This is a genomic window from Moorena sp. SIO3E8, assembly GCF_010692445.1.
GTDB classification, from domain to species: Bacteria; Cyanobacteriota; Cyanobacteriia; order Cyanobacteriales; family Coleofasciculaceae; genus Moorena; species Moorena bouillonii.
This window is the reverse complement of the sequence record NZ_JAAHHM010000009.1, coordinates 1-46,091: the sequence shown is the minus strand read 5'-3', so window position 1 is coordinate 46,091 and position 46,091 is coordinate 1. Positions and strand designations below refer to the sequence as shown.

Here is a 46,091-nt window from a genome sequence, read left to right as displayed (position 1 = left end):
TTGACGGAAACGGCACTGTAACCATTCTCAATGATGCCAGCAATGGTACTGCAGTAGTGGATGACAATGGCACTGCTGAAGACTCCACTGATGATTCTGTGATTTACACTCCTGATGATGGTTTCAGTGGAGCTGATAGTTTTACCTATGAGTTAAGCAATGGTCTGATTACTAAGACTGCTACTGTTGACATTGATGTTGCTGCTGCTGTTGACGAGAACAGTCTGATTGCAGTAAATGACACCGCTACTACTGAAGAAAATACAGCGGTAACCATTGATGTTTTAGAAAATGACACTGATATTGACGGAAACGGCACTGTAACCATTCTCAATGATGCCAGCAATGGTACTGCAGTAGTGGATGACAATGGCACTGCTGAAGACTCCACTGATGATTCTGTGATTTACACTCCTGATGATGGTTTCAGTGGAGCTGATAGTTTTACCTATGAGTTAAGCAATGGTCTGATTACTAAGACTGCTACTGTTGACATTGATGTTGCTGCTGCTGTTGACGAGAACAGTCTGATTGCAGTAAATGACACCGCTACTACTGAAGAAAATACAGCGGTAACCATTGATGTTTTAGAAAATGACACTGATATTGACGGAAACGGCACTGTAACCATTCTCAATGATGCCAGCAATGGTACTGCAGTAGTGGATGACAATGGCACTGCTGGAGACTTAACTGATGATTTTGTGATTTACACTCCTGATGATGGTTTCAGTGGAGCTGATAGTTTTACCTATGAGTTAAGCAATGGTCTGATTACTAAGACCGCTACTGTTGACATTGACGTTGCTGCTGCTGTTGACGAGAACAGTCTGATTGCAGTAGATGACACCGCTACTACTGAAGAAAATGCAGCGGTAACCATTGATGTTTTAGCAAATGACACTGATATTAACGGAAACAGCACTCTGACCATTGTCAATAGTCCCAGCAATGGTACTGCAGTAGTGGATGACAATGGCACTGCTGGAGACTTAACTGATGATTCTGTAATTTACACTCCTAACAATGGCTTTAATGGATCTGACAGTTTGACCTATGAGTTAAATAATGGTCTGACTACTAAGACGGCTACTGTTGACATTAACGTTACTCCTGTTGAGGATGTTGCCTCTTCTGCGGATATTTTTTGGCGTAATTCTCAGATTGGAAGCAATCTTGCCTGGATCATGAATGGCACTGAGTTGGATCAGTCAAATCCAATTCAAGCGGAATCAGCTGATAGTCCCTGGGAGATGCGTGGTGCTGGAGACTTCGACGGCGATGGGCAAAAGGATATTCTCTGGCGTAATACTAATACCGGAGATGTGAACTTCTGGCTAATGGAAGGCTCTCAGTTCAAAAGCACAGCATCTAGCAGCCAGGTATCAGACCTCAACTGGGAAATCCGTGGCACGGGAGATTTCGACAGTGATGGAGAAGAAGATATTCTCTGGCGTAATACCAATACCGGAGAAAATGGGGTTTGGTTGATGAATGGTACGCAGCTGGATCAGGGAATCTTTATTACCAGACAGAATAATGGTGAGAATTTGCTGGTAGCGGAAGACGGTCTATGGCAAATGCAAGGTGCTGGAGATTTAGATAACGATGGTGACGCGGATATTCTGTGGCGTAATACTCAAAACCAAGATGTCTACTACTGGCGGATGGAAGGTACTGAGTACGTAGAGTCAGTGTTGATTGCCTCACTACCAATCAGCGGTGAGTGGGAAATTCGTGGTACTATGGACTTTGACGGTAATGGTTTTGACGATGTCCTGTTGCGTAATGGCACTACCGGACAAAATGAGATCTGGCGGATGAATGAAACGGGGCTGCAGGAGGCAGTAGCCACCGAGTCCTTAACAGGGCAGACCTGGCAAAGCTATGTCTAATATGCCAGTCTGCTTAATCACTCATTAGTCAATAAGTCAGCATTCAGCATTCAGCAGTCAGCTGAATGCTGATGTGATCCAAAGCCTGATAGCTAAAGTGATTAACCGAACTTGATATTAATGTAATGGTTTCAACGACTACTTACCAGTAGGAAAAGCACCAGGTCGCACAGTCAATTTGGTATCTCGTTGATTGCGACGCAACTCTAGGATTAAATCACTGCCTACTTTGGTTTTAGCCACAGACTTCTGAACTTCTGTGGCATCTTTGACTGGCTGATCATTGATTTTGCGGATCACATCACCCGCACGCAATCCTGCTTTGGCAGCTGGGGAATTAGGTATTACTTTGGCAATCAATACCCCTTGTTCTTCATCAACCATCAACCCAGCATTGGGATTACTGTTGATCTGTTGTTTAACCTCTGGGGTTAAGGTTACCATCTGGATTCCCAAGTAAGGATGTTCTACTTTACCGTCAACAATCAGTTGCTCAGCAATTTCTTCCACCGTATTAATGGGAACGGCAAATCCTAATCCTTGAGCACCCCGAATAATGGCTGTGTTCATGCCAATCACTTCACCGGAGGCATTGAGCAGGGGTCCACCGGAGTTACCAGGGTTAATAGCAGCGTCGGTTTGGATAAATTCCACTCGCTTATCAGGAACACCGACTTGAGAGCTAGAACGACCGGTAGCACTAATGATGCCAGTGGTTACAGTACTATCTAAACCAAGGGGATTACCAATTGCGATCGCCCATTCTCCTGGGGTGAGTTGATCAGAATCACCGAGAGCAACAGTAGGTAAGTTTTCCGCCTCGATCTGGATCACAGCTACATCTGTCAAGGGATCGCTTCCCACTACCGTCCCTTTAAATTGGCGACCATCCTTGAGGATTACATTAACACTATCCGCACTATCGACTACATGGGCATTGGTGAGAATATAACCATCGGTATCGATAATGAAACCTGAACCAGTACCCTGTTCAACTCGCTGTTGGGGTACATCGGGAAATGGAAACCTAAAAAATTCCCGGAACATCGGGTTTCTAAAAGTATCTGGCACTCTACTGGCTACGGTTCTAGAAGCGTTAATCCGCACCACTGCTGGTCCAACTTGTTCTACCACATTGGTGATAAAGTTAGGATTTTCAGTCACCACAGGTTTAGTGCCTGGAAGCCTAGCTGTTTTGTTCTGAGGGACAATTGCTTGAGGGGATGTGGATTGGGGAACAGAGTTACGTAATGCTACATAACCGCCGGAAAAGCCTAACCCTGCTCCCAGTAACAACAGTGATACATAAGTTCCTGCTTTTTTTAAGGGATTACGGGTGGTGTGATTAGATTTGGGGGTTTGATGGTCTACTAGCATAAGATTCTGTTGACAAAAGGGTAGATCGACATCGGAGGCAGTGGGCTTGATAGTGGTTTTGAATCAGTTTCTGAATGACTAGGCTTTGATAATTCAGGATTTACGCACCAAGATTATTAAAACCGGTTTGTTGTTGTCTTGATCCCAAGCGCGAGTGGGGGGACCCCCGCGTGAAGGCTTAGGTGCACTTTCCGTTCTCCGTAGGAGACGCTATAAATCCAAGGCTGAAATAAGTGTAATCACCTGTATAAAATCGGTTGGCGGCGTAAGTCCTATAATTTAATCTAGACATCTTCTGTTAATTTTCTGTGAGAGCAGTGTTTAACTTAGATTAAAATTATTGAGGGTCTAAACCTGAATACAATTGGCCATACAATTAGCAAGGGAAACCACGCTTTGCTTCGGGGGCTATAGCTGACGGGGCAACGAGGCAGAAATATTCCCTATCCAATATGATCATTAGTCTAGCGCATTCGCCTAGTCATGGAGGTTGACAATACTACTAATCTGTGATGGGTTAACCGAACATGCATACACTTCTAAGATGAAATAGTGTCACAAATGCTACTTATAGTGACTTGGTAATGGATAATAGGTAATTGGTGATTTGCTAACTATTACTGATTACCTAGGACTTGTGTTCAAGGGTAACTTTGATTCAGATAATTTTGGTTTAAGGACACGAAAAATATTGGAGGTTTATCCAAAAAAAACCTATTTAATAGTAGGTTGAATAAGAAAGATAAAGTTGGTAAATTGCTCAAGAAATACCTAAGGATAAAAAATCATAAAGTAAGGTATAATATCCCTAGCATCTGTTGTTGTTAAAAAACTAAAAACTATAAATTATTGTAAGTGAAACAGATGGTGTAAAACTATGCAGATTTATCGACTTCCAGCCCTTTCTGACAACTATATCTTCTTATTACACGACCCCAAGCAGAATATTGCTGCTGTGGTTGATCCAGCGGAGGCTAAACCGGTGATACAGCGTCTGAAAGAACTGGATGCCGAATTAGTGGCTATTTTCAACACTCACCATCACATGGATCATGTGGGGGGAAATCGACAGTTGATCCAGCAGTTTCCAGATGTATGTGTATATGGGGGAGCTGAAGACCGGGGTCGGATTCCTGGTCAACAGGTGTTTTTAGAAGAATGCGATCGCGTCGAGTTTGGTGATCGCCTTGCTCAAGTCTTTTTCGTTCCCGGACACACCAGAGGACATATTGCCTACTACTTTCCCCCAGTAGTCCCTGGTGAAACCGGTGAACTTTTCTGTGGCGACACCCTATTTGCGGGGGGCTGTGGCAGACTATTTGAAGGAACACCAGGCCAAATGGTAGAATCCCTAGGCAAGCTAAGGGATTTACCAGATAATACACGAGTATGGTGTGCTCATGAGTATACCCTAAAAAATCTCCAATTTGCCCTGAGTGTCGATGGTGAAAACCCGGACTTACAAGAGAGATTTGCCCAAGTCCAAGAGGCGCGTAATCGTAAAGAGGCAACGGTACCCTCCGAGTTAGGGGTTGAAAAGCACACCAATCCATTTTTACGTTGGGATGAGCCTGCCCTACAGTCGGCTGCTCAAGCAAAAGAACCCGTTAAGACATTTGCACGGTTACGGGAAATGAAAGACCGATTCTAACATTATTGATAAAGCCTTGATCAAAAGCCTTGATCAAGGGACATATTTCCTTGAGAATATGCCCCTTGATTAGTTGGATTATAATCAAGTTTGACTTAATAAATTTAGTTAATCCAATTGAGCAATAGAAAAAAACCATGCTTAGCGAATTGCAGCAGAGAAAATTGACCAGGTTGTTTAACCTGTACGATCAGCAAACAAATGGTATTTTAACCCAAGCCGATTTTGAACGTATTACTGATAACCTTGCTGCGATCAGGGGTTGGACACCGGGCTCGCCATATTATGACAATCTTCTTGCTATTTACATGAGGATTTGGAATGGCGTGCAGAAATTTACCGACCAGAATCAAGACCAGCAAGTGACCTTGGATGAATGGTTGACTTATCACGAAAATGTACTGAGTGACACCGACGGGAATGAAGCAGTAGTCAATGCTAAAGCGGCAGGGATTATTTTCCTATTGGATTCTGATAAAGACGATAAAGTTACTCTGGAAGAATACCGACAATTTTTTCAGGCTTACGGTATTGACGACAGTCAAATTGAAGAAATTTTTGGACGCTTCGATCAGAACAATGATGGTTACATTGACAAACAAGAGATATTAGATCTAGTTACCGAATTCTATTACAGTCAGGATCCAGAGGCTCCAGGAAATTGGATTTTCGGTTCTTACTGATGATTTAGTTTTGGCTATTGGCGGATATGTTATCCCCGAAAGGGTTTAAAAAGTGTTTTAATTGACACCGAGCCCTCAGGAATCAGGAATAAGCAATCAGCCCTCAACCCTCAGCACTCAGCACTCAGCACTCAGCACTCAGCACTCAGCACTCAGCACTCAGTTGCGATCGCTTACATATTGTCGTAAGATTGAATGTTTGTCGAAGTATTATCCTTCACTATAAACTATACCCGAAATTAAACACTATGGTAAAACGTGTACAAGTCGTTTTAAGCAAAGACGTTCACAAACTCGGAAAAGACGGTGATCTGGTAGAGGTAGCTCCCGGCTATGCTCGCAATTATCTCATTCCCCAAGGAATTGCAGTTAGGGCTACCTCTGGTGTTCTCAAGCAAGTTGAGCGGCGCAGAGAGCAAGAACGGCAGCGTATCCTCGAAATCAAGCGACAAGCTGAGTCCATGAAGACTGCTCTACAAACCATTAGCCGCTTTACTATCGCGAAGCAGTTGGGCGAAGATAATGCTATCTTCGGTACTGTTACCAGCCAAGATTTGGCAGATGCCATCCAAGAGTCTACTGGCAAAGAAATAGACCGCCGAGGTATAACTATACCTGAGATTAGTCAACTTGGTTTCTATAATGCAGAAATTAAGCTTCATCCAGAAGTTACAGCCACTGTAGAAATTCATGTTGTTCCCAAATAAGTTAATTAATAGTTTGTTTAGTTTGTTGAGAGTTGACTGTTGATTGTATCATCCTGTCAACTCTCAATTAAACAACAGGTGCGACCCGTGATGGCGAGGTATTGCTCGCCATCACGGAAAGCGCACCTGAGGTGCTTAATTTGTTCAGATTGTATTAGTCAGGCTTTAGCTGTTCGCGTAGCTTGCGCGTAGCGCATTAGCTAATAGCACCTCAAGTAGCATGGGCTTTGGCTTCGACGCTGGGACATAGCGCATTAGCTGATAGCTGATAGCTGATAGCTGATAGCTGACCTTTACCCTGAACTCAATAGACGACTAGTTGACTATGACTCAAAAACCAGATTTTTCAGCGTTTGGTAACTCTATACCACCCCAAAATATTGATGCCGAAGAGTCTATTATCGGAGGCATTTTATTAGACCCGGAAGCCATGGGTCGAATTGGTGATTTCCTGAATCCAAAAGCCTTCTACGTCCGGATTCACCAAACCATTTACGAAGCTGCTTTATTACTTTATAGCCAGGGTAAACCGACGGATTTGATGAGTGTTACTACCTGGCTTTATGACAATGACTTATTAGAGAAAGTTGGGGGTCAAGCTAAGTTAGCTCAGCTAGTTGAACAGACGGTTTCAGCGGTCAATATTGACAGGTTCGCTAAGTTAGTGATGGACAAGTACCTGCGCCGTCAGCTAATCGAAGCCGGTAACGAGATTTTTAAGTTGGGTTATGAGACATCCTTGGAATTGGAAACGGTCCTTGACCAAGCGGAACAGAAAATTTTCAGTCTCACCCAATTGCGTCCTCAGCAAGGTCTAATCCCGATTTCTGAAACCCTAGTTCAAACGTTCCAAGATATAGAAAATCGTAATCAGGGTATTGATTTGCCTGGTATTCCATCAGACTTCTATGATTTGGATGCCCAAATTGGGGGATTAAGTCCGTCTGACTTAATTATCATTGCTGGTAGACCATCAATGGGAAAAACTAGCTTAGCGTTAGGAATTGCTCGTAACGTAGCTGAAAAAATGCCAGTGGCGATTTTTAGCTTGGAAATGTCAAGAGAACAACTAGTTCAGCGGTTGTTAGCTAGTGAAGCGAAAATTGACAGTAACTTTCTGAGAGCTGGGCGCATTGCTCAAAATCAGTGGGCACCACTGAGTGAGGCAATCGGTATGTTATCAGAGTTGCCGATTTATATTGATGATACCGCTAACCAGACTGTGATGCAAATGCGATCGCATGCTCGTCGTCTTCAAGCAGCCCAAGGGAGCCCATTGGGGTTAATTTTAATCGATTACTTACAGTTAATGGAAGGCAGTGGTAGTGAAAATCGAGTTCAGGAGTTGTCTCGGATTACTCGCTCTCTCAAAGGATTAGCTCGGGAACTGAAAGTCCCAGTGGTTGCTCTGTCTCAGTTAAGTCGAGCTGTGGAATCTCGCACCAACAAACGACCCATGATGTCGGATTTGAGAGAATCGGGTTCCATTGAGCAGGACTCGGATTTAATCATGATGCTTTATAGAGATTCTTATTATAATCCAGATTCACCAGATGGAGATACGGCAGAAGTCATCATTGTTAAAAATCGTAATGGTCCGACAGGAACGGTGAAACTTATCTTTAAACCTGGGTTAACCAAGTTCCTGAATATGGCAAATCAAAGAGTGTAACCTACCACAACTGAGGCGTAAGCATATGCGCTATGCGCACGCTGCGCGAACAGCTATCAGCCATCAGCCATCAGCTAATGCGCTAATTGAGGTGCTACTTGATGTGCTTATGGGCGATTAGGAAGCTACGGAACTTTTGAATCAAACAAGTAAGCAAAAGTTTAATCTGAGTTATGAAAAGCTGACTGCTGACCGCTGACGGCTGTTCGCGTAGCGTGCGCGTAGCGCATATGCTTACACTGAGGGTTATTTTGGAATTATTATAGGTCAAAAATTAACGTTATTTTATCTAACGTTATTTACAGGACATAGATTTAATCAAATACTATTTAATCGAATGATTGAGTTCTGCACTTTAGTTTTGTACCCAGGTTTTATTAATCTTTTGTAACAAAAATGCGATGCTATTTCTAGTGTTATTATGTTAACTAAAACTCCCAATCAGCAAGAAGTCACTAACTGGGAGCAATTATTCAGTTCATCGCTGAATAAGTTAATCAATTGAATTTAATTTACTAGTTAATCTTCAACAATTCCACATCAAAAATCAACGTAGCATTAGGCGGAATCACCCCACCGGCACCACGGGCACCATAACCCAAGTCTGGGGGAATGATCAGCTGACGACGACCACCAACCTTCATAGAACTAACCCCTTCATCCCAGCCTTTAATAACCTGTCCTACACCGATTGTGAAGGAAAAAGGACGATTGCGATCGCGAGAACTATCGAACTTGCTGCCATCCTCCAGGGTACCAGTGTAGTGAACCACTACCGTCTGTCCCTTCTCAGGGGTTGCTCCCTCACCCTCAACTAGGTCAATGTACTTCAAGCCCGACGGTGTTGTAACCGCCTGATCCATATTGGTTTCACTTTCTGAACTAGAATCCATAGCTAGATCTTGTTTATCATTAACATCTGGGTTAGCACTGTTAGCTGTTGTAACTACTTGCGGCTGAGTGTTGGTAATTTCTCCAGCAGTGGTAGATTTTTTCCCCATACCCACTTGAGCCACAACCAACAGCAACCCAAAGGCTACTATAACGCCTATGCTGATCAGAATTTGTTTCAAAATCTGTTCTCCTAATTGATTATCAACGCCAGAGCTTATTTTCTAAATCCCGCACCTGACGCTCCAGACGGTCAATACGACCTCGCAATTCATCCATTTCTGATTGGCGAGGAACCCCTAAATCCTGCAACATATTGCGCAACTGCCGTTCCATGTTGCTCTCAAAGTTATCCTGCTCTGACTTGATCTGATTCATCAGATCATCTACAAAAGCGGTGGCTTGGTCGGAGTTGATTTTACCATCTTTGACCCATTCATCACTTACCTCTCGCAGTTTTTCGGCAACCATTGACGTTGTACCAACCCCAACCAACAATAACTGCTTGAGCCAGTCGTTATTATCCATAATTGTTATCCTGTTATCCTGTCACTCGGCACTTTATGGGGCTGGGATCAGCTAGGCTTTCCTCTGATTGGAGAAGTTTCATTGATTCCCAGCCTACAGTTCTATTCTGTGACATCTTTCCTAGAACAGGAGAAGAGGGAGAACAGCGGGAGGAGAACGGAGGAGGTGCAAGAAGGTGCTATATATAAAGCAACCTAATATAAAGCAAGCTACTAAAACGCTCTGGTGAATCAGTGGTGATGGTGATGATGGTGCTCTGATGCCTGCACAGCTGCCAACTGGGGATTGACAGATAGAGCATTTTCTGATAGTAGTACCTCAATTTGAGGATTAGCCCACTCCGCTGCCATCTGTAAGAATTCTGGATGATCATTAACACAGGGCATCTCTACGTAGGTAACCTCTGAGTTACGACGCTTTAGAGCGTGGACAATGTGATGCACATCTAAGAGGGTTTCGTGATTCTCTGTGGCAAAGCCAATCGGCATAAACACAATCGCCTTAGCCCCTAAGTTAATCAGGTTCTGGGCTGCTAACTCCGTGTGAGGCTGAGTCCACTTAATTAAGGGAGTTTGGTGGTTAAGCCAGCCCACAGAGATTAGGGGATACTTATACATCAACTTTTCCCTTACTGCCTCATACAATGCCTGACTTTCGTCAATTCCAGACACAAATCCTTTAGCTTCGTGGGGACAGCCATGGTTCATCAGGACAATGCCAATTTGGGAGGGCAGATAGGCTGCTGCTAAATCGGTAGTAATTTTCTCTTCCACCAATTGAGCAGTTAGATTAATGTACTCTGGTTCGTTATAGAAAGACGGGATGTAACGCAATCCCTGAACCCAGTGTTGATCTTTATCCTCTAATTTCTCGAGGGCTTTATTGACTTGTTCCACCGCAATACCGCTAGTAAAGATGGAATCCACCACTAGCAGGGGATAGATCAGCAGTTTTTGGAAACCTTGCGCCTTAATTTCACTGAGGACTTGTTCTGGCAGAAAGGGAGCGCAGAAGTTAAAGGCTTTGAATACCTTCACCTGATCGCCCCATTTAGCTTGCAGTTGTTTTTCAATACCTGCCCGTTGCTGTTCAAAAATCTTGTTGTGGGGTGAAATAAAGTTGTCATGCTGGTGCCCCCACTCGTGGAAGTCAAACATTGCCAATATTTTGGCTAAGGGTGGATAGATCCAGTTGGGGACTGGGGCAAATTTGGCAGTGAGCAAGTTTAAGGCTTGTTCGTTGTAGTTGGCGAAGTCTTCATAGCTTTCGACTTCTCCATAACCCATGAGTAAAACCGCAACTCGCTCGTGACCATGGGTTGGGGAAGGTTTGACTGATTGAGATTTTTCTGGAGTGGCAACCACTTGGTATTCCTGCTGGCTAAAGGTCGATTGCTGGGGTATCCCTGCCTTGTCTTGGGTGCAGAATGTACCCCTGGCATTTATTAGGCTAACATCCCCCATAGGGGGATATAGGAGGTAGCACAATACCCTGGAAAGTTCGGTAAAGATACTAATAACAAAATCTCGATTAGGTTATAATAGGATTTCTGGTCTTAATTAAATCTTATTAAATGAGCTGATCAGTCCGAGATTAGCCCCCTAGCCTCTACCAAACGCGCAAGCTTTGCCCCTTGGTTGAAGGTTGAGGTGGTATTTTTTGACGGAAAGCTCAGGTCAGGTTTTGTCTAATAACTTATAATGGACATAAATTGGGTTAAATTTATGTCTATTTGATAACCAAAGCCGAAAATGCCCTTGGTTATTGACAGTAGACCCAAAACCTGATTGGAATAGAGCAATTAAAATCAGATCAGATTCAGATCAGAAACTTGGCGGTGAGGCATCCCGTCAAGAGTAAAGCTTGTCGAGTACCCGAATGCGGATCGGTTTCCGTAAGGAAATAGCGATAGCTGGGGTTGGCGAGAAGCCCACACCTACCCCCTTACCCCAACAGGTGTGGGAGATGTCACAAGTAGGACAACGCAATGTCGGTGTAAGCAGCACAATGCTGACGTGCTTGTACATCAACAGGAGGCATAGTCATTAAAACCAAATCAAACTAGGACAAACAACGCACATGCTCAGTCAGAAAACAAAAACTACAGATATAGGATTCACTCACGAAGATTTTGCTGCCCTTCTGGATAAGTATGATTATCATTTTAACCCAGGGGATATAGTTCCGGGTACGGTATTCAGTCTAGAGCCGAGGGGCGCTCTGATTGACATTGGTGCGAAAACCGCCGCCTATATTCCGATTCAGGAAATGTCAATAAATCGAGTTGATAATCCTGATGAGGTTTTACAATCCAACGAAACACGGGAATTTTTCATCCTGACCGATGAAAATGAAGATGGACAGTTGACTCTCTCTATCCGTCGCATTGAGTATATGCGAGCGTGGGAGCGAGTGCGCCAACTACAAGCAGAGGATGCTACGGTGCGTTCTCTGGTATTCGCCACTAACCGTGGTGGAGCGTTGGTACGTATTGAAGGGTTGCGCGGTTTTATTCCTGGTTCTCATATTAGCACTCGGGCAGCCAAGGAAGATTTGGTGGCCCAAGAACTGCCCCTAAAATTTCTGGAGGTAGATGAAGACCGTAATCGTTTGGTACTATCCCACCGTCGTGCTCTAGTCGAGCGCAAGATGAACCGCCTAGAAGTCGGAGAGGTGGTGATTGGCTCAGTACGAGGCATCAAACCTTACGGTGCATTCATTGATATTGGCGGGGTCAGCGGATTGCTGCACATTTCGGAAATTTCCCATGATCATATCGATACGCCTCATAGTGTGTTTAATGTCAATGATGAACTAAAAGTGATGATCATTGACTTGGATGCTGACCGAGGTCGGATTTCTCTGTCAACAAAGCAATTAGAGCCAGAACCGGGAGATATGATTAACAACCGGGAAGTGGTCTTCGAGAAGGCAGAAGAAATGGCTCAGAAGTACCGGGAGAAGATGCTAGCACAAAAGCAAGGTATAACTCCAGAAAGTATGACTCCACAAGAGTCCCCAGAGCCACAAGAGTCCCCAGAGGCTGTTCAGGCTCAAGAGCCCCAAGAGGCTGTTCAGGCTCAAGAGCCCCAAGAGGCTGTTCAGGCTCAAGAGTCCCAAGAGCCCCAAGAGCCCCAAGAGTCCCAAGAGTCCCCAGAGCCTGTTCAGGCTCAAGAGTCCCAAGAGCCTGTTCAGGCTCAAGAGTCCCAAGAGCCTGTTCAGGCTCAAGAGTCCCAAGAGCCTGTTCAGGCTCAAGAGTCCCAAGAGCCCCAAGAGTCCCAAGAGTCCCCAGAGCCTCAAGAAGACGCAGTGCCAGAGGGAGAGTTTGTAGCAGCTGCCATCGACGAGTAACAACCAGGTGCAGCCACAAGAATTAGCCGTTAGCTGAGGCTAATGGCTAATCTGTATTGATGGCCCTGTTCCGGAACAAGAGCAAAGAAATTGGCAGGTGCGAATCTTGATCAACTAGCTAGTAGAATGAAGTTGATTAAAATAAACAACGGCATAAACCCTTGGTAAGCATTCGTTGTGGGAAGGTGACTTTCCCCAATATTGAAGCAGTCATATTTGATAAAGACGGTACCTTAGAGGATTCACAAGTTTATTTAAGAGAACTAGCCTATAAGCGATCGCGTTTAATTGATGCCCAAATCCCTGGTATTGGAGAACCCCTCCTGATGGCCTTTGGTGTCCAAGATGACACCCTTGACCCTACCGGGTTAATGGCAGTAGGTAGCCGTCGGGAAAATGAAATTGCTGCTGCTGCTTATATTGCTGAGACTGGTCGGGGATGGTTAGAGTCATTGGCAATCGCTGGTAGTGCCTTTGTTGAAGCCGAGAAGTACTTGCAAGATGCGGCTGGAACTTCCCCAATGTTTGCCGGTAGCCTGGAAGTCCTTAAATTCCTCTCGGAAGCTGGTTTAAAGCTGGGTATTCTATCGGCAGACTCTACGGCTGGCGTACAAGCCTTTGTCCATCGACACCAGCTAGACCCCTATATCCAATTACAGCAGGGTGTGGATTCTGAAATCAGTAAGCCTGATCCCAGGTTGTTCCTACAAGCGTGCCAATCTTTAGGGGTAAAACCTGCTTCGGCCCTAATGGTAGGAGATTCAGCCGGTGATATTGAGATGGCAAAAGGTGCTGGTGCAGCGGGTTGCATTGGTATTTGCTGGGGAAAGCCAGAAGCTGCCCATTTAGAGGGAGCTGATATAGCGATCGCGAGCCTGGATGACATTAAAATTATTTAAAAACATATTGGTACTTATTAATTGAATTCCTTATGTTCGGTTGTTCGCCTTTGGCGAACAACCTGGTAACCTTCAACCTGGTAACCTTCAACCTGATCGAGTGATTATTTCAATCCTGGTAAGTCCAAATTTGCCACGACTTTTGTAATCGCATCCCGACTGGCTTCGGCACCAAACCCCCAAGCCAGGAGGACGCCATAGTCACCCCAGAGGTTAGCGCCAAAGGTGGATTTATAGGTGTATAGCTCAATGAAGCCACTACCAGCAAGCAGGACAATTGCGATCGCATAACTGATCGCAGAGAAAATCCAAAGGCGAATCTTTGCTAGTCTTGGCTCTTGGATAACTATGCGTGGTGTCTCGATCCCTGGTGCTCTCTGCAATAATTCAGGTTGGGTGATGAGAAAGCCTAACTTAGTGGAGTTAGGTGGTATTTGTTTGACTAGTAGAGTGATCGCTTTTTCGATTTGACCATTCAACTCCTGAGCAGCTTTTTTATCGGTAGGTTCGAGATTATTCAACTTACTGCGCAAATTCTTTTGCTGACGTTGCCAACTCTGTAACTCTTGTGTTGATATTGTGGTTTCCACCAGCAGGTTGTCCAAGTCCCTGAGTTTAGCATCCAGTTGCAGGTATTTATTAATCTGTTTTGCACAGTCATCTAACTGCTCATACAAGTCTTGAGGATTTTGGTCAGGTGCCTCTCGGATTGCCAGTTGCAAATTACGGCGTACTGACTGTAGATAAGGGGGGTCAAGATCAGGAGTGGTGGGTATTTTTTCTTCCAGGGTTTGAGAATAGTTCAGGAGTGCTAGCCAGTCTTCACGACCTTTGCGCCATTTCAGCCACACTGACTCTGCTTGGGTAATTGCCTGATTACCATCGTTCCAACGTTCCCCCTGCAAAGCCATCTCGACATCTAGCAGATGGGCTTCAATTCGGGTCTTGAAGGGATTTGGTATTGAGTTGAATTGATCGACTAGTGATGTTTCAGCTAACTGGGGGTCACTGCGCAGTTGGGTACGCAATTGACCAACCCGCACCAGAATTTTGTCCCGTAGTTTCCCTCGATTACGGTAGCTGGACACAGCTATGCTCAATATAACCCCAATGGATATGACTCCGAGAGGTATGGGGAAGGGGTCTTTGATTCGGACTGTTAATGGTACGCTTAGTTCATTCTCTGAGAACTTGATCAGGAATTCACCACTAAATTCTCCACTTTTGGGGGCATCATCTAATTGAAACTGGATCGGGAGAGATAGTAGACTATTGGCCTCAATCTCTTCGACTGGTAAAGTAGGCTGAATCAATTTAGCGGGGAAAATTTCTTGGCCATCCTGAGTATTCAAGTCTAGGGAGATGATTTGTAAATCCTTGACGGCGTTAGTCGTGCGCAAGAGTAAGCTGCGGCTTGTGCTAGAACCCCTGGTACCTGCTACAGTCATACTTTTAGGGGTGATGGTGAGATCAGCTTGGGCAAGGGCTGGTGGGGCCGATAGGAGTATTAAAATTGGGAGTATTAAAGCAATTAGAGGGCGTTTAGCCCAGTAATGGTGTTTAATCATACCTGTCTTAGTCAAGTGTGACCTCCGATTGTTGATTTGGTACTAAAGCTTAATATAGACCCAGAATTGAGAGTAAAATTGGTGATGGTACCTGACAAAAGGCAATAAGCAATAGGTAACAGGCATGCTAGCAATAGGCAACAGGCAACAGACAACAGGGGATAGGGGATTTAACGAATGATTAATCATTAATGATTAATCAATTATATAGCGTTAATTATAATAATCAGATAGATTCAATACCTTGTAAGCCTGCTGGAGACCCCCAATACCGCACTACCTAACGACTCCCGACTCCCTAACCCCTCCTGGGAGGGGTTAGGGGTGGGTTCCGACTCCCGACTCCCGACTCCCTAAAACTCAAGACGAAAGTCCCTTACCCGATTGATAACTGCTATAATTGTAAGGTTGTGTTCTGCGATATTGGAATTGATTGAGCGCTACACCCTACCCGAGATGGGCGAATTGTGGACGGATACCTACAAGCTCAAAACCTGGCTTCAGGTGGAAATAGCTGTTTGTGAAGCACAAGCGGAACTGGGTAAGATTCCTGGTGAAGCAGTAGAGGAAATTAAGGCAAAGGCAAATTTTGACCTCAAGCGGGTGCAAGAGATTGAGCGAGAAGTCCGCCATGACATGATTGCCTTTCTGACTAATGTGAATGAGTATGTAGGGGATGTGGGACGCTACATTCACTTAGGCTTGACTAGTTCGGATGTTTTAGACACTGCCTTGGCACTGCAACTGGTTGCTAGTCTAAATATTATCCTCGAACATATCGAGAAGCTTGCTCAAGCAATTCGCTACCAGGCACAACAACATCGCTACACGGTGATGATTGGTCGTTCTCACGGAATTCATGCTGAACCAATTACTTTTGGTTTTAAGCTGGCCGGTTGGTTAGCAGAAGTTTGCCGCCATCGCGATCGCTTAGTGGCTCTACGTGACAATATATCTGTGGGCAAGATTTCTGGTGCTGTGGGAACCTATGCGAATATTGACCCTCAAGTGGAAGCGATCGCATGTCGAAACCTGTCACTGCAACCTGATACTGCCTCAACCCAAATTATTTCCCGCGATCGCCATGGTGAGTTTGTCCAACAGTTAGCTCTGTTAGGGGCAACCATTGAACGGTTTGCTGTGGAAATTCGCAATCTCCAAAAAACTGATGTTCTAGAAGTAGAGGAATTCTTTTCTAAAGGACAGAAAGGTTCTTCTGCTATGCCACACAAACGTAATCCAATTCGTTCTGAACGGCTAACCGGGATGGCACGAATCCTGCGGGGTCATGGGGTGGCTGCTTTAGAAAATGTTGCCCTATGGCATGAGCGGGATATTTCTCATTCCTCTGTAGAACGAGTCATTCTGCCAGATGTGTGTATTTTAACTCACTTCATGTTAGTGGAAATCACAGATTTAGTGAAACACTTGTTGGTTTATCCAGAAAACATGAAGCGGAATATGAATGTTTATGGCGGTGTAGTCTTTAGCCAAAAGGTGTTGTTAGCTTTAGTAGAAAAGGGCATGAATCGGGAAGATGCCTACAGTATTGTTCAGTCTTGTGCTCATCAAGCCTGGAATCAACCTGAGGGAGACTTCCACAATTTGATTACTAAGGATCCTGGCGTTACGAGTAAGCTAACCCCTTCTGAAATAGAAGAATGTTTTAATCCCGAGCAGCATTTGCAACATTTGGACGAGGTTTATCAACGGTTGGGAATCTAGCTGTTATTTATAGCAATTCTCAATTGGGTATTTAGAACTGGTATAGCGCAAGTCAGAAGTCAGAAGTCAGAAGTAAACTTAGACTTACGTTTCGGAGTTTAGGAATGTCCTAAGCTTCATTGATAGTGCTATATTTATGGCGTTGCTGATTATGCGTATGGTTTTGCCCCCCTAGCCCCCCAATTCTGGGGGGAACAAAACTATCAAAGTCCCCCAGAATTGGGGGATTTAGGGGGCTTTAGTAAAACCAAATGATCGCGCATTCATTCCTTAATTCAGCAACGCCATATTTATGAGTTTAGGAAGTGCGATCGCTAAATTAAATTCCCCTCAAGCTCAGTCTTCGCGCTGAATAGGAGTAGAGTGGGCATCCTGCCCGCCCGGAAATATATTGAAACTGGCAAGATGCCAGTTCCACTCCCGATTCCCGATTCCCGATTCCCGATTCCCGATTCCCGATTCCCGATTCCCGATTCTTAATTCTTAATTCTTAATTCTAAATTCTTAATTCTTAATTACCAAAAAAAATAGCCGTAGAAATACTATCCACGGCTATGTCAATCACATATGTCAGAAATTTCCGAAACCCAAGGCCGGGGGGAAACCCCCCCAGAATTTTAAGGTGTTATGGCAACAGCCAATACTTGGTCATAGTAGTAATTACTTCTCCTGGAATCTCGGTCGGCTCGAAAGGAGTCCACTCAGCTATTTCTGCATAGCCTAGAGAATACAGCATATGCATACTATTGATTACTGATTCACGAGGTCCTTTGAGAGTGTGCTGAGTTGGTTTTTTCTTGAAATTGCGAGTAAATTGTTCTGACATTGTGAAAAAGTTCAACTTGGGTTTACATTGATTATTGTAATGATTATGATTTGAATTGTCAAGGGTTTTTAGAAAATGAAGAATGAAGAATGAAGAATTAAGAATTAAGAATTAAGAATTAAGAATTAAGAATTTAGCATTGCCTATTGCCTGCTCCCTGCTGCCTATTGCCTATTGGCTTATGAGAAATTAGTACTCCTTTGTTATACAACAGTACATGTTTAACATACAACAGTACTAGTTTTCGGTTAATGGGTACTCGTGTCTTAGATGTTAATACAGTACTACCCACTTCAGACTTCTAACTTCTAACTTCAGACTTCTAAATTCCCTGCTCCCTACATATATTCCTTAAAATCGTCTAAGGGTTCATCAAAATCATCAGGTAAGGGTAGAACAAAGGTTCCTTTTAAGATACCTGAACGACGTTTTTTGCAAGAATGTTGCTCTGGGGAAACATCTTGGGAGTAGTTTTCCATCAGATACTTGGCATAATGCAGCAGTTCTTGTTTTAGGGATGCTGGCATTTTCTCTACTGTTTGTAAAATTTCTGTGTCAATAGTCATGGGTTTTACTAGTTTAGTTGGTGTCAAATGATTTTAATTATCCTGTGGAAAATACTATAACATTTTTATTTGATTTGTGGTTAAAATTTAGGATACATAAAACAGCTGAATACTAAAGGTTGATGCTTACGTTTCGTCTTCCCTTTTCCTAAGGTATGCTGTTGATAAATTAACTATAAATTATCCCTACTCTTTACTACTTGCTCCCTTGAAATCCAAGTAGTATATTAGTGAAATAACTATTGTAGAGCATTTAATGGCAATGGCTGAGAATAGATCGGATTCCCAACTAAACTTTCTCTTACAAGTAATACAAGCAACGGAAGACAGTAGGGGTAATAAACAGGTAGTTTACCCATTACTGGCAACAAATATAGACCAACTTAATCATAAGTTAGCAGAAAAATTGCAAGCTTGGGCAACAACTACGCTGGCGGAAGCGGAAGCAGATGAAGCGGAATACTATGCAGCAGTTATTGTACTTTTCAGCATGCTAATTCAGGAATTACCCTTGGGTGATAAAGCCAGCAATATAGAAATTGTCATCACTGGCTATAAAGTCGCACTAACTGTTTTCACCCGTGAAGCATTTCCCCAATTTTGGGCATCGACACAATATAATATTGGTAATGTTTACCATTACCGAATTAAAGGTGATAAAGGACAGAATATAGAAGATGCCATCGCTTGTTACAAACAGGCTCTTAGAGTTTATACCTTTGAGGCTTTTCCAGAAAATTGGGCATGGACACAATATAATCTCGGTATTGCTTACTATGACCGAATCAAAGGTGATAAAGGACAGAATATAGAAGATGCCATCGCTTGTTACAAACAGGCTCTTAGAGTTTATACCTTTGAGGCTTTTCCAGAAAATTGGGCAATGATACAAACTAATCTTGGTATTGCTTACGGTGACCGAATCAAAGGGGAGAAAGCACAGAATATTGAAGATGCCATCGCTTATTACCAACAGACTCTTAGAGTCATAAGCTTTCAGGCATTTCCCGAAAAATGGGCAATGACACAAAATAATCTCGGTATTGCTTACCGTAACCGAATCAAAGGTGAGAAAGCACAGAATATTGAAGAGGCGATCGCTTGTTACCAACAGGCTCTTAGAGTCAGAACCTTTGAGGATTTTCCTATTGATTGGGCAGCTACACAAAATAATCTCGGTAATGCTTACCGTAACCGAATTAAAGGAGAGACAGCACAGAATATTGAAGAGGCTATTGCTTGTCACCAACAGTCTCTTAGAGTCAGAACCTTTGAGGATTTTCCTATTGATTGGGCATTGACAAAAACTAATCTTGGTAATGCTTACAGTAACCGAATCAAAGGTGAGAAAGCACAGAATATAGAAGAGGCGATCACTTGTTATCAACAGGCTATTAAAGTAAGAAGATTTGAGATTTTTACTGTTGATTGGGCATTGACACAAAATAATCTCGGTAGTGCTTACCGTAACCGAATAAAAGGTGAGAAAGCACAGAATATAGAAGAGGCGATCACTTGTTTCCAAAAGGCTCTTAGAGTTAGAACCTTTGAGGCTTTTCCCCAATACTATCTAGATACTAACAATAACCTTGGTTTGGCTTACCGAGATGCTCAAAATTTACCGGAAGCTTACAAGGCTTTTGATGCTGCCATTAAAACCGTAGAATTCCTGCGAGATGAAATTATTTATGGTTCTGGAGTAGAAGAGTACAAGACTAAACTAGCTGAACAGTACCACCAAAGCTATCGAGGCATGGTAGAAACTTGCCTAGCCTTAACTAATATTACCGAAGCCATTGACTATGTTGAACGGAGCAAAACCGGCAATTTAGTTGAAAAGATTCTCAGCCGTGAGCTGAAAACCATCTTTCCCGCAGATGTTGTTACTCAACTAGAACAATACAGGGATGAAATAGCCATAGGTCAATATAAAATCCAGCATGGCAAAGCTGAAAATCCAACAGCTCTGGCACAACATCTCCAAGAATTGCGACAGCAGCGCAATGATTTACAAGACCAACATTTACCTATCGGTTCTAGCTTTAACGTTGATAAATTTCAGAATAAAAATTTAGATGACCAAACTGCTATTGTGGAGTTTTACATTACAGAGGATAAGCTGCTCACTTTTATCTTTACCCGCCAAACCGAGCAGCCGATCGTTTTGCAATCTGAGCCGAAAGACTTCAAAAAATTTCAAAAATGGGGAAATGGGTATCTCAGAGCCTACTACAACAAAAAATTCCATTGGCAACGTCGCTTGACTACCCTTCTACATCTGTTGGCAAAAATTCTGCACATTGATGACATCATTGAGCAGATTCCAGAAACGTGCGATCGCTTAATTTTAATCCCCCATCAGTATTTACATTTGTTACCCCTTCATGCTTTACCTATCAACAGTCAGCAGGGAGAAGGTAAATCTGAAATTCTGATGGATCGCTTTCCAGCAGGGGTAAGTTATGCTCCTAGCTGTCAGCTACTTCAACTTGCTAAAACCAGAGAACGCCGGGACTTTACCCACCTGTTTGCGGTTCAAAACCCTACTGATGATTTGGATTACACTAACCTAGAAGTGGAAGTGATTAAATCATTTTTCCAGGCTGCTGAAGTCTTAGCCAGTCAAGACGCAAAGGAAGCTGCTGTCAAAGTGAATCAGAACTTGACAACAGCCCACTGTTGCCACTTTTCCTGTCATGGCTATTTCAACCCAGAATCACCTGTAGAATCAGCACTCCTTTTAGCGGAAGTTAAAACAAAACAGATAGTCCAAGACAAAACTACAGAAGATGGATTTCTGACTTTAGGGGAAATCTTTGGCCTCAAATTAGAACAATGTCGCCTTGTCACTCTTTCGGCTTGTGAAACAGGATTAATCGACTTCAAGAATAGCAGCGATGAATACATTGGTTTACCCAGTGCTTTCCTAGTTGCGGGTAGTCCAGCGGTGGTTTGTAGCCTGTGGACAGTAGACGATTTATCCACAGCGTTGTTGATGATTAAATTTTATGATAATCTGCTAAACTACCAGATGTCCTTAGCAGTTGCCCTTAATAAAGCGCAACTCTGGCTGCGGGATGTGACTAAGGAAAATTTATTGCTCTGGATTAAGAGGTTATCTATAAAGGGTTATCAAAAGCTGTTTTTGAGTGCTCCGCTTTTGAAGAATGATGATTTTCGGGATCTAAGCCTCAGCGAGGAGCCTTTTGAAGAACCCTATCTAAGCCCCAGCGATAAGCCTTTTGAAGAACCCTACCATTGGGCAGCATTTTGTGCAATTGGTCAATAGGAGTTAAGACTATGAACACTGAGATTCAAGCAATAGGAAATTTCATCAAGCTAATCAACACGCAACCAGATCTTTTTTCTGAACAGGATCGCAATGAACTGGAAGCGATAATTACTCCCCTATCTAATCATGATGTGGAGGGATTAGCAGATGAGATTGATAACTGGTGTACATCTGATCCAGTTATTGACGATGCTCTAGATGTTCTACTTGCTAGCCAAGCAATCGGTGAACTCGGACCTGGAGGCACTTTCCCCACTCATAAAACTAAAGCCGAAGACGAAAAAAACCTAGGGGAAACCGTGGATAATGAAGTCCGCAAGAGTTCTACTGAAGAAACCGAAAAACCCAACACTCCCAAAGGCTGATGACTGACAGCGCCTTGCCAATCAAAAACCCCAGCGTCACCCTTTATGCCTTCCATCTCTGCCAAGACTTAAGTCAAGAACCGGGAAAGTTGCGACAGGATGCGGATCAGTTGTGGCAACACTGTGCTAACCTCAGCCAACCCCTAGCTATCCCAGACCTGAAATCTTTACCGGAAAAATTACAATCCCCTCCAAGCCAAACAGCAATCACAAGCCGTTACATAGAACTATTGCCTGATAATGGTCGCTTAACCTATACGCCACCACTGCAAATAGAAGGCTCTGGCCTAACAGTCGAGGTCTATCCGGTTCAAATTCATGATACTTATGCCATTGATATAACTCTGTATTACCAAAATGTCACTGTTCCAGTCGGTCAATTTAGTCGGTTAAATCCCCAAGGGTGCCTACTAGCCAGCAACATTCAAGCTTCCTTGGGACAAACCTTAGTGCTCTATGGGGAACCCGTGGGCACTCCTAAGGAGGATAGAAAGTTAGCAGATGCCTGTGTGGATGCTTTTTTCCAGGGAAGCGACCAAAAACCCCAATTTAGCGCATCTGGGCAGTTATTTGGTAGCCCAATGTTTGCCTATGACAACGGTAAGGAGAAACCAACGGAGCAATGTCACCTTCTGGTCTGGTTAAACCGTCACCCAGAAACCTTAAACCTGGCTCAAAAGACTTACCGTTCATTGTTAAATCTGTTGTGCTGTCGCAGTAAAATCCTGTTTGCTTATGATCAAGCCCGTTGGTGTTATGGCAAAACCAGAGAGCTCTATGGGCAACTGGAACAAGAGGTTAAAGGCTTCAAGGAATTGCCAAGGGAGCGAGAAATAAGGCTAGAGCAACTGAAGCAGAAACTGACACAGATGCCATCCCAGACCTTTGACTATGCTGTTTATCTGCGAGACATAGAGGATCACAAGACTGCGATCGCTACCAATGCCAAAAATTATAACTACTGGCTAAAAAAAATCCGTGAATCTAGTCTCAAAGACGATAATATCGAGTTTTTAGAAGACTTCCTAAACCAAAGAACCGAGCTGTTTCAACGTCAGATTCAAACCAACCTGAATTATCTCAAACCGGGTCAGCAACTATTTGACCAGATGCTTGGTAGTATCCGAGGCATCGTAGAGACTGAACAAGCACAACAGGAGAAACGATTAGAACGTTGGATTGCCTCGGTGGGTATTGGTTTAGCGGTCAGTGGTATTTCTTCCCAAACCGCTGCTAAACCGGTAGAGTCTATTATCACCCAACTATACCCCAAACAATCCTTAGATTGCCCCAAGGCTGGTGTTACACCTTGCTTGACTTACAGTGTCGTGTTTGTGCTATTTCATGTGGGAGTTGGTGCGTTCGCGTAGCGTGACCTACGGTCAATCGCTGGGTTAATTGTGTATCGCATTATTCATCGGGTATCAAAATGATAAGGTTGTAGGGTGGGCAAAGACCGTTTAGTTCTTTTGATAATTATAGTTTTTATTGCTCAATAAAAAGAAAGTTTTTAGCTTGTAGGGTGGGCAAAAACAATTTGATTATTTTAGCAATTCTAGATCATAAAACTTTGCCCACCCTACTTTCTATTCCCTATTCCCTATTCCCTGTTGGTGGGCAAAAACCGTTTAGTTTTTTTATCATTCTATAGCCTAAAATTTTGCCCACCCTACTTTATAGTTTAGATAATAGCACTTTTCCCACCCTACTTTATTGGGTTGCAAGATGTGAAAAAAAGCAATTTTTTTATGCACACAGTTGAACTTGAAAGGCTAAAAGCGAGAAAAGGAGCAAGGAAGCGTTCTGAAATTCCGAATGACGTCTTATGGGCACTCAATCACGGAAAAATTGAAACCGTCAATCTTGTCGAATGGTTAGCCATTGATATGCCTTTTCTGCTTCGGAATAGTCTTACAGAAGTAGGTTGGGAAGAACAAATTGATGACTTGTATGATCAGAGCTTGAAACTTCAAGACCAAGGCATTACCAAGCGCCTCAAAGGCATTGGCACAATACTCTTTCAGGCTCTAGAAGACGAAGAAAACCGAACAGAAATTTTTGAAACGTTAGCTAGTCATACGTCTGACATGGTTAGAGCTTGGGCTGCTTTTAGTATAGCCGCTGACCAGACTTTCTCCTTACCCGAGAGGTTAGAAATAATGCGTAGGTTCGCCGCTGATGGTAGTTTCTCGGTCAGAGAATGCGCTTGGGATGCCCTTAGAAGCTATCTTGTAGAGGATTTAGCTTATAGCTTGGAGTTACTAACAGAGTGGGTTAAAGATGAAGACCCCAATATTCGACGCTGTGCGGTAGAAGCTACTCGTCCTCGTGGCGTTTGGTGTAAACATATTCCAACTTTGAAGAAAAACCCCGATCCAGGTTTGACCATATTAGAATTCGTTCGTTCAGACCCCAGTAATTATGTGCAGCGTTCGGTTGCGAACTGGTTGAATGATGCCAGCAAATCTAATCCAGATTGGGTAATAAATACCTGTTTGCGGTGGCGAAAAGAATCTCCAACCAAGGAAACAAGTTGGATTATTAAACACGCTCTTAGGACTCTCAAAAAACAGAATACTTTATCCCAGGATATTAAAATATAGCAATTATACGACTTGTGAGGTACAAATTTCTGGTTTTTAGGGAGCAGGGAGCAGGGAGCAGGGAGCAGGGAAGAGGTAAAAACTAATGTGTACCTCATGAGTCCTAGAAACGCTATAGAATAGGGGAGTGTAGGTTGGTTACAAAAACACAATCTGGAGCTGCAACTCAAAACCAGGAAGTAAATGCGATCGCAGTATATCTCCAGGAAACAGAGTCTCGACTAGGGTAAGCTTGGCATTTTGTCGCCGATAAACCTCAAGTTTAGTGGTGCGCCAATCCACAATCCAGTATTCCCGAACCCCCCGCACTGAATAGAGTTTCAGTTTTACCTCTCGGTCACGACGCTCGTTTTGACTTCCTGGTGATAAAGACTCTATGATCAGGTCTGGCGCTTCAGTTAAATGCCCTGCTTCATCCAGCATCTGTGGCAAGCGATTCTTGTCGGAAACCCAGACAGCATCAGGTTCAACAGCATTCTCTTGATCAAAAACAATACCTGGAACTAGCACAGCTTCACCATAGCCCTTATCACTTAAAGACCAGGAATCAACGGCACTATATAGTCTTCCCACCACCTTGTTGTGGTTCCAATGGCGGGATCTGCTCACAAACAGGTCTCCATCGATAACTTCATATCTATTACCGTCCTCTGGTAACAGATCTAGGTCTGCAGTACTGAATCGAATCTGATCAACGGTGCTGCTGTCAGTCATGACTTCTTTTCAAGTTCAGTTTGACCCGGTCGGTGGAACGGGCATCTTGGTAGAACTGGCATCTTGCCAGTTTCCTGCCTAGTTTCGGGCATCTTGGTAGAACTGGCATCTTGCCAGTTTCCTGCCTAGTTTCGGGCATCTTGGTGGAATGGGCATCTTGCCCGTTACCATTTTCGCTGGCTCTCCCAACAAGGCGCGAATAGGCGGAAAATCAAAAAATTCTCCCCATCTCCCCACACTTCCCCCTCTTTCCCGACTCCCTCGGTGCGCTTTCCGTTGGCGAATTAAATTCGCCACGGGTCGCACCGCTCCCGACTCCCTACTCCCTGTTCCCTATTCCCTTCGCTAAATAACAAAATTATAGGCAATCTTACCATAAATCATCACAATTTAAAGGTAACCTAGTTCTAAGATATGGAATGGGGCGCGCTAAGGGTGACAAAAATGTGCCTCATCAGGGTTAAAAAAATATAATTATCATAATAGTTATCTAATTATATACTTATTGCTGGCTTCGTGCTCTGTTAACTCTGACCAAATTTGACCAAGTTTGACTAAATCCGGTTCGAGGTTCTTAGCCAAGAACTTTATATTATGGTTTATAACTCAAGAGGGAAACCAGATGACCCTGGTGATGGGTCATATGCTTAGAGACTTTCAACTGCAGCAACTGTGTTGGGTAAGGATTTATGTTAAAAGAGCGTAGACAGCAATTTCTGTTATTGGCTGGAGCCATAGTGTTATTGGTATCAGTGTCCCTGGGAGCAGTATTCTTAGGTGTCACAGTAGCGAATCAACTAGAGGAAAAAGAGGAAAACAAGACTGCCAGCCAAGGGTTAACAGAGTCAACAGGCAAATCCGCTGTAGCACGACTGGTTTCTCTGCCACCTCAACAACGAGCAACTAACCTAGATGCCTTTGCCTCCGGTCCGAAGTCTCGGGAACAGTATCGCGCCCGTTATCTGTTGGCATCGGATTTAATTCAACAAAATCAGCCAGAACAAGCCCTAAACCATCTCGAAGGACTTGAGTCAGATTATCCGGTTTTAGCATCCCACGTTGTCCTCAAACGTGCTCAAGCTTACCAAGCCATGGGGGATAGCGCTAAGGCTACAGCAGCCTGGGGTACTATCCTGAAAAAGTACCCCAACCAAGCAGTGGCAGCAGAAGCCCTTTATCATCTAGGAAAATCTAATCCCAAGCACTGGGACGATGCGATCGCAAAATTTCCCAGCCATCCCCGTACTCTAGAAATTGTCCGACAGCGCCTCAAAGCCAATCCCAACCAACTCCCATTACTATTAATCTTAGCCAAGCACACTCCTAAAGCCTTAGGAATGCAGGAGATCCGAGACCGGATCGTTGACAAATACGCTGAGCAACTCACCCCGGAAGACTGGGAAATGATTGGCACTGGTTACTGGGAAACCTGGAAATATGGCAAAGCTGGTAAAGCCTACGCCCAAGCCCCCCGTACTCCCCGCAATCTCTACCGGGCAGGTCGAGGACTCCATTTAGATACAAAAGCCAGCAAAGGCAAAATCTTTTATGAACAGTTAATCAGCGCCTATCCCAATGCCAAAGAAACCGGATTAGCCTTGAGGCGTCTTGCTAGTATCTCTAAGCCACCAGAAGCCTTAGCTTATCTGGATCAAGTCATCCAGAATTATCCCGATGAAGCTGCTCAAGCCTTGCTCGACAAAGCCAAAATCCTAGAAAAGCTCAACAGCAAAGTGTCTGCTGGCCAAGCTCGTAAGTCGGTACTAACCCAATATGGTAGTTCTGATGCTGCGGCTAATTATCGTTGGCAAATGGCTCAAAAAAAAGCAGCAAAAGGCCAGCTACAACAAGCATGGCAATGGGCGCAACCGATTACCACCAACAATCCCGATAGTGACATCGCTGCCCAAGCTGGCTTCTGGGTAGGTCGATGGGCAAGTAAGTTGGGGCGTCCTAATGATGCTAAAGCTGCCTTTGAGCATGTACTAGCTCGTTATCCAGAATCCTACTATGCATGGCGGTCGGCCAACTATTTAGGCTGGAATGTAGGGGACTTCACCTCCGTGCGCTACTTAATGCCAAAAGTGGTCAGACCCCAAGCTAGACCCTTACTAAAAGACGGTTCTGCAACCCTAAAAGAACTGTACCAACTTGGTCAAGATCAGGATGCTTGGGCTCTGTGGCAAGTGGAATTAGGAAACCGCAAGGAACTCAGTGTCTCGGAGCAATTTACTGATGGTGTATTGCGCCTAGGGATTGGGGATAATCTCAAAGGCATTAACCAAGTCTGGAGCCTAAAACGACGAGAAACTCCCCAAGAACAAGCGGAATGGGCAGCACTGCGTGACCAACCAAAATACTGGCATGCTCTATTTCCCTTCCCTTTCCAAAGTTCAATTCTTAACTGGTCTGGTCAACGAGACCTTAATCCCTTACTCGTAACTGCCTTAATTCGCCAAGAGTCTAGATTTGAACCAGAAATCCGTTCCGTTGCTGGTGCCATGGGTTTAATGCAAGTGATGCCAGCAACAGGTAGTTGGGTTGCCCAAAAAATTCAGTTGAAAGAATACAATCTTAAAAACCCTGATGACAACATTAAATTGGGGACATGGTATCTAAGCTTTACCCACCAACAAAATAGTAATAACTCTTTATTAGCGGTTGCCAGTTACAATGCCGGTCCCGGTAATGTATCTAAATGGGTGAATAGATACGGTTTTAGTGACCCCGACGCCTTTATTGAAAAAATCCCTTTTCGAGAAACCAAAGGTTACGTGAAAACAGTGTTTGGTAATTATTGGAATTATTTACGACTCTATAATCCTGATATTTCCCGCATGGTAGAAGCTCACGCTGCTAATAAATCTGTAGCAGCATCTAATTAATTTTAGGGAGTAGGGAGTAGGGAGTAGGGAGTAGGGAGTAGGGAGTAGGGAGTAGGGAAGTGTGGGGAGATGGGCAAATTTTTTGGTGTTTTGATCAATCACCATTGGTTTTCATATTAATGAGATACAAAGCATTTTTTCCCGATTCCCGATTCCCGATTCCCGATTCCCGATTCCCTGTTCCCTTTGCTATATGATTGAAGCCTTTGCGATTAGGATACAACCGGATCAGGATTTAAAAGTTAGCTTAATCAATGTTGTCAAAAAAAATACTATTCAAGCTGGTTTTATATTGACAGCCGTTGGTAGTCTCAAACAAGCTAACCTTCGATTCGCTAATCAAAATACCAGTAAATTATTGATCGAAAAATTCGAGATAGTGTCTTTAGTTGGAACTCTATCGATCCACGGTGTCCATTTACACATTTCCCTGGCTGATAAAAATGGTAAAGTGATAGGTGGTCACTTAGCTGAAGATTGTATCATCTATACAACAGCCGAGATAGTAATCGGAACCAGTGAAGAATTTAGTTTTCTGAGGACACTCGATCAAAAAACTGGCTATAAAGAACTGGAAGTTCGGAATAAAAATGTAGTGTGATTGTAAGCTATCAGCTATTAGCTATCAGCTATCAGCTATCAGCTATCAGTTATCAGCTATCAGCTATCAGCTATCAGCTATCAGCCATTAACCCTAGGTCAAGCTAAACCGAACAGCTTTTGAATAAAATAAACTGACGGCTGACCGCTGACGGCTGACCGCTGACGGCTGAATGCTTACATCCACAAAACCTGAAACTATAAAGACTACTGAAACAATTAAACCCGTTTTGAGCAGTTTTTTAGTAATGAACTAGTCCCCAAAGCAGCTAATCCTAAGAAACCTAACAGTGATGTGGTTTCAGGAACAGGGGCAGGCTGAACATCAAGACTTTGGCTAACTGGTTGAAAGAGACTGGTTACATCTATACCATTGGCATCAATTGCAGAAGTAACAGTAACTGCTAAGTCAGGCAATCCATCATTCTTCAACCCAGGCAGTACTTGGTCAGTTGTCCTCACTATCTCTAAGATAGAGTCTGGAGAAACTCCAATTGAATCACTACGTTGAAAAAGTGCTGTCGGTATCCCCAAGGGTGGGTTTTCTACTACGCTCACCGTAAACTCTGAAAAGGCAGCTATATCTGCATCTGTCCTAAATCCTTCTAAAGTAACAAGCTCAGTACTATCTTGTTCTACAAGAATGTCCAATGACTGTAAATTCGCAGTGAGACCGCTAGTATCTAACACAAAAGAGAAATCAATGGTGTCACCAACATTGACTTGAAGGTCATTGATGGCATCTTTGTCTAATTGTGACCCAATGGGAGTGAAGGATACCGAGGCTCCATAAGCTGGAGTAACTGCGATCGCTCCCAGGAATACTAAAGAAGCACTAATGTGAGTTAATTTCATATGTATTGATATAAAAAACGACTATCAATAGTTAATCAAACATTCCTGGATTTAATCTTGAAGAGTCAGTAAAGTTAACTAAAAGATTAAGTGATGAAAGGAAAAACTAAGCCTAAATGCGATTGACCTTGGCCTTTGGGCCACCCTACGCGAATGGTCACGCTACGCGAATGCATCTGAATATATAGCTTTTCTGGCATTTATAGCACTACCCATTAAGATGTTTGACATTTGTAAACTCCGAAACCTAGTCCTAGCTTACTTCTGACTTCTGACTTCTGACTTCTAACTTGCGCGTAGCGCTATATGAGGTATGCTTATCAACCTCAAAGTCCCCCTTTTTAAGGGCAGGGCTAGGGGGGCAAAACCATACTCAGAATCAGCAACGCCAAGCCAGTGACTCATCTGACTCCCCACCCTTGCAACACTCCCTATTCCTCTTGCTCCATCGGCAGACTTATATCGAAAATTATTAGAAACTTAGCATCAGGCACTAACTGTTTCAGGGTCTGCGAATAAGCTTTGGCATCACAACAGTTGCGGAACCGAGCGAAAACGACTGGTGGCATCGGTGGTAATAGGCGAACCATGACCCATGGATATAGGCTTGAACGATACGACATAATATTGAAGTTATCTCCTTTACTTTAAGGGGTACCCAGAGCCAGCCTGTGGCCTAGGAAAACTCTTAGGCTGGCTCTTCCCGTGGATTTGATTGTCCACACTTTCATTATACTATAAAAAATATAATATTATAGCATATTTTTTAAAATTTTGTAACAAATTATTGAGAGAGTTGCCAGATGTATAGCGCTACGGGCAAGTCCGCAAGTCCACAAGTCAGAAGTAACCGATCAGGACTTACCCATTTGCCCCCTAAATCCCCCAATTCTGGGGGACTTTGACATCATTACCCCCACCGGTGCGCTCTTACCATTAAGAATTAAATTCGCCACGGGTCACACCTCTTGATGCAGCGCAAACTAGCCGATAATCTATCCAAGATTTCGGCTGTAATGGTAATATATTTAGTTGGTAGGCACCCGATGAGGCGTTCGCGTAGCGTGGCCTTTAGGCCATGGCTTGAGTACCTACTTCATTTTTATGTGGACAGGCATGTGATTATTTTGAGTCTGGGGCTAACTGTTGTGCTACTTTTTTGGGGTCTTTATCTATTTCCTCTGTATCTGGATTGAGGTCGATGTCAGGATAGAGTTTTTGTGCTTCTTGATAGACAGAAATAGCCTCCTTTATTTCCCCCTCTTGTGCTAGTATCGCTCCAAATTGTACCTTAGCTTGTGCGGCTAACAAGTGCGCTACTGTTTGTAGGTCTTTGTCTATTTCCTCTGTATATGGATTGAAGTCGATGTCAGGATTGAATTTTTGTGCTTCTTGATAGGCAGAAATAGCCTCCTTTATTTTCCCCTCTTCTGCTAGTATCGCTCCCTCTTGTATCTTGGCTGGTGCGGCTAACAAGTGCGCTACTGTTTGTAGGTCTTTGTCTTGTTCCTCTGTATCTGGATTGAGGTCGATGTCAGGATAGAGTTTTTGTGCTTCTTGATAGACAGAAATAGCCTCCTTTATTTTCCCCTCTATTGCTAGCGACCAACCCTGATTCACTTTAGCTTGTGCGGCTAACAAGTGCGCTACTATTTTAGGGTCTTTGTCTATTTCCTCTGTACTTGGGTTGAGGTCGATGTCAGAATTGAGTTTTTGTGCTTTTTTAAATTTTTTAACAGCATTTTTTACATTTGGCTCTTGTTGTAACACAAAAGCCCTACCTTGTCTCACCAGAAAGTCGGCTTTGGCTTTATCTTCCCAACCAGCATACTTAAGACAAACTTCTCCTGCTTTATTATTTTGAGGCGCAACGAGGTCAGGATGAAATTGTAGCTGATCACATCCCTCTTTTAATAAATTTCGCCAATCTAAACCCAGCCACAAACGCACTGTTCCGTCGCCACTGGCACTGAGAATCTGTTTGCCATCTCGACTAAAAGCAATATCAGTGACCCTACTTGTATGACCTTGTAATGTATGGAGAGCAAGACCTGTTTCTGTGTCCCACAAACGCACTGTGTTGTCCCAACTGCCACTGAGAATCTGTTTGCCATCTCGACTAAAAGCGATCTCATTGACAAAAGTAGTATGACCTTCTAATGTATGGAGATGTTGACCGGTTTCGGTGTCCCACAACCGTAATGTTTTGTCGCCACTGCCACTGAGAATCTGTTTGCCATCTGGACTAAAAGCGATAGCCCAGACACCATCTATATGACCTTGTAATGTATGGAGAGTAAGACCTGTTTCTGTGTCCCACAAACGCAATGTTCCGTCGCCACTGCCACTGAGAATCTGTTTGCCATCTCGACTAAAAGCGATATCATTGACAGCACTTGTATGACCTTTTAATGTATGGAGAGTAAGACCTGTTTCTGTGTCCCATAACCGCACTGTGTCGTCGGAACTGCCACTGAGAATCTGTTTGCCATCTCGACTAAAAGCGATCGCAGTGACATCTTCTGTATGACCTTGTAATGTATGGAGAGTAAGACCTGTTTCTGTGTCCCATAACCGCACTGTGTCGTCGGAACTGGCACTGAGAATCTGTTTGCCATCTCGACTAAAAGCGATCGCAGTGACATCTTCTGTATGACCTTCTAATGTATGGAGAGGTTGACTGGTTTCTGTGTCCCATAACCGCACTGTGTCGTCGGAACTGGCACTGAGAATCTGTTTACCATCTCGACTAAAAGCGATCGCAGTGACATCTTCTGTATGACCTTCTAATGTATGGAGAGGTTGACCGGATTCGGTGTCCCACAACCGCACTGTGTTGTCATCACTGTCACTGAGAATCTGTTTGCCATCTGGACTAAAAGCGATCGCACTGACCCAACTAGTATGACCTTCTAATGTATGAATTAGTGTACCGGAATCTGTGTCCCACAAACGCACTGCTCCGTCGTCACTGCCACTGAGAATTTGTTTGCCATCTGGACTAAAAGCGATCGCACTGACCCAACTAGTATGACCTTCTAATGTATGGATTAGTGTACGGGATTTGGTGTCCCACAAACGCACTGTTGTGCTGTCCAAACTGCCACTGAGAATCTGTTTGCCATCTGGACTAAAGGCGATATCAGTGACAAAATCTGTATGACCTTCTAATTCGTCTGTATGGAGAGTTTGACCTGTTTCTGTGTCCCACAAACGCAATGTTCCGTCGCCACTGCCACTGAGAATCTGTTTGCCATCTGGACTAAAAGCGATCCCATAGACATCATCAGTATGATCTTCTATATGGAAAGGTTGACCGGAATCTGTGTCCCACAACAATGTGTTGTCCCAACTGTCACTGCTGAGAATCGGTTTGCTATCTGGACTAAAAGCGATATCAGTGGCAGTATTAGTATGACCTTCTAATGTATGTATTAGTGTACCGGTTTCTGTGTCCCACAAACGCAATGTTCCGTCGCCACTGCCACTGAGAATCTGTTTGCCATCTCGACTAAAAGCGATCTCATAGACATCTTCTGTATGACCTTCTAATGTATGGAGAGGAAGACCTGTTTCTGTGTCCCACAAACGCAATGTTCCGTCGCCACTGCCACTGAGAATCTGTTTGCCATCTCGACTAAAAGCGATATCAGTGGCAGTATTAGTATGACCTTCTAATGTATGTATTAGTGTACCGGTTTCTGTGTCCCACAAACGCACTGTGTCGTCCCTACTGCCACTGAGAATCTGTTTACCATCTGGACTAAAAGCGATCGCATTGACAGTATCAGTATGACCTTCTAATGTATGGAGAGGAAGACCTGTTTCTGTGTCCCACAAACGCACTGTGTTGTCAAAACTGCCACTGAGAATCTGTTTGCCATCTGGACTAAAAGCGATATCAGTGACAATATCTGTATGACCTTGTAAGCGATTCCTTTCTCGAACCTTATCTAAAGCTGCCAATAAGCTAGAATTAACTTCATTGATCACTGTTGGTTGTAAGGATTTTTGGTAATCTTGAGTTTTAGCGGTTGATTCAATAGCTTGGAGCAATTCTTCTGTAGTAGGTTTTACTGATGCAGAATACTTGATATTGGCAGCTTGTGCAAGTAAGTCTGAGTTAATTGCCCGTTTACGAGATTGTAAGCCAAAATGAGTCGATAATACTAAACCTGTACCTAACCCCACCATAACTGCGATCGCAATACCCCAATTCTGACGAGTATTTAAGCTTTTTTGCCTGACGCTACGCTGCACAAACTCAGCTTCTACTTGGTTCAGCCAGTTATCATCAGAATTGAGTTCTTTATTCAATACATCGAGATAAGGATTGGCATTCCAAAGAAATTGTACGGTTTTATCTCTCGAACCTTTTTGTTGCTCCGGTGTCCGTTGCCACAATCGAGCCAACTGAGTATCTTTGAGTGTGTTTATTTTGTTAAAAAAGTTTTCAGCAAGGTCAAGTCTCCCATTCAACCAATTAATCGCAGCTTCAGCCTTGGCTTCAAAACCGGATGATTGTTTTTTGCTTTTAAGATTTTTCCACTCCACCGCCGCAGGAGTCAACCGCCGTTGTAGAAGTAAATTTTCCTCGTCTTTTTGTTTCCACTCCAGCAACCTTTGCCAACCCCGCACCAAAGCATCATGGGCTGGTTCCACATAGGCATTGCGATCAGCATCAACTCCATTAACCAATAACCGTACGTTAGTAAAGCGCCCAATTACTTCGTTCACTAAACCATCTTTCTGACCCGGATATTTCAATTCTGAAAACGATACGCGCCTACGGGCTAATTCTCCTCCACCTAGTGCCACCATCCGTAACATCACATGACGGATAACTTGGTCATAAGCGGGATTTTTATTAACTAGCGCCTTATATTCTTCATCAGCCCTTTGAGTTAGTGATTGCATGACTCCCCCTAATTCAATATAATCGGCTTGAGTCAGCGCCCGGTCAATAGTAATACCCCTGTATTGTTCCTCCCGTTGTCGCCTTAAGTATTTCAGATAAAGTTCGCTCAAGGCAAAAGACAACAGGGGCAATGCTCCCGGCATATCCGCCACTTCATCTATTAATTCTTCTACTAAATCGTGGGGCTGAAAATACATCACCCGTGCTTGAGCCGGTTTTTCTATCGCTTCCCTTAGTTCCCCTCGTGTCATCGCTGGTACAATAAATCGTCCGTTGTGCCAACACTTTTTAAGCACAGTTAAACCCACGTTATAGTCTGTGGGGACAAACGTTAAGCCAGCATCCCTGACTTGCGGTTCAAAGTCAGAGCGTAGGGTTAATACTACCCGTAATTTATCCCCATGGGTATTTATGGCTGTGAGTATCTGTTGGAAAAACGCCTGACGCTCATCTAAGTTTTGACAGAGTGTAATAATTTCTTCGCTTTGGTCAATAAACAGTAATAACTTAGAGTTGGGGTTATTTTTCGCCCAAACATCAATGCTCATTGCCAGGTTCTGCTGGGGGTTTTGGGCTGCTACCTCTGGTAATTGGCTATTTTTTAAAGCATTATTTAACCCTTGCAAGGGAGTCTCACCAGGACGGATGGGTGGCAAAATACACCATTTTTCGGTATTACCTTGCCGTAGTTTGGGAATTAATCCGGCTTTTACCAAGCTAGATTTACCGGAACCGGAAGCACCCAACACCACTGTCAGGGGATTAGCTTTGACAAAATCTTCTAACTTTTCTACTAGTAATGTTCTACCGAAAAACAGTGAACTGTCTTTCTCCTCAAAGGAGTTTAAACCGCGATAGGGATTTTTTGACTCATCTAATTGTGGTGCGGCGGGTAAATTAAGTTCATGTCCCGGAGAAAGAAAGATATATTCTCCCTTATCGTGCTTATTTAAACACCAAATACCAGGGGTTTGTCGTATCCGGCATTTTTCTGTGGGAATTTCGACTCGATCCCGTAAATATAAATATAATTCTGTGGCTGTAATTACCCCATCTCCAGGGGGTTTACCATCTTTTGCAGGAGGAATTATATCTGCTGCCCCTTCGAGGGCTTCTAATAATGCACTAGCAAAAGGGGAATGATTGCCGAATTGACCGCGTTCGCTATCTAAATTAAAGTTATCTAAGGCTTTTTGGTCAGAAGCTGAAGACGTAATGATTTGCCAGGCTGGGTCAGTAATAAAACGGTCATAACGCTCTTGGTGAATTACTTCTGGCGATGTGAGTAAATCCCTAGTATTCGACCATTTAAAAGCACCAGCAAAACAGCAGTCGAGGATACCCAAGAAATGACGACAGGGTAATTGACTTAAAGCATCGTGTAACTTGGTCATGGGCAGATAACTATTAGTATCCCCCAGTAAAGCATCTTGAGGAATTAAGTAACCCGCCGGGCCATCATCCCCATTGAGAGCGACTCCATGACCAGCAAAGTAAAATAATAAGCGGTCATTTTCAGTAACTTGTTCGGGTAAGGTATGAGATAAAAATTTGTTAAACTTAGACAGAGTTGCCACTTCGTCTAGGCATTCCCAGACTTCGTAATCATGCTTGATGCGGAGAATTTCTGCTATTTTTTTGGCATCGTTTACGGCGGTTTTCAGGGGGGAAATGCCATTTGTGTAGTTATTGATACCGATTATAAAGGCGAGATTGCGAGAAAACATGTTATGCTAAAAACACTGATAAAGATCACTTGAATACCCTTGATTGGCAGCATCAAAACTGGGATGCTCCCTATTTATTCCTCAAGATAATCTGTTGACTTTATGCAGAAATTATTTTTTTCGTAATAAATCTTTACCTATTGAGGAAAGCATCGAACAGAGAATTGCTATAGTTTATGGTTCAACCTCCAATAACCCTCGTAAAGCCTCTTTCATCTCATCCTGACTAGTAGTTGCTGTACCAAACTGGCGCACCACAATGCTAGCGGCCAAATTCCCCAAAACCGCTGCTTCCCAGTAGGAAGCCCCCAGACACAAGCTCAAGGTCAGGGCTGCTACTACGGTATCCCCAGCACCAGTTACATCAAACACATCGGTGCGATTAAACGCTGGGATATGCTCCACCTTACCATCACGACCAAACAAACTCATACCCTGTTCACCACGAGTAATCAGAATTTCTTCCCCTTGAGTCAGTGCCAACAAATCTCTACCAGCTCTCAACAAATCCTCAAAACTCTTAATCCCATACCCCACTGCTCGCTCCGCTTCTGGCAGATTGGGAGTAAATACTCTAGCGCCATGATAACGGTCCAGATCCTTCTGAGTATCTACAATGGTGCGGTCGTGAGACAAAACCGCTTCAATCACTGGTGGTGTAAACACACCATCTCCGTAATCAGAACAAACCACAGCATCCACCTGACCTACATGCTGTTGTATTTGTGCTGCCAACTCTAACTGCTTATCCCGGTCGGGCAATTCATCTGACTTGCGGTCTATTCGCACAATCTGCTGAGTCACCGACTGACGGGCATGACCAGCAATCCGGCTTTTGGTCACAGTTGGTCGGTCTGGATCAATCACGATCGCACTAGTATCAATCCCCACCTCTTCAAACATCGTCCGCAGCACTTGCCCTTGAGGATCCTTACTCAAAAACCCAGCTACCTTAACCTTTGCTCCCAGCTTAGCCAGATTATAAACAGCATTTGCCCCACCACCAGGAGTTTGACGAGTGGTTTCATGACGTATTATTAATACTGGTGCCTCTCGTGAAATTCGTTCCACTTCACCTGTGAGAAACTCATCAAGAGTTAAATCACCAACCACCAGTACCTTAGATTGCTTAAAACCATCAATGAGCTCAAACAAACGGGGAGCTGAAGCAGCTAGTTGAGTTTTGAAAGACGCAAATTCAGTCATAGAGCAAAGAGAGTAGGGAGTAGGGAGTAGGGAGTAGGGAGTCGGGAGTCGGGAGTCGGGAGTAGGGAGTCGGGAGTAGGGAGTCGGGAGTCGGGAGTCGGGAGTCGGGAGTCGGGAGTCGGGATAATAAGATTTAATTTACCTGATAACTGTGATCAACGCTATAATTTAGTATTAATTAGTTTCTCATTACTGTTACTTTAAATACCAGCGTGTCGCGTATCAGCGTGTCGCGTATCAGCTTTTACCCAGACTTTCAATTCTCATTAATCTCGAACTATTAAATGCTCTGGTTTGGCCATTGCGCATTGCACATTGCCCACGCTAAGCAAATGGCACCTCAAGTAGCGTGCGCGTAGCCCATAGGCTGACGGATTAGTTTACCAGAATGTGGTTGGGATTTATTAACAAGTTTTTAACTAACTACTTGGACATCAATTCTGTTAACTGTGTTAATAAATTTAACGTTTATCAACCCTTTTCTATTCCCTGTTCCCTATTTCCTATTCCCTATTGCTATAGTATCAACCGTTATTCACATTTTTATGTAAACTTTAGGTAAACTTTATGTAGTGTTTATAAATTCTCCTGACCCTTGGTATAGAATTAATTTGATTACTGAAAAATCAGTAATATCAACAACTAATTTACAGGGATAAATCAATGTTTAAAGGACAAAGTATCTGCCAAAAATTAGCACTAATCACTACTGGTGCAGCCTTAAGCCTAGCAGTGATTGACACTAATCCTGTCCAAGCTATTACCATTACCTATGAGTTTTCAACAGCAGGGTCATCTGGTAAGTTCAGCTATGATGACGTCAATGAAATCAGGAGGGAATTAGAGCCTATTGTACCAGGTATTCCCGTGATCGATAGAACTTATCCGATAGATGAGATTGAGTTTTTTTTCAACAATAGAACCTATACTGAGGCTGATTCTACAAAAGATCCTGTATGGTCAGTGTTCGAAGGGTTGTCAGGTGGAGATCAATTCAGTTGGAGTACAGAAGATTTTAGCTTTGTTTTTGCTAATGGTCCAGGTCCTCTCCCAGAGTTATTTACTGCGTTCGAGGTCGATGGAGAATTCGTAGACACAGTGAGTTTTAGGCGGGTAGAAAATGAACCACCAGCAAGTGTACCTGAACCTGGCACTGTTATAGGACTTAGTCTTTTGGGTTTAGGCTGCCTTTCACAGAGAAAGATAGCATCTTCGCCAAGGGTATAGAAAAAACTGAGCGAAAATTATAAGCATTCAGCTATCAGCCGTCAGCCGTCAGCTTTTGAATAAAAGAGGTAAGCATTAGTTTAATCTGAGTTAACTCACAGGCTTCTAGCCTGTGCCACAAAGAAGCCTGTGCCACAAAGCTGGTTTATTTTAAGCATGATAGCTGAATGCTGATAACTGATAGCTGATAGCTTACTTTGATACTCATTCCGACCCAAACCCCCTCACTTCTGATAAAACATACAATGGTCTGCCTTTAACTTCTTCATAAATGCGTCCTACATATTCCCCTAAAATACCAATAGATACTAACTGTACTGCTCCCAAAAAGAAAATTGCAATCATAATGGTGGCAAACCCAGTCACAGGAGAATTCGGTTCAAAAATCCGCCAGTAAAGCACTAACCCTGCCATCAATAGCGCGATCGCTGTTGCTAATAATCCCAGATAAGTAGCGATTCGCAATGGCACTTTAGAAAAAGAAACCAGTGCATCTACTGCTAGGGCTAGGGATTTACGAATGGTGTACTTGATCTCACCAGCAAAGCGGGGGTCACGTACATAGGAAACAGAGGTTTGCCGCAACCCTACCCAAGAACGCAATCCCCGCACGTAACGGTTGCGTTCTGGCATGGCATTGAGTACATCAACCACCCGTCGATCCATTAAACAAAAGTCCCCCGTATCTAAGGGAATCTCGACATTGGCTAGACGGCGCAGTAAACGATAAAATAGGTAAGCCGGAAAGCGCTTTAACCAACTTTCACGACGTCTCTGAGTGCGCTGAGCATAAACAATTTGATAACCCTGCTGCCATTTTTCCACTAGCACTGGGATGATCTCTGGTGGGTCTTGTAAATCAGCATCTAGGACAATAATCCCTTGACCCCGCACAAAATTTAGACCGGCAGTGACAGCAATTTGATGACCAAAGTTACGGGAAAGACTTAGGTAACATACCCTTGGGTCTTTTTGATGAAGGTCTCGCATCAGCTCTAGAGAGCGATCGCAACTGCCATCATTGACTAGAATTAACTCCACCTCCCCTAACTGATCCATTACTGTACAGATGCGTCGGTACAGTTCTAAAATACTGTTTTCCTCGTTATATACAGGAATAACCAGGGAATAGGTTGGGTTCATCGTTTGTTGAAGGTTGCAGGTTTAAAGTTAGAGGTTACAGGTTGCAGGTTGAAAGTTGAAGGTTGAAGGTTGAAGGTTGAAGGTTACAGGTGGTAAGTTACAGGTGGTAAGTTACAGGTTGCCGGTTCGTTGGTTTAAGGTGGCAAGTTGCAGATTTTCTATAAAACCTTAAACCTTCAACCTTCACAACCTTCAACCTTCACAACCTTCAACCTTAAACCTTCACAACCTTCACAACCTTCAACCTTCAACCTTAAACCTTCACAACCTTCAACCTTAAACCTTCAACCTTCAACCTTCACAACCTTCAACCTTAACAACCTTCAACCTTCAACCTTAACAACCTTCAACCTTAAACCTTCACAACCTTAAACCTTAAACCTTCAACCTTAACAACCTTCAACCTTAACAACCTTCAACCTTCAACCTTAACGACCTTCTAGCGCCCTAATTTATTAGGAATTCCCTGACAACCACCCGGGATTGTTTTTCTTGACTTTTCACCGCACCAAGCACAGCTGTAGTAGTGCTGCTTTTCATCCATCCGCTGGACACCGGTGAAGTTAACATTTTCGACTACTGCACCGGTGTAAGCTCCAGTGCGATAGTCAGGGGGATGGGTACGACTGCGGGGACTGGCAGTTTCTACTGAACCATAAAATAGGCGGACTCCCTTGAGGTCAGCACCAGTGAGGTTGGCTTCATATAAAACAGTGCGGGATAGATTCGCTTGCACTAAGTCACAGAAGCTGAGATTCGCTCTGACCATATTAGCTTCGGCGAGTTCTGTCCAACGCAAATCTGTATAACTCAGGTCTGATCCAGCTAACATTACATTCAGGTCAATAACCCTTATACCATAAACTCGGTCTTCTTGGTATCCTCCATACCCATCCAACATGGGGCGTCCTAAATGATTATCCCGTCTGAGGGGAGTCAGTAAACGGGCTTGGGACAAAAATCTGAGTACTTTAGCTTTCCCATGGGCATCCACACTACTGAGAATAGCAGCGGTTCTTCCTTCGCAAAATGCCCTCTCTTGGGGCCAATCTTCTAGCAATCCCTGATCATCTAAGGCTAAATCTGAAACTCCCTGAAAGTAAGCATCAATGGTTTGCTGCTGGGTAATCATATTTTGCTGGATGGTCAGGTCTTTGGAAATGACATATTGTCGCCAAGCAATGAATACTGCTACGAGGGCAATCAAAATCTGTCCCAAAGCACCTACCCATTCAGCCCATGACCCAAATTCATCCCATTTAATTTGAACCAACCAATGGCTGATGTTTTGGTAAACACCAACAAAGTTCAGTAAGCCACTTATTGCTGCTACCACTCCGATCGAGGCAATAACTTTGATTCTTTGTGGTGGTGGCAACAAATCAGTAAGCCATTGTTTGAGAACCGGTAAAATTACTGGCAATGAAACCAACAGCGCCACAGTAGATCCGGATATCCCAATCCAGAGGTTATCAATCACTACCCCAAAAATCATGATAGCGATCGCAGTGAGAATAATTGCGCTTAGGGAGCGATTGGCAGGAGTAACCGATCCAATCGTTGGTTTATTGGGCAGGTTTGACAACGGCAGGGTAGATAAATGTTGCTCCTCTTGAGTTTGGGGAGGAGATGGTGGTGAATGACCATTGGCTGAGTTCTTGGCGGTACCGTTGTTACTATGTTCAGGCTGATTGGGTGGCAGAGGCTCAGGCAAGTTAGTCATGGCATTCCCATCAAAATAAGCTCAAGCTAAAGCAACATTACAAAATAATACAGCTCTTAGACACTCTGATCGTTTTTTAGCTGATTTGCACCTCAACAGATTAGCAAATTTTCAAGTGAAATCCGGTAGACTTGACTTGTGTCAATTGTGGTTTTGGACGTTATCTAAAGCCAAGCTGGAGCAATAATAATCCGTAACTTTATATAGCGTTTCTCACCCCAAGAGCGCACTGCATTTCTACTGCCGACTCCCAGGGCTTGCGCGTTCACGCTTAGCTTTGAAAAAGCGCGGGGTCGCACCGCTCCCGATTCCCGATTCCCTAATCCCGACTCCCGACTCCCTCCAACCCATAACTTTGTACCTCACCCGATTCAGAAGTGCTATACCACAGATGAGCATTCCAGTTTGTATTGAAAGGATTAGGCATCCGTTCCTGAATCCTAGTCGATTGTACTTGTAGTAACTGTGGCTGAGATTGGGTAAGAGCCACGACAGTCAATTCTTGGTTTTCCCTCAAGGTCTTGGCCAGGTCTTTTGAGTAGGGTATTACTGCTGCAGTGACCTTATGGCCTAGCACCATATCGAGCAGCTGGTTGTGATCACAGATGACGGGAATGACAATTTGATCAAATCTTGGTGTGCCTTGCCAATAGTCTGGAAAAGCACTCAACTGGATGCCACTAGAACCGAAGGTCTCAACTTGGAATGGTCCAGTCCCAATCGGCTTTATCCCAAAGTGTTTTGTACCATAACCATGGCGCGGTACAATTCCCACGGTTAAAAGTTGGGGATGAATCGGAGGTTTGGCTACCGGGCGTGGGTCGATTGCTAAGGGATGGGAATCCCTAGGCTCAATGGAATCAATTTCCCTGAGGCGATGGGATGGCGAGGGTAACCTTTGGGGGGCAGACTGTAATGTAAACGCAATGGTTTTTTGATCTACAAGTTTGATATCCCTGATGCTTGTCAAAACCAGTTTGCGCCAGGGTGAGTCAATTTTCCGTAGTACCTGATAAGTGAACTCAACATCAGCAACGGTTAGAGGGGTGCCATCGTGGAAACGTAGGTTGTCATGAAGCTGGAAATAAAGGATTGTAGTGATTTTGTCTACAGTTTCTAGCTTCCACTTGACCGCAAGATCGGGAACCAGCAACCCACGTAAGGAATTAAAACGACATAAACCCCGGAACACCAGACTCAATACATCCGCTGGTCCTAGGGTTGGGTTCAGCAAAGGGTCAAGGGTCTTAATGGGACGAAAATCAGCAATGGTAAGCTCTTGGCGCGATTTGACCCAAATCTTTTTGGTAAAGGTGCTGTTGCTTGGGTTGATATCGGGGAGTTGTTGTTGTGGATCAGCTGTGAAGCGGATGATATGGAAGCCAGCCTTGAACCTAAGTTGATGACGAATGCTGCTGTCTTGCGATCGCTGATTCGGTTGTAAGGTGCCATGGGGACTAAGGTCAGATAGATTGTTGATAGTCCACTCAACTTGGAAAGAACCGGAAGGGCTACTTCCTTGATTAATTAGATCTGCTTCTAATGTAATTAAATCCCCTGCTACTGGTAATGGAGGATTTAGGGTAATGTCACGCACCAATAAATCAATAGTAGTGGCTTCCCACGGAAGAGTATTGGTGGTTTGACCATCAATCACAGCAAATAGGACACCAACACCCCTTACTTGGGGCATGATCACACTCAGGCGGGACTCACTCCAAGTTATTATTTTAGCTGGCTGACCCTGAAACAACACTAAAGCACCGGGTGAAGGCACAGAAGGGAAATTCCCCCCTTCAATCACCACACTACTCCCTGGCGGTGATTTGGCTGGTTTCACTTCAGTCAAAAATGGGAGTTGTCGCCACATCCGAATCCGTGCTTCGGGAAGATCAGTTTTACGGCTAACTTCGGCGATCATTGCTGGGGTTTGGGTGTAGCGCTCTAGGTCATCAACGGAGTAAATTGCGATCGCATTTAGTTGTTTGATCTCAGTTTCAGTAATATCTGGTAACGTAGCCAGAGGACGGTTATCTACTGGTCGGTCTAGAGGCTTACGTACCCCATGCAACTGACTCTGTAGTACCTGGGTAAAATCCAATTTGAGAACAGTAGCACCATTTTCCTTGGGATCAACAACCGTCCGAAACCAAATTTCCCCATCTTGACCACGGCGCACTGTTACTTCCAAATCCAGGTTTAGCTGTTTGATAGCCAAAGACTTACCACGAGCATAGGATTTGAGGGAGAGAGTATCTTCCGCATAGTCAATTTCCGATGCGATCGCATCCACCAATTCCGCCAGCTGCCATTCTTGGTTATCCTCTGTTACTGACTCATCAGTACTCATCGATCCGAAGTTCCCTCTTCTGACTTCCCTACTCCCAACTTCTTACTCCCGAGCAACCCCAAGGGCGGAGCACCTCAGCCAATGTAGAACTGCTATACATGCAATAGTTTAGCCTTTACCTTTTGTCTTCATACCAAGTTGCGGTCAAACGTACAACTTTCTCTTCCGCCAATCTCCCTATCTCCCCATCTCCCTATCTCCCCATCTCCCTATCTCCCTATCCAACCAATCTGCTCTGTTTGAATGCAACTAGGTATCAGTAGTGATAGTGATTCGGATACGACCATTACTACCAACTGGTTGTGTTTCACGAGCTGATGGCATTGTCACTATCACTCTACTTGACTTTTCTGGTAAAGACTGGGGGTCAGTTTGCAGCCGTAGATGGGCAGGAATTTCAACATCCACATCAGTGACCTGTAACTTCAATGGTTCAGCAGCCCGATCACTTGTTTGTTCCAATGTGTCAGTGATCTCTCGGAAAATCAATGTGATTAAATCCCCTAGTGTGATCTCAGCCATCAGAAAATCTTGGTGATTAGTAGTTGAATTATAATCTTTAGCAAAGGGAACAGGGAACAGGGAACAGGGAACAGGGAACACTCATATTTTTTTTGAGGACTGAAATTGTTTTTTATCAGTTCTGATTTTTTTTTTACAAATTAAATTATTGATATAATGCTCTGCTAGATTATTTTGGATATTACCTAGTTTTTATAAATTAAATTTAAACAATTATTACAGGGGTTTAAAACTAGCCAAAATTTATATTTACTTGATTAAATCTTGCCTGTTGCCTGTTGCCTGTTGCCTGTTGCCTGTTGCCTGTTGCCTCTTGCCTGTTGCCTCTTGCCTTTCCCTAAGGCAGTATGTTCACAACTAAAAAAAAATGCTATATAATAATCTTGATGAGGTACACAGGATTTTTTGATATTCCCGATTGTCTCTTCCCTGTTCCCTACTCCCTATTCTCTGCTCCCAGATCCGCTGTTCCCAGATCCGCTGTTCCCTAAAATCCCAAACTTATGTACCTCACCTATTTTATAAATGCTATAATTCAGCATAATTGTGCCACTAATAATTAGTTAGTATTATGAAATTTTAACTACCATAAATGCTGTCAGGAAAAAAACTTGTCAGATCAGCTAAAACCATAACGATAGATATCGCCCTTTGCTCAGAAGCAAGCGCTACTTAGGACTCCCGCCCTTAGTAAAGCGATCGCAAGTTGTGGTAGTTCATCTAAAAAATTTCTGGAAGGATTGGGGATAACTGGGTATGGTGTTAGATATAAGGGTGCCTATCGCATCCGTGTAGAAAAATATATTCAGACCCTAATACCTGTGGACTGGATAGTGCCGACACGACTAGGATGAAGCAGAAAGAACCATGACGCTGCTCTGTTGTGAGCGTTTTTTTGTATTTTGGGATCGAATTGCATCATGGCAGACAAAGAGCATTTGGCTGTGCTCAAACGAGGGATAGATGCCTGGAATCAGTGGCGGAGGGAGAATCCTAACCTAGAGCCTGATCTGAGTGAGGCTAACCTCAGAGGGGCTGACCTCAGTAGGGCTGATCTCAGGCGGGTTAACCTGATCAAAGTTGACCTCAATGTGGCTAACCTAAGAGGGGCTAACCTCAGTGAGGCTAATCTCCTTGAGGCTAACCTCTGTTTATCTAACCTGATCAAGGTTAACCTTTACCAGGCTAACCTTTGCAAAGCTAAGCTCCGCTCTGCTAACCTCTACAAGGCTAACCTGATCGAGGCTAACCTCAGCGGCGCTAACCTAATTGAGACTAACCTCTACAAGTCTGACCTTTGCAAAGCTAAGCTCCGCTCTGCTAACCTCTACAAGGCTAACCTCAGTAGAGTTAACCTCAGCAAAACAGACCTTTGTGGGTGTTACCTTGGCAGGGCTAACCTTAGTGGTGCTAGGGCCTGTTTTCTTGCCTCGGAGATCCCCCGTTGGTCCCCCTTAAAAAAGGGGGACGAGCGAGTATGGCTCCCCCCTTTTTTAAGCTATCCATTAGGCAAAAGTAGTCGAAACAGTGATAGAGACTAGGATTTAGGCAAGGATTGGGAGAGGAGTGGTGAGAGCCATTATTAAACTAACAGGGATTTCCCAAGACTGCGGTCGCAAAAT

35 protein-coding genes are annotated in these 46,091 nt (G+C 43.8%); 19 read left to right on the top strand and 16 right to left on the bottom strand.

Annotated features, from left to right (window positions below; translation table 11 throughout):
• Nucleotides 1-1,895 (top strand): Ig-like domain-containing protein (locus F6K46_RS06100; protein ID WP_293054432.1); only part of this gene is annotated, 1,895 nt, incomplete at its 5' end.
• A 138-nt stretch (nt 1,896-2,033) separates the two neighbouring features.
• Here F6K46_RS06100 and F6K46_RS06095 read toward each other — a convergent pair.
• A complete protein-coding gene (locus tag F6K46_RS06095; protein ID WP_293054435.1) occupies nt 2,034-3,272 on the bottom strand; it encodes an HhoA/HhoB/HtrA family serine endopeptidase in 1,239 nt (412 codons plus the stop codon).
• Nucleotides 3,273-4,149: 877 nt separating this feature from the next.
• On the opposite strand from F6K46_RS06095, the gene gloB reads away from it, so the two are divergent.
• The 4 genes from gloB (at nt 4,150) to dnaB (ending at nt 7,985) form a co-directional block, all read left to right on the top strand.
• Nucleotides 4,150-4,923 (top strand): hydroxyacylglutathione hydrolase, encoded by a 774-nt coding sequence (gene gloB / locus F6K46_RS06090; protein WP_293054438.1) that lies wholly within the window; start codon nt 4,150-4,152, stop codon nt 4,921-4,923.
• Between the two features lie 137 nt (nt 4,924-5,060).
• Entirely contained in the window at nt 5,061-5,606 is a 546-nt protein-coding gene (locus F6K46_RS06085; protein WP_293054441.1) for an EF-hand domain-containing protein, read from the top strand.
• Between the two features lie 248 nt (nt 5,607-5,854).
• Nucleotides 5,855-6,313, top strand: a complete 459-nt coding sequence (gene rplI / locus F6K46_RS06080) for a 50S ribosomal protein L9 (protein ID WP_070394253.1) — start codon at nt 5,855-5,857, stop codon at nt 6,311-6,313.
• Between the two features lie 325 nt (nt 6,314-6,638).
• Nucleotides 6,639-7,985, top strand: a complete 1,347-nt coding sequence (gene dnaB / locus F6K46_RS06075; protein ID WP_293054445.1) for a replicative DNA helicase — start codon at nt 6,639-6,641, stop codon at nt 7,983-7,985.
• 515 nt (nt 7,986-8,500) lie between these two features.
• Here the strand turns inward: dnaB and F6K46_RS06070 are convergent.
• From F6K46_RS06070 to F6K46_RS06060, 3 genes are all read right to left on the bottom strand, one after another.
• Nucleotides 8,501-9,058 carry an FKBP-type peptidyl-prolyl cis-trans isomerase gene (locus tag F6K46_RS06070; RefSeq protein ID WP_075901947.1) on the bottom strand — a complete coding sequence of 186 codons (558 nt, stop codon included), beginning with the start codon at nt 9,056-9,058 and terminating at the stop codon, nt 8,501-8,503.
• A gap of 22 nt (nt 9,059-9,080) precedes the next feature.
• A complete protein-coding gene (locus tag F6K46_RS06065) occupies nt 9,081-9,404 on the bottom strand; it encodes a phasin family protein (protein ID WP_075901945.1) in 324 nt (107 codons plus the stop codon).
• Between the two features lie 230 nt (nt 9,405-9,634).
• Nucleotides 9,635-10,768 (bottom strand): ferrochelatase, encoded by a 1,134-nt coding sequence (locus F6K46_RS06060; RefSeq protein ID WP_293054499.1) that lies wholly within the window; start codon nt 10,766-10,768, stop codon nt 9,635-9,637.
• A gap of 715 nt (nt 10,769-11,483) precedes the next feature.
• Here F6K46_RS06060 and F6K46_RS06055 point away from each other — a divergent pair.
• Both F6K46_RS06055 and F6K46_RS06050 read left to right on the top strand, forming a co-directional pair.
• Nucleotides 11,484-12,755, top strand: coding sequence for a S1 RNA-binding domain-containing protein (locus F6K46_RS06055; RefSeq protein ID WP_293054450.1), 1,272 nt, complete (start codon nt 11,484-11,486; stop codon nt 12,753-12,755).
• Between the two features lie 161 nt (nt 12,756-12,916).
• On the top strand, nt 12,917-13,654 hold the full coding sequence (locus F6K46_RS06050; protein ID WP_293017872.1) for an HAD family hydrolase: 738 nt from the start codon (nt 12,917-12,919) through the stop codon (nt 13,652-13,654).
• A gap of 104 nt (nt 13,655-13,758) precedes the next feature.
• On the opposite strand, the gene F6K46_RS06045 is transcribed toward F6K46_RS06050, so the two are convergent.
• Complete coding sequence (locus F6K46_RS06045; RefSeq protein WP_293054453.1) at nt 13,759-15,237, bottom strand: hypothetical protein; 1,479 nt, start codon at nt 15,235-15,237, stop codon at nt 13,759-13,761.
• Between the two features lie 414 nt (nt 15,238-15,651).
• Between F6K46_RS06045 and purB the strand changes: the two genes are divergently transcribed.
• Entirely contained in the window at nt 15,652-16,947 is a 1,296-nt protein-coding gene (gene purB, locus F6K46_RS06040; protein WP_293054502.1) for an adenylosuccinate lyase, read from the top strand.
• Nucleotides 16,948-17,572: 625 nt separating this feature from the next.
• Here the strand turns inward: purB and F6K46_RS06035 are convergent.
• Together F6K46_RS06035 and F6K46_RS06030 are read right to left on the bottom strand one after the other, a co-directional pair.
• On the bottom strand, nt 17,573-17,773 hold the full coding sequence (locus F6K46_RS06035; protein ID WP_075896256.1) for a hypothetical protein: 201 nt from the start codon (nt 17,771-17,773) through the stop codon (nt 17,573-17,575).
• A 338-nt stretch (nt 17,774-18,111) separates the two neighbouring features.
• On the bottom strand, nt 18,112-18,339 hold the full coding sequence (locus F6K46_RS06030; RefSeq protein ID WP_293054458.1) for a DUF2281 domain-containing protein: 228 nt from the start codon (nt 18,337-18,339) through the stop codon (nt 18,112-18,114).
• A 256-nt stretch (nt 18,340-18,595) separates the two neighbouring features.
• Between F6K46_RS06030 and F6K46_RS06025 the strand changes: the two genes are divergently transcribed.
• From F6K46_RS06025 to F6K46_RS06005, 5 genes are all read left to right on the top strand, one after another.
• The gene (locus F6K46_RS06025) at nt 18,596-21,628 is read left to right on the top strand and encodes a CHAT domain-containing tetratricopeptide repeat protein (protein ID WP_293116834.1); all 3,033 of its coding nucleotides are present in this window, start codon (nt 18,596-18,598) and stop codon (nt 21,626-21,628) included.
• 11 nt (nt 21,629-21,639) lie between these two features.
• Nucleotides 21,640-21,996, top strand: coding sequence for a hypothetical protein (locus tag F6K46_RS06020; protein WP_293054464.1), 357 nt, complete (start codon nt 21,640-21,642; stop codon nt 21,994-21,996).
• Nucleotides 21,996-23,366, top strand: a complete 1,371-nt coding sequence (locus F6K46_RS06015; protein WP_293054466.1) for a hypothetical protein — start codon at nt 21,996-21,998, stop codon at nt 23,364-23,366. The genes F6K46_RS06020 and F6K46_RS06015 overlap by 1 nt, the downstream gene beginning before the upstream one ends.
• A gap of 152 nt (nt 23,367-23,518) precedes the next feature.
• Entirely contained in the window at nt 23,519-23,647 is a 129-nt protein-coding gene (locus F6K46_RS06010) for a hypothetical protein (protein WP_293054469.1), read from the top strand.
• A 97-nt stretch (nt 23,648-23,744) separates the two neighbouring features.
• Nucleotides 23,745-24,599 (top strand): HEAT repeat domain-containing protein, encoded by an 855-nt coding sequence (locus F6K46_RS06005; RefSeq protein ID WP_293054472.1) that lies wholly within the window; start codon nt 23,745-23,747, stop codon nt 24,597-24,599.
• Nucleotides 24,600-24,737: 138 nt separating this feature from the next.
• Here the strand turns inward: F6K46_RS06005 and F6K46_RS06000 are convergent, their stop codons facing one another.
• Entirely contained in the window at nt 24,738-25,313 is a 576-nt protein-coding gene (locus tag F6K46_RS06000) for a Uma2 family endonuclease (RefSeq protein WP_293054475.1), read from the bottom strand.
• A 157-nt stretch (nt 25,314-25,470) separates the two neighbouring features.
• Here F6K46_RS06000 and F6K46_RS05995 point away from each other — a divergent pair, with 157 nt between their 5' ends.
• The 3 genes from F6K46_RS05995 (at nt 25,471) to F6K46_RS05985 (ending at nt 28,799) form a co-directional block, all read left to right on the top strand.
• Nucleotides 25,471-25,662 (top strand): hypothetical protein, encoded by a 192-nt coding sequence (locus tag F6K46_RS05995; RefSeq protein WP_293054478.1) that lies wholly within the window; start codon nt 25,471-25,473, stop codon nt 25,660-25,662.
• A gap of 340 nt (nt 25,663-26,002) precedes the next feature.
• On the top strand, nt 26,003-28,198 hold the full coding sequence (locus F6K46_RS05990) for a transglycosylase SLT domain-containing protein (protein WP_293054481.1): 2,196 nt from the start codon (nt 26,003-26,005) through the stop codon (nt 28,196-28,198).
• Between the two features lie 193 nt (nt 28,199-28,391).
• Complete coding sequence (locus F6K46_RS05985) at nt 28,392-28,799, top strand: PPC domain-containing DNA-binding protein (RefSeq protein ID WP_293054484.1); 408 nt, start codon at nt 28,392-28,394, stop codon at nt 28,797-28,799.
• Nucleotides 28,800-29,017: 218 nt separating this feature from the next.
• Here F6K46_RS05985 and F6K46_RS05980 read toward each other — a convergent pair whose 3' ends face one another.
• The 4 genes from F6K46_RS05980 to F6K46_RS05965 all read right to left on the bottom strand — a co-directional run bounded on the left by F6K46_RS05980 (nt 29,018) and on the right by F6K46_RS05965 (nt 37,504).
• Nucleotides 29,018-29,653 (bottom strand): hypothetical protein, encoded by a 636-nt coding sequence (locus F6K46_RS05980; protein ID WP_293054487.1) that lies wholly within the window; start codon nt 29,651-29,653, stop codon nt 29,018-29,020.
• A 431-nt stretch (nt 29,654-30,084) separates the two neighbouring features.
• Nucleotides 30,085-30,276, bottom strand: a complete 192-nt coding sequence (locus tag F6K46_RS05975; RefSeq protein ID WP_293054490.1) for a hypothetical protein — start codon at nt 30,274-30,276, stop codon at nt 30,085-30,087.
• A 499-nt stretch (nt 30,277-30,775) separates the two neighbouring features.
• A complete protein-coding gene (locus F6K46_RS05970) occupies nt 30,776-36,298 on the bottom strand; it encodes a caspase family protein (protein ID WP_293054493.1) in 5,523 nt (1,840 codons plus the stop codon).
• A 174-nt stretch (nt 36,299-36,472) separates the two neighbouring features.
• Entirely contained in the window at nt 36,473-37,504 is a 1,032-nt protein-coding gene (locus F6K46_RS05965) for a PfkB family carbohydrate kinase (protein ID WP_293054505.1), read from the bottom strand.
• Nucleotides 37,505-38,167: 663 nt separating this feature from the next.
• Here F6K46_RS05965 and F6K46_RS05960 point away from each other — a divergent pair.
• A complete protein-coding gene (locus tag F6K46_RS05960; RefSeq protein WP_293067517.1) occupies nt 38,168-38,731 on the top strand; it encodes a PEP-CTERM sorting domain-containing protein in 564 nt (187 codons plus the stop codon).
• Between the two features lie 204 nt (nt 38,732-38,935).
• On the opposite strand, the gene F6K46_RS05955 is transcribed toward F6K46_RS05960, so the two are convergent.
• On the bottom strand, nt 38,936-39,874 hold the full coding sequence (locus F6K46_RS05955; protein ID WP_293067514.1) for a glycosyltransferase family 2 protein: 939 nt from the start codon (nt 39,872-39,874) through the stop codon (nt 38,936-38,938).
• Nucleotides 39,875-40,021: 147 nt separating this feature from the next.
• Between F6K46_RS05955 and F6K46_RS05950 the strand changes: the two genes are divergently transcribed.
• Nucleotides 40,022-40,246: a hypothetical protein gene (locus F6K46_RS05950; protein WP_293067511.1), complete on the top strand. Its 225-nt coding sequence runs from the start codon at nt 40,022-40,024 to the stop codon at nt 40,244-40,246.
• Between the two features lie 67 nt (nt 40,247-40,313).
• On the opposite strand, the gene F6K46_RS05945 is transcribed toward F6K46_RS05950, so the two are convergent.
• From F6K46_RS05945 to F6K46_RS05935, 3 genes are all read right to left on the bottom strand, one after another.
• Nucleotides 40,314-41,597: a pentapeptide repeat-containing protein gene (locus F6K46_RS05945; protein ID WP_293067509.1), complete on the bottom strand. Its 1,284-nt coding sequence runs from the start codon at nt 41,595-41,597 to the stop codon at nt 40,314-40,316.
• 319 nt (nt 41,598-41,916) lie between these two features.
• A complete protein-coding gene (locus tag F6K46_RS05940; protein WP_293067507.1) occupies nt 41,917-43,947 on the bottom strand; it encodes an ABC transporter substrate-binding protein in 2,031 nt (676 codons plus the stop codon).
• 249 nt (nt 43,948-44,196) lie between these two features.
• Complete coding sequence (locus F6K46_RS05935; protein WP_293067504.1) at nt 44,197-44,550, bottom strand: hypothetical protein; 354 nt, start codon at nt 44,548-44,550, stop codon at nt 44,197-44,199.
• An 839-nt stretch (nt 44,551-45,389) separates the two neighbouring features.
• Between F6K46_RS05935 and F6K46_RS05930 the strand changes: the two genes are divergently transcribed.
• On the top strand, nt 45,390-46,010 hold the full coding sequence (locus F6K46_RS05930) for a pentapeptide repeat-containing protein (RefSeq protein WP_293067501.1): 621 nt from the start codon (nt 45,390-45,392) through the stop codon (nt 46,008-46,010).
• Nucleotides 46,011-46,091: the final 81 nt, after the last annotated feature.

Excerpts from the sequence above, each read along its gene's own strand:
- F6K46_RS06095 (WP_293054435.1), bottom strand. The coding sequence starts at position 3,272 with ATGCTAGTAGACCATCAAACCCCCAAATCTAATCACACCACCCGTAAT.
- gloB (WP_293054438.1), top strand. The coding sequence starts at position 4,150 with ATGCAGATTTATCGACTTCCAGCCCTTTCTGACAACTATATCTTCTTA.
- F6K46_RS06085 (WP_293054441.1), top strand. The coding sequence starts at position 5,061 with ATGCTTAGCGAATTGCAGCAGAGAAAATTGACCAGGTTGTTTAACCTG.
- rplI (WP_070394253.1), top strand. The coding sequence starts at position 5,855 with ATGGTAAAACGTGTACAAGTCGTTTTAAGCAAAGACGTTCACAAACTC.
- dnaB (WP_293054445.1), top strand. The coding sequence starts at position 6,639 with ATGACTCAAAAACCAGATTTTTCAGCGTTTGGTAACTCTATACCACCC.
- F6K46_RS06065 (WP_075901945.1), bottom strand. The coding sequence starts at position 9,404 with ATGGATAATAACGACTGGCTCAAGCAGTTATTGTTGGTTGGGGTTGGT.
- F6K46_RS06055 (WP_293054450.1), top strand. The coding sequence starts at position 11,484 with ATGCTCAGTCAGAAAACAAAAACTACAGATATAGGATTCACTCACGAA.
- F6K46_RS06035 (WP_075896256.1), bottom strand. The coding sequence starts at position 17,773 with ATGTCAGAACAATTTACTCGCAATTTCAAGAAAAAACCAACTCAGCAC.
- F6K46_RS06030 (WP_293054458.1), bottom strand. The coding sequence starts at position 18,339 with ATGACTATTGACACAGAAATTTTACAAACAGTAGAGAAAATGCCAGCA.
- F6K46_RS06025 (WP_293116834.1), top strand. The coding sequence starts at position 18,596 with ATGGCAATGGCTGAGAATAGATCGGATTCCCAACTAAACTTTCTCTTA.
- F6K46_RS06020 (WP_293054464.1), top strand. The coding sequence starts at position 21,640 with ATGAACACTGAGATTCAAGCAATAGGAAATTTCATCAAGCTAATCAAC.
- F6K46_RS06015 (WP_293054466.1), top strand. The coding sequence starts at position 21,996 with ATGACTGACAGCGCCTTGCCAATCAAAAACCCCAGCGTCACCCTTTAT.
- F6K46_RS06005 (WP_293054472.1), top strand. The coding sequence starts at position 23,745 with ATGCACACAGTTGAACTTGAAAGGCTAAAAGCGAGAAAAGGAGCAAGG.
- F6K46_RS06000 (WP_293054475.1), bottom strand. The coding sequence starts at position 25,313 with ATGACTGACAGCAGCACCGTTGATCAGATTCGATTCAGTACTGCAGAC.
- F6K46_RS05990 (WP_293054481.1), top strand. The coding sequence starts at position 26,003 with ATGTTAAAAGAGCGTAGACAGCAATTTCTGTTATTGGCTGGAGCCATA.
- F6K46_RS05985 (WP_293054484.1), top strand. The coding sequence starts at position 28,392 with ATGATTGAAGCCTTTGCGATTAGGATACAACCGGATCAGGATTTAAAA.
- F6K46_RS05980 (WP_293054487.1), bottom strand. The coding sequence starts at position 29,653 with ATGAAATTAACTCACATTAGTGCTTCTTTAGTATTCCTGGGAGCGATC.
- F6K46_RS05975 (WP_293054490.1), bottom strand. The coding sequence starts at position 30,276 with ATGTCGTATCGTTCAAGCCTATATCCATGGGTCATGGTTCGCCTATTA.
- F6K46_RS05970 (WP_293054493.1), bottom strand. The coding sequence starts at position 36,298 with ATGTTTTCTCGCAATCTCGCCTTTATAATCGGTATCAATAACTACACA.
- F6K46_RS05965 (WP_293054505.1), bottom strand. The coding sequence starts at position 37,504 with ATGACTGAATTTGCGTCTTTCAAAACTCAACTAGCTGCTTCAGCTCCC.
- F6K46_RS05960 (WP_293067517.1), top strand. The coding sequence starts at position 38,168 with ATGTTTAAAGGACAAAGTATCTGCCAAAAATTAGCACTAATCACTACT.
- F6K46_RS05955 (WP_293067514.1), bottom strand. The coding sequence starts at position 39,874 with ATGAACCCAACCTATTCCCTGGTTATTCCTGTATATAACGAGGAAAAC.
- F6K46_RS05945 (WP_293067509.1), bottom strand. The coding sequence starts at position 41,597 with ATGACTAACTTGCCTGAGCCTCTGCCACCCAATCAGCCTGAACATAGT.
- F6K46_RS05940 (WP_293067507.1), bottom strand. The coding sequence starts at position 43,947 with ATGAGTACTGATGAGTCAGTAACAGAGGATAACCAAGAATGGCAGCTG.
- F6K46_RS05930 (WP_293067501.1), top strand. The coding sequence starts at position 45,390 with ATGGCAGACAAAGAGCATTTGGCTGTGCTCAAACGAGGGATAGATGCC.